Source organism: Streptomyces sp. B5E4 (genome assembly GCF_039871555.1).
GTDB lineage: Bacteria > Actinomycetota > Actinomycetes > Streptomycetales > Streptomycetaceae > Streptomyces.
In genome coordinates this window covers 230,687-285,584 of sequence record NZ_JBDPMI010000007.1, presented here as the reverse complement: position 1 = coordinate 285,584, position 54,898 = coordinate 230,687, and the positions used below count along the sequence as shown (strand labels likewise).

The following is a 54,898-nucleotide window of genomic DNA, read 5'->3' as shown; positions in this document are numbered from 1 at the left end:
AGCGGCAACTGAGCGACAGGGACTGGGAGTCCATCAAGCCGTGGCCCTATGGGCGAGTACGGCGGCAGCAGTTCGACGCTTGATCTGGCCGGGAGGAGGGAAGAAGGGCGCCAGGCCGCAGCGGAGCCTGGTCGTGGACATCCGCGGCTTGGTCATCACCGTGTCCGTACCGGCGGCGAACACGTACGACAGCGCCGCGCGCACCGTGCTGCTGCGGGACCGGTGGGCCATTGCCGCCGAGACAGGGCTCGCCCACCAGGGCAAGCGCACCTGCATCGCGTCGGCCACCTGCGGGCCTGGGTGCTCGCCAGGATAAGGAGGCCCCGCGGGAGGGTGGTCGCGTGGCGGGCGCTCATGCGGACCCTGGCGAGGATGCGCCAGGACCCGAGGTTGGCGAAGCCGCGCTCGGCGGCGGCGCGTTCGCGGTTGAGCAGGCGGTTCGCCTCCTTCTCCGCGCCGGTGAGATGGTGGTTCCGGGTGGCCTCGCAGCCTTTGGTGATCACGGGGTCGTGGTCGGGCTGGTCGTCCGGAGGGCCGCCGAAGGCAGAAGAGCCGGCCCCGTGCGCGAGGGAGCCCGAGCACATCTCGTTGCGAGCCCTTATAGCCGACGATGATCCTCGCGGCTCCTATGCCAGAATCTCCCGGCAGTTGGCCGCGCTGGACCAGGCGCGGCTTCGGCTCGCAGGGAGGCAGCAGGGCGGTGGTCCCCCCGGCTCCGGACCGAAGTGTCGGTGCGGAGCCAGGGGAGAACGGGACCCCCGGGCGATGCCGCGGGCCGTCCGCTCCGTCAGGCGCGGGGGCCGTCGGAAGGCAGCGTGACGCGGTTCGGGATGGCGTCGTAGACGCCCGTGTCGAGGGAGTTCACCGAGCCGTCCGCGACGGCGTCGACCAGGCCGCCGAGCCCGGTCTCGACCATTTTGGCGAGCATGCCGTTGCGCTTCATGCCGTCGTACTGGGTCTGCGAGGACGTCTCGAAGAGAACCACCGCAGAGCCGCGCAGTTGGTACGAACCGAGTGCGGTGCCCGGCAGGTTGGTGGACTGGGGGTAGAGGGTCAGCTTGCCGTAGCCGGACGCGCCCCGCCCCTGGAGCGCCTGGTAGACGGCGACGTTGGCCCGCTTGGAGGCGTCCAGGTCGAACTTCGGCCAGTTGCCGAACTCGGCCGGGTTGTCGATGAACTTGGCCGAGATGGACAGCGGCGACATGCTCTCCATGTCCTCGGTGGCGTAGCAGGACCACTGGTTGTGCAGGTCGACGAAGTAATCGACCGTGCCGAACTCCTGCTCCAGCGAACGGTAGACATTGCGGGAGGTCTGCGCCTCGGGAGTGATGTACCAGCCGGTGTCGGCGCTGTTGCCCGGGAAGTCCCCGGCGGCGGGAACGTAGTCCAGGTTCGGGTTGAAGTCACGGTTGACGTCGAAACCGCCGACCTGGGCGTTGTAGTTCCACGACGGGGACGCACCCGCCAGCTGCGGGAAGTCGGCGACGACCTCGTTCCAGGTCATGTCGTTCTGCCGCTGGTCGAGCTCGCCTCCGTCGACGTTCAGCCGGGGGACGACCACCACGGTGACGGCCTCCCGTAGCTTCTTGGCCTCCGGGCTGTTGGAGCCCCACTGCTTGAGCAGTTCCAGGGCTGCCTCGGTGCCGTGCATCTCGTTGCCGTGGATCTGTGTCTGTACGTACACGACCTTGTCGCCCTCGCCGACGCGCGCGGTGTGGATGGCGCGGCCCTGGTTGGAGTACCCGGCCACCTCCACGTCGACGGTGCCGCCGGTGCTGGTCTCCAACTGCCGGAGAGCGGTGGTCAGTTGCCCGTAGTCGACGAAGCCGTTGTTGCCGGATCCGGATGCCTCGGTGCCGCAGTGGGACACCGGTGGGATCGCGCCGGCGGTGGGATTGTCCGCGGCGTTGGCGGCGACGGTGGAGAGGCCGGCGATCAGGGCGGTGCTCGCCAGTGTGGCGACCCAGTTTCGTGCGGACATTCACTGCTCCTCAGGCGTCGTAAGGCACTACTGAGGGGGGCGTGCGTCACTCTAGGCGCTCAAGAGACATCTGTGAACGGGGTGTTGCTCCTGTCGCATACGCACCTGGCCCGGCGGGCGGCCGCCCTGCCTGCAACGGCCATGCACTTCGCGATATTTTCTCGCCAAATGCTCTGATCTGCAGTAACGCCACTGGGCGTCTACGAGATGCGGGAGATCGTCAACGAGATCCTGTACCAGATCCGGACCGGCTGTCAGTGGGACTTCCTGACGCACGACCTGCCGCCGACCCGAGCCTGGTGGCGGCGGCCAGGCGCAGGCGCATTCGGACTCACGGGAGCGAGGCGGCCGATTCCCACAGCGGACGCACCGCGGCTCTCTCGGCGATCCATGTGCCGGCCGGTGTACCGCCCAGAGTGAGAAGCCGTCCCGGCGCGCGATGCCTGGGCCCACTGCTCCGTGTCCATGTGCGGTCACCTTCTCCGGCGCTTTGCGCGGGATGCCCCCGGACCGGCTGTTCGGGGATCAGTCTCTGCCTACGGCTTGGTACGCGGCGCCGGACAGCGGTTCCCAGCCCGCGCGGCACCTTCACCCCTTTGCCACACAAACAGGACTATTACTGTCTTAAATAGAATTTTCAGTGCAAAATACGTAAGAGTTGTCCTTTTGATCGAGTGAGAGGTGGCTTTGTGATGTCCGACGAGACGGAACAGGCGCGGTCTGGGGCTTCGGGCCGTCAGAGTGGCGAGGGCGGTCGTGGGGGCAGCGCCGGCAGGCACGTCGCGCCGGGTGATCGTGGCCGGACCACCATCGCCGACGGAGTGGTGGCGAAGATCGCCGGGCTGGCCGCGAGGGACGTGCCGGGCGTGCACGCCATGGGCGGCGGTATGGCGCGTACGCTCGGCGCCGTCCGCGACCGGGTTCCCGGCGACACGAGAGGCAGGTCGTCCGTCACCCGCGGCGTGAAGGCCGAGGTCGGTGAGGTGCAGTGCGCCCTCGATCTCGATCTCGTCGTCGAGTACGGCTTCGCCATCGCGGACCTGGCCTCGGAGGTCAGGCAGAGCGTCATTGCCGCAGTGGAGCGGATGACGGGCCTGGAGGTTGTCGAGGTCAACATCGCCGTCGGCGACGTCAAACTGCCCGACGAAGAGGATGAAGAGGACGATGGCAGAACGATCAGGTAGTCCGGTCCTCTTCCGGCCCCGGCTCCGAGTAGGGAGCACGTGATGAGCATGGCCGTGGTCGGCGTGGCGGCCGGGATGGCGGCGGGTTTCGCCGGGTACTTCGGCGGTTTCGGCGCCTTCATCGTGGTGGTGGTACTGGGCCTGATCGGGTTCTTCCTCGGGCGGTTCGCCGACGGCGACCTGGAACTGGGCGACTTCTTCGGAACCCGCAGCGGAAGCGGCGACCGCTTCGACCGGCGTAGGTGAAGGCCCGGTGACGACACCAGAAGCCTCATCTGTAGAGGCCGGAGCCCGGGGCGCGACTCATGTCGCCGACCGGGTGGTAGCCAAGATCGCAATGCAGGCGGCGCGCGAAGCGCTGCGCGCAAGCGGCCCGACCGCCGGCCCCATGAGGGCGAACGCGCGCGCCAAGGTGTCGGTAAGCCGCCACGGCAAGAACGACCTCGGTCAGGCGCACGTACAGGTCAGCGTCGACTTGGACTACCCCACACGGATCGGTAGCCAGTGTGCCGAAGTCCGCCGGCGCGTACGCGAACGCGTCGAAAACCTGGCGGGCATGTCCGTGCGCCAGGTCGCCGTAAGTGTCGAGGGTTTGCACGGGCCGCAGTCGTCTGACGGGGAGCGGGTGCGATGAGCGAGGAGCGCTTCCCCGACGACGGCTCCCCCCATAGCCGTGACGGAGGCAGCACCGGTAGCGGCACGACACACGACGACCACGCCCGGACACAGCGGCTGCCCACCGTGCAACAGCCCGTGCCTCCCGGGTCCGACCGGCAGTCGGGCGCCGCCTGTGCCGCCTCAAGGGACGTCGGCCGCGCCCGGAGGTTCTGGTCGGCCCGCAGGGTTCCCGCGGCCATCATCGCACTCGTCCTGCTGGCCGCCTCCGGATTCCTGCTCTACGACGTGGTTTCCGTACGCGCCGGCCAACCCGGTATGCACTGGCGCCGCTGGCTCGCCCACAAGCTGTCCACCGTCCACCTGGACAACACCTGGGTCATGGCCAGCACCGCCGCGATCGCCGCGATCGGACTGTGGCTCGTGGTCATGGCGCTCACTCCCGGACTGCGCCATCTGCTGCCGATGCAGCGACCGTGCGCTGACATCCGGGCTGGCCTCGACCGCTCGGCGGCCGGCTTGATCCTGCGTGACCGTGCCATGGAAGTCCCCGGCGTCCAGTCGGCGAAGCTGTCCGTCGGCCGGCGACGCGCCAAGGCGCGCGCGGTCTCCCATTTCCGCGACCTGGACGACGTGAGCAAGGAGCTCCACACCACCCTGGACCAGGAACTGCGCCAGCTGGGGCTGGCCCGCCAGCCGAAAGTCTCCGTCCGCGCAAAACGAGCGAAGAAGTAGGTGACATGCGCCAGGCACGCCTGATCGTCAACCGGCTGCTGCTCGGGGCCTGCGGTCTGGTCCTTTTCGGCTTCGGCGGGACCGCGCTGCTGGGCGGACTGGACCTCCTCCACCGGTGGCATTTCCCTGACGCCTGGCCCTGGGACCGCCCCCAACAAGTACTGCTCAGCAACTCCGACCGAACCCGGTGGCGCGACGAGGGATGGTGGTGGCCCGTCGTCATCGCCGCCCTGGCCGTCATCCTCCTGCTCACCCTGTGGTGGCTGCTGGCCCAGGTGCGCCGGCGCCGGCTGAACCAGGTACTGGTGGACACCCAGAACGGCGAAACCGCCCAGGTCAGGGGCCGCGCCCTGGAAGACGCCCTGTCTGCCGAGGCAGGCTCTTTTCCCGGCGTCGACCGGGCCACCACCCGCCTGGTCGGCCGACGCACCCACCCCCGCACCTGGCTGTCCCTGCGACTGGCCCCGCACGCCGATCCCGCGAGAACCGTCGTACGGCTCGCCGAAGAGGCGCTGCCCCACGCCCGCGACGCCGTAGGGGCAGACCAGCTACCGACGGAGGTCCGGCTGCGGGCAACCTCACACCGTGCCGGCCGCGTCCTGTGAATGCTCCCGCACCCCTGCCCGCGTCACCTGGCGATCGGTTCCCTGGTAGCCGCTCCAGCCCGTGACAAGCAACCACGCGGTGGTGCTCGTGCGGGCGCGGCCATGGCGCCCGGCCCGGGTCAGTCCTCCTCCCCTCGATCTGCGTCTCCGTCCTCATCGTCGAGTTCGGGGGCGTCCGGGGCGCGCAACGGGGGCGGCTGCCTCCGGAGGGGACGGAGACGGTGAACCTGTAGCGGCCCAGTACGTTGAGGTTCTTGTGCTTGAGCGGGGACAGCCGGGCGATGTCCTCGTCGCGGATCTCGTGGCCCTCGGCCAGCAGTTGGGTGACGGCGACGCCGATGTACTTCGTGGTCCACAGCACCACGGTGTTCAAGACCAGGCCGAGCGCGCCGGGCCGGCTCTTATCCGAACTTGGCGTGCTGACCGCCTGGGGTGAACCAGCGGCCGCGCTCCGGCTTCGTGTCGCACCCGAGAAGCTCGATGAGGTCCGGCGGGATGCTGTACGTCGCCGCGGGAAGAGCGGCAGCAGCTTTCTCACGTCGCCGGCCTCCGCGATGACCATCAGGGGTTCGGCGATGCCGCCTTCGGTCCAGACGGTGACGCCGGACCGTTGCGCCAACTTCCAGACGCGGACGAGGTCGTCAGCCACGATCGGCTCCCACCGGCGTGCTGGTGATGGTGAAGTCGATTTCGTCGCGCAGACGGCGCAGCCGCTCCACGGCCAGCAGAGCCCGCGGTCGGTGGCGCGCGGCGGCGTACGGCTTGCTCGCCGGACTGGTGGGCGGCGGCGAGGAGCGGCAGCTACTCGGCGTCGATCCAGTGTGTGGTGTGGTGGACGGAGCGGTGTGGGCGCCTTGGCGCACCGGGCGGGCAGCCGAGGGCGACGAGCGGGTACGAGGAGCAACCGAGCATGAGGTCGTAGCCTGGGTGTCCGGGGACGCCGTGGACGATGGCGGCGTCGGCTTCCCCGGGGTCGCGGTACTCGCCCTGGATGGTGGTGGGGTCGTAGGAGAGGCAGAGGATGCGGTAGGTGCTCCGGGTCCTCCGGGCGCAGAAGGTCGGAGAGTTCGTCGAGGAGGCTGCGGCCGGTGATCGCCTTGTAGCAGTTGCAGGGGCAGTAGGTGGCGTGCCCGCAGGCAGGGCAGGCGGCCGGGATCACGTCAGCCCCGACCAGGCTCCGTGTACGGCGGCCGTCGATCAGGTCGAGGATGTCGCGGAGCGCTTCGCGCTAGCCGCGGCCGAAGTGCGGTAGTCCTCTGCGATCACCTATTTCGCAAGGGCCTGCCCGGGCACCGGGTGGGCGGAACCCGCCGCTCGCCGTGCAGGTTCTTCGCCGGGCAGCGGAGTGCCCGTACCGCTGGTCAGTCGTCCGCGATGCCGGCACCGCTGAGGGCCGGCACGGTGTTCTCTCGTTGGGTCAGGGAACGGGCGCCGACGCGGAACTGGGTGAGCTTGTCCACGATGGTCTGGCCGATGGGGCGATGCCCCCAGACGCTGATGCCCTGGTGGGTGCTTGGTTCCCACGTGGTCTCGTCGATGACGAGGGGGTTCCAGCCGACTTCCCACTCGAAGCCCGAAGGGGTGCGGGCGTAGTACGACAGTTCCTTGTCGTTGGTGTGCTGCCCGACGGACAGCGCCATGTCGAAGCCGAGGTCGTGCACCCGCTGGTAGCTCTGGGCGACGTCGTCGAGGGTGGCGGCCTGGATGTTGAGGTGCTGGACGCGGGTGCGGATCGGGTCGATCGGCAGACCTCGGGTGGCGGCTACCGCGATGGAGTGGTGGCGTTCGTTGACGCGCAGGAAGCGGATCTTGAGCTTGATGCCGCTGATGGTCTCGTCGATGTAGTCCGTCAGGCGGGCATCGAAGACGGTGTGGAAGTAGCCGCGGATCTGTGTGGGCCTGGTGGAGGTCAGCGCGATGTGTCCCATGCCGGAGTCGCCGGTGACGAAGCCGGAGGCGAGCATACGCAGCGGTTCGGCGGACTTCACCGGGGTGGTGTAGATCTCCTGAGTGATGCCCTTCGGACCGGGGAAGCGCAACAGACGTTCGACACCGCGCAGGGCCGCCTCTTCGTCCGAGCCGTGGACGAGAGGGACGCCGTGGGTGCGGATGCGGGCCTCGATCTGTTGGAAGGTGGCGTGGTCGTCGATGTGCCAGCCGGTGGTGACGACGTCCTCGGCGGGGCCGCGCCGCAGGAGGAATCGGCACTCCTGGTCGTCGAGGCGGAAACGCATCAGATCGCGGGAGACGCTGTCGTGGTGCATGCCGATGGCTTCGGTGCCGAAGCGGCGCCAGTCGGCGAAGCGGTTGGTCTCGATGATGATGTAGCCGAGGTGGACGGCGCCGAAAACGGAGGCGGTCGTGGTCGCTTCGCCGCTCATCGGCGGCCTGCCAGGAAGGCGGCGCACAGCCGGTTGAAGAGCTGTGCGCGTTCGAACTGGACCCAGTGTCCGGTGTTGGCAGTCAGGTACAGGTCGCAGTTGGGCATGCGCTGGGCCAGCATCTGTCCACCGGAGGGGCGGTTGACCCTGTCCTGCGCTCCCCAGAGCACCAGCGTGGGTACAGGCAGCCGGGACAGGCGGGCATCGCGGGTGAAGTCCATCTTCCACAAAGTCCGCAGGGCGCCGGGGCCGGAGGGCCGTTGCAGCGGTGGTGCGGCGATCACCTCGGGGTCGATGCTGGCCTGGTAACGCTCGTCGATGGCGGAGTCGGGGACGTCCGCGGCGTTGAAGACGAGGTAGTCGCGGATGAACTTCTCCAGCTTCCGCCGCGAGGGACCGTCGCCCGTGTAGTAGTTCAGCAAGCTGTTGAGGCCGGAGGTGGGCAGAGCACGTGTGGTGCCGATGCCGCCGGGGCCCATCAGGACCATGCGGTCGACCCGGCCGGGGGTGTCCAGTGCCAGGCGCAGGGCGGCGGCGCCGCCGTAGGAGTTGCCGACCAGGTGGGCCTTGTCCAGGCCCAGTTCGTCGAGCAGTCCCCGGATGCCGTTCGCCAGGTACCCGAAGGGGTCGCTGCCGTCGACGCCCTTGGTGCTGCGTCCGTATCCGGGCATGTCGGGGACGACGACCCGGTATTCCTCGGCGAGCTCCGCGATATTGCGCGCGTAGTTGGACACGCCTGAGGCTCCGGGGCCACCACCGTGCAGCAGGAGCACGGGCGGGCCGTCGCCGGTCTCAGCGGCGAATATCTTCGTGCCGCCGATGTCGTACGTGGTCTCTCGCATCGTCGGCAGGCCGGTCGGTGTCGTGGTCATGATGACGGTGTCCTTACTCTGCGGTGCACGCCGTCGGCGGGACGTGGTGGACGGCACGAAACCTCGGGGCGGTGGCGGCAGCAGGGAGCCCGCGGGGGCCGCCGCATAGATGTAGGCGTCGGGACGCAGGGCGAGCGTGGCCACGCCGTGCTTGGCCAGCCAGGCCAGCAGGACACCATCGCTGTCGACGAGGGTGCCCTCGGCCGGCCGGGAGCCGGCGGGTGTGACGGTCAGCGACGGGACACCGGAGGGGCTCCAGGCGGGCTGGGGCGTAGCTGTGCGGGCGTGCAGCAGGAGCCATCGGGCACCGAGCGCGTCGTCGAGGCGGACGCGGTTGCCGTCGGGGCCGGTGACCCAGGGCTGGGGGACCTGATAGCCGGTCGCCTTGGTGCCGGGCCGGGCCAGCAGGCCGGCGTCGTAGCGGGCCACGGGGATCCAGTTCGAGTCCTGCAACCAATCACCGAAGCCCGGTATGCGGTGCAGGGCGCGTAACGCTCCCGTGCGGACACGCGCGACCGGGAGGCGGCGCTCGGTGATGATGCGGCCGACGAACACCGCGCGCTTCGTGACTTCCTTGACGTGCGGCTTGCGCTCGGCTTCGTAACTGCCGAGCACCGCGGCGGGCAGCTCGCCGCGCAGGACCGCGTCGAGCTTCCAGCAGAGGTTGGCCACGTCCCGTATGCCCGCGGACATGCCCTGGCCGATCCACGGCGGCATGGCGTGGGCGGCGTCACCGGCGAGGAAGACCCGCCCGGTGCGGAAGCGGGTGGCGAAGCGCACGTGGTGGCTGTAGACGGTGGCGCGCAGGACCTCGACGCTGTCGCGGGAGATGCCGTACCGGGCCACCAGACGGTACACGGCCTCCGCGGTGGTCAGTTGCTCCTCGTCGTCGCCGGGCAGAATCGGAAACTCCCACCGGTGGTGGCCGAGCGGGGTCGGGCAGTCCACGACCGGGCGGGCCGGATCGCAGTGGAAGCGCAGCTTGTCGTGGTCCGGCCAGGGCTTGAGCATCTTGGTGTCGATGACCACCCAGCGGTCCTCGTAGGTCTTGCCCTCGTAGCCGACGTTCAGCTGGGTGCGGGCGAGGCTGGAGCCGCCGTCGGCCGCGATGACGTAGGAGGCCGGCACCCGGTGGACGGAGTCGTCCGCCATGTCGACCACGGTCAGCTCCACACGGTCCGCGTCCTGGCGCAGGCGCAGGCACTTGTGGCGCAGCATGATCGTCACGTTCGGATAGCGGTCGGCACCGTCACGCAGGACCTGCTCCAGTGCGGGCTGGTAGATGAACATCTGCGGCGGATGGCCGTGGCCGCGCGTGGTGGGCCGTGCGCTGAGGAATGTGCGGCCCCTGGCATCGACGAAGTCCACGGGCCTGTCGGCCAGCATGTCCTGCTTGAGCCGCTCGGCGAGGCCGATCCGCTGCCAGATGCGGATGACCTCCTCATCGGTGGAGATGGCCCGGGCGCGCGTGAAGATCTCGGCATCCTGTTCCAGGACGACCACACGCAAGCCCATCGCGCCCAGCAGGTTCGCCGCGGTCACACCCGTGGGCCCGTAACCGATCACGGCCACGTCGTAGGCGCCGCCCTCGGTCTCCTTCCCGGCCCCCATCTCACTCATCAGGCCACCTCACTGTCGGTCATGTCCACAGCATTTGAAGTAGCGTTCACTCTAATGGGAGCGAACGCTACGGTAGGCAGGGCGCCGAGCAGGGTCAAGCAGTCGGCGTGAAGTACCACCGGGAGGGCCACACCTGCCATGACCAAACCGCAGACGACCCGGAAGAAGCGCGCGAACGGAGTGGAGTCGCAACAGCGCATCCTCGACGCCACCGTGCAGATCGCGGGCGAGCGCGGATACGAGGGCACGTCGATCTCGGCCGTCAGCGCCGCCTGCGGTCTGCCCCCCAGCTCGATCTACTGGCACTTCAAGGACAAGGACGACCTGATCGCCGCGGTGATCGAGCGCAGCTTCGACACCTGGCTGGCCGCCGTCGAGCTCCCGGGCGAGGAGGCGGGCACGCCGCTGGAGCGGGTCACCACCGTGGCCGCGCATGTGGCGAAGTCACTGCTTGAGGCCCCCGACTTCCTTCGCCTCGGTCTGATGCTCGCGCTGGAACGACGCCCCGCCGAACCCCGCGGCCGCACCGTGTTTCTCCAGGTCCGGGACATCGCGCAGGCGAAGATCACCGAGATGATCGAGACGCTCGTCCCGGAGCTCGACGAGGCGGCCTTGAACTCGCTGACGACCTACGCCGTCGCGGGCGCCGACGGGCTGTTCGTACAGCGGGAGATCAACGGTGACGCCGTTGACCTGGTGGAGATGTTCGAACTGCACGCCCGGCTGGTCTACGAGGCGGCCATGCGTATGGCTGCGACGAACAAGGCATGAGGAAGGACGACACTGCCCGCTGCCTGGCGACCGGATCAACGGTGACCGGCAACAGGGCCAGTCCGGTGGAGGCCCGCTTCGGGGTCCTCGGCCCGATATTCGCCTCCCGCCGGACGGCAGACGGCACCGATGAGGTGCAGCGGTGAGGGAGTTCTACCGATTCAAGGGCCGGGGGAACGTGGGTTCTCGGCGACGGTCACGGCAACGGTCCCAACCAGCCTCCGGCGCTGAGCACGCCGACGATCGCGACGCTCCTGCCGAGCCCACCGACCTCGCCGATCTCGCCGAGCAGTTGGCGCTGTCCGCCCCAGGCAGCGGCCCCGTGATCGACGCTGCGCTGCGCGCGGCCGCGGCCGCCGAGGAACTGGCGGGCAGGTCCAGCATCCTGGGGAACAGGCGGCAGCTCGCACGGGCCTTGTGGCGTCAAGCGTCCGCCCCACCGCGACCCGACCCACACCGCCGACCTCGGTCAAGCCCCGTAGGCATCCCGCTGGCGTGCTGCCAAGCGATACCCTCCCTGCCGCACCGGACACGGAAGACCTTGCGCGAGGGATATCGGCGAGATCGAGGCTGGTAGTGAAGCCGCCCACCTCCCTCAGAAGACGGACCACCTCGCTTGCGCCGTGGGGGGTCGCCTTTGACGAGCCGGGCGAGCCGGTCCTCGGCCTAACTACTGGTGGGCTCTCGTACTCAGCTGTCGCCGGTTCTTGGAACGGGGCGTCGAGCCTGAGGTGAGGGCCGCGGGGGCGTTGCCGCAGGTGCACCGGGCCAGCTCCAGCGCCGCCTGGGGGCGCCTTCCTCCGTGAGGCGGTTGACAGCCCGGCTGCCTACGCGCACCGCGCGTCGATCGGGTCGCCGGTCAGGACGAGTTCGCGGGGCAGGTTGACGGGCAGACTTCGTGGCCCCCGGAAGAGCGCTCCGCACGTGGCTACCACGCCGCGGCGGGCCTCGGGGAGCCCGAAGCGTGCGGTAGTGGAGGCGACCACGAGGTCGCATGCGAGTACGAGTTCCAGGCCGCCGCCGAGTGCCGGCCCTTCGACGCCGAGGCACCGAGCATCAGATCCGGCTTGGCGTATGACTCTCGAACGTACGCTCCAGACGTAAAAGCCTCAGCCCGAAGCACGTCCAGCAACTGAACGAGCTCGGATTCAGGTGGATACAGCCTGCGGGGTAGGTCGAGACTTCACGATGATTCGGCGCCGATGCCGGGCTGTACCGGCCTCGCGGAGATCGAGGCTGGGCGGCTCTTTCGCGGGCGTGCACAGCGGGGCTTCCCGATGGTCCGCTTCGGCCTTCGAGCTGGGAACAGCTGCCTCGGCGGCGATGCAGTTGCCTACTGTGCCGTCGGCGTACCTTGCCTGGAAGGTGTTTCGGGCCGACCGGCTGGAGGCGGCCGCGGTTTCGCTGGGGGATGTTGCCCAGGCGCTGATCAGGAACCGTCCGGTGTGTACGGGGCGCGGTTTTCCGTGTCTGCGCACGGAGGGCGACTCTGATAGCGCAGAGCGCTTCGACTTGCGGCGGCATCCTGGCTGAGGATCATGGTGCCTATGGGGTAAGAGGGGGCTCGCGTGCCCTGGCCTGGGGTACCTCACACCTGGAGTGCACATGACGCAGCTTCCTCCGCCCGTCACGCCTTTCCTGGAGCCCGCTGCGAAGGAGTTGGCCGAGGCGACCGACCCGCACCCGCGGATCTACGAGGTGCCGCCGGCGCAGGGCCGGGATATCCTTGCCGGCCTGCAGAGCGGCGAGGGCGTGTCCCGTCCGGAAGTGGACGAGGAGTGGGTGGACGTCGACGCTGGTGAGTGGGGCACGGTCCGCACCCGCATCATCCGGCCCAAGGGTGCGAAGGGCCCGCTGCCGGTCGTGGTTTACATCCACGGTGCGGGGTGGGTGTTCGGGGACGACAAGACGCATGACCGGCTCTTTCGCGAGTTGGTCGTCGGGGCCGGTGCGGCGGGTGTCTTCCCGGTGTACGACCGGGCGCCGGAGGCGAAGTATCCGACCCAGGTGGAGCAGAACTACGCCGTCGGGCAGTGGGTCCGGAAGAACGGCGCGGACCACAGCCTGGACGCCTCCCGGGTAGCGGTGGCGGGCGAGTCGGTCGGCGGGGGCATGTCAGCAGCGTTGGCGCTGATGAACAAGGAGCGCGAGGACGGCCTCGAACTGAAGGCGCAGGTGCTGCTGTATCCGGTGACGAACGCGGACTTCGACACCCCGTCGTACCTCCAGTTCGCGGAGGGCTACTACCTCACCCGCGACGAGATGAAGTGGTTCTGGGACGCGTACACCACCGACCCTGCCGAGCGGGAGCAGCACTACGCCTCTCCCTTGCAGTCGAGCCTTGAGCAGCTCAAGGGCCTGCCCACCACGCTGGTGATCACCGACGAGGCGGACGTGCTGCGTGATGAGGGCGAGATGTACGCGAACAAGCTCCGCGAGGCCGGTGTCGATGTCACCTCTGTCCGCGTGGCCGGCATGGTGCACGACTTCCTGCTCCTGGACAGCCTGCGCGACACCCGCGCGGCGAATGTGGCGCGGGCGCTTGCAGTCGACGCGCTGAGGACGGCACTGCACGGCGGCTGAGCACCCCGCTGTCCTTTACGTCCTGCCGAGCCCGAGACGGTTCCGCGTATCCGTCTCATCCCTTACCGGGAGTCACCATGCCTGAAGACCCGCACGGCGAGTGGACGAGCCGGCTGCTGTCGCTCGGTCCGGGGATCCCGCCGGCCGCCGCCCGGGAGTTCGTCCATGACCTGTACGTCCACGCGCAGTCCGACCTCGACGAGGAACGGGCCGAGGCCGATTTCGAACGGGAGGAGTGAGCGCCGTGAGCAATCTGTCTCCCGGGTTCCGGGGCCGTGGTGGCCACGCGTTCACCGAACGCCTGCCTCCTGGCCAGTACCCCACGGAGTCCTTTCCCGTGCTGTCCGCCGGGCCCACCCCGCACGTGTCCCAGGACCGCTGGTCCTTCACCGTCACGGATGAGGCGGGCGGGTCCATGAGCTGGACGTGGGAGGAGATGACGGCGCTCCCGCAGGAGGAGCCCGTCGTCGACATCCACTGCGTGACACGCTGGTCCAAGTTCGACACCCGCTGGCGGGGTGTCTCCCTCGACGTCCTCCTCGGCGCAGTCGAGACCGCGGCGGACTTCGTGGTCGCCGAGTCCTTCGACGGCTACACCACCAACCTCCCGCTGGAGGACGTCACCGGCGGCAAGGCGTGGCTGGCGCACTCCTTCGACGGCTATCCCCTCTCCCCCGATCATGGCGGGCCGGCCCGGCTGGTGATCCCGCACCTGTACTTCTGGAAGTCGGCGAAGTGGGTCAGAGGGCTGCGGCTGACGATGCAGGACGAACCGGGCTTCTGGGAGGCTGCCGGCTACCACAACTACGGCGACCCCTGGCGCGAACAGCGCTACTGGAGCGACTGATGCCCCCCGCCGGCGCCCCGGCCCGGTCCGGCTGGCAAGTGGCCCGGCTCACGGCCCGCGACGTACAGACCGCCACCGGGTGCACCCTGCGCTTCGAGGTGCGCGGCTGGCCCGGGCACCGGCCCGGGCAGCATGTCGATGTCCGGCTGACCGCGGACGACGGCTACCAAGCGGTCCGCAGCTACTCGCTCGCCGCACCCGCCGACGGCGACGTCATCGAGCTGGGTGTGCAGGAGACGGCGGGCGGTGAGGTGTCGCCGTATCTGGCCGAGGCGCTGCCCGTCGGCGCCGAGGTCGAGATCAAAGGGCCGCTGGGCGGCTGGTTCGTGTGGACGCCGCCCGGATCGGGCCCGCTGCTGCTGTTCGGCGGCGGCTGCGGCGTGGTCCCGCTGATGGCGATGCTCCGCGCCCGGCGGGCGGCGGCGGCCGCCCAGGAGCCGTGCGTCCTGGTGTACTGCGTACGCGGCCCGGAGGAGGTCTGGTACGCGAAGGACCTCGCCGAACCGGGCCACACGGAGGACGTCCGCATCCTCTACACCCGCCATGCCCCGCCCGGTCAGACGCGACGGCCCGGGCGGATGACGGCGCACGATGTGGCGGGCCTGCCGGCGCCGGGCGCGGCCCGCTGCTACGTGTGCGGGCCGACCGGCTTCGTCGAGCACGTCGCCGGCCTGCTCCAGGACACCGGGTATCCCCGCGACCGGATCCGTACCGAGCGGTTCGGCTGACCGGTCCGTCCGCGCCCGTTTCCCGTACCGGGTCCGACCCTCAAGGAGAACACCGTGAACCAGCGTCTCCCCTCCCACCTCGACGGCAACGTGCTCGCCGGGCCGCTCGCCCAGGTCTTCGCGCTCGACCCCACCACCGCCCTGCGCGTATGCCCCGCCTGCCGACTGCCCTCGACGGTGGGTCGGCTCCACGTCTACGGCCCCGAGCCCGGCCTGACCGCACGCTGCCCGGGCTGCGCCCAGCTCGCGCTCCGGGTCGTCCCCCAGCCCGGGCATCTGTGGCTTCAACTCGGCAGCGGCCAGGGCGCCTTCCGCTTCGACCTGCCGCCAGCCGGCTCCTGACCACCTGAGCAACCCGCGGCTTCCACGCCCGCCCGTGCGCCGCGGGCTCGCCCCGTGAGAGGAGCACGGTGTCCGGCACCGACCCGAGATCGCCTGCCCCGCCCCATCCGGGCCTGTTCCCCCACCTGTTTCCGCACCCGCGCCGCTGCGGCCTGCCCGGCTGGTGGGTGACGCTCCTGGTCGCCGCGGGCGACATGGCGGGCGCGGTGGCCCGCGCCGGAGCAGGGCTGGCAGGCCCCGCCTACACCGGTGGTTTCCCCTGGACGACGTGCACGGTGAACCTGGCCGGCGGCGCGGCCATGGGTGTCCTGATGACGGCACTGGCCCGCAGGCCCAAGGCGCCCCTGTGGCTCGGACCGGTGCTCGGCACCGGCTTTCTGGGCGGGTTCACCACCTTCTCCTCCTTCGCCGTCGAGGTGTACAGGCTGCTCACCGGCACCCGCCTGCCCACCGCGCTCGGCTACGCGGCGGCGACCATCGCCGGCACGCTCGGCGCGGCCGCGGGCGGCGCGGCGGCGACATCCCGGCTGCTCACCTCAGCACCTGCACCCCCGGCGCCTGCCGGCGTGCGAGGTGTCGGAAGAACAGCGTGTGGGGTGGCAGCGGGTCTGGTCCCCGAGGGACTCGGGCGCGATGAACCCGTCCAGCGACATCGACACGCTGAAGAACACCTTCCCGGCCATCAGCCCTCCGCCCCCTTCCGAACGATCTCGGCGACGTAGGCCGCCAGGTGGCTCAGGGTCTGCCGGCCGCCCTCGATCGCGTGGTACTTCTCGACCGCCTCGTCGCGCAGTTCCTTGGTGGGGAACACCGTGCGCATCACGATCCGGGTCCCCGCGCCGTCCGGCACGAAGGTCAGGACCGACTCGAAGGCGTTCGGGTCGTCGCGCAACTCACCGTGCAGCAGCGCGATCCGCTCCGGCGGGGTGATCCGCAGCCAGCGGATCCACTCGGAGTAGTCGGTCCCGTCCGGCCCGTGCAGCACGAAGTCCCACTCCCCGCCCTCGCGGAACTCGAAGGACCGCGTGGTGGTGGTGAACCCCTCCGGCCCCCACCACCGCGACAGGTGCCGGACCTCGGTGAACGCCTCAAACACCAGCTCTCGCGGGGCGTCGATGACCCGGGAGATCTCAATCTCCCTGTGGGCCGTCGACGCCTCCGCCCCCGATTCTTGACCTTCCGCTGCCATCGGTCATTCCTCCTGCCGTGTCTGCTTGAGGTCCTGCACGTAGGCGTCCAGCCGGTCGAAGCTCTCATTCCAGAACCGCTCGAATCCGCCGGTCCACTCGTGGACCGGCCGCAGCCCGCGGGCGTCCAAGCCGTAGAGGCGCTGCTTGCCCGCCCCGCGGACCCGCACCAGCCCCACCTCCCGGAGCACCCGCAGGTGCTTGGACGCCCCCGGCTGGCTCATCCCCAGCTCCTGGGCCAGGTCGGTCACCGGCCGCTCGCCCGCCCGCAGCAGTGCCAGGATGTCCCGGCGCTGCGGCTCGGCTATCGCATTGAACACGTCCGACGTCGTCGCTGCTCGTGCCATGGCGGCAATCATATTCCCATATCGGAATACGTCAAGGGGGTCGAGAACCGGGCGAGTCTCGCCGAATGGAGGCGGCCGGGCCCGCCCGAAACGAGCCCGCGCAGCGGGCTTCGGCGATCAGGCGCTCGGCATGCCGCGGGCTGATGCCAGAATCCGGCCGTCGCCGAGACCGGAGGCCTCGGCGATGCGGATCGGCGTTCCGCCGCCGCCACGAACTCCTCGGCCGGTGGAGCCGTCACCCCGCCGCCCGGTGCTGCCACACCGCCCACCTGCCCAACTGGCTCCATCGGAACGGATTGGCGTCATCCATCGGCCAGTTGCTGGATGATCTTCAGTGTCCGACCTGCTCCGTTCTCGGCCACCAGACGTTTCGCCGCTCTTGCGGCGGCTCGAGTGTGCGCCTGCTGCTTCACCACTTGCTCAAGTGAGTCGGCAAGCCGTTCGGCGGTGAGGGACCGGAAGGGGATCGGGTCAGTGGCGGCGCCGAGGGCGGCAAGTCGCCCCGCCCAAAACGGCTGGTCCGCGGTCACGGGCACGGTGACCGCAGGCACTCCGGCGCGCAGCGCGGCGGCCGAGGTGCCGGCCCCTGCATGGTGGACCACCGCAGCCAGCCGTGGAAACAGCAGGGCGTGCGGCGCGTCCCCGATGGTGAGCAGGTCATCCCCGTCGGCGGCGAGCCCGGCGCTGCCGGCTTGGAGGATCCCCCGCAGCCCGGCGCGGCGCAGGGCTCGTACAGCGATCCCGCTGAGCCGTTCCCCGTCACCGGACGCCATGCTCCCGAAGCCGACGAGGACGGGCCGGGGTCCGGCACACAGGAAGTCCTCAATCTCAGTAGGCAGGCGTTCGGATTCATCGTGAGGGGGCCACCAGTTGCCGACGACCTCCAGGCCAGATCGCCAGTCGGAGGGACGGGGCACCAGGGTCGCGCTGAAGCCGTGCAAAACGGTCCAATTCGCCTGTTCCTGTCGTCGACGCATCTCGGAGAGGGAGGTCGGGGGCAGCCCAAGGCGGTGGCGCAGCTTTGCCGCCGCCTGTTCGTATACACGGTCGGCCATTCGCAGCGCGAAGCGTCCGGCTCCTCGGTTGACCAGACGTCCCAGCGAGCGGGAGCCTGTCACGACGGGTGGGAAGTCGCCGGTCGGTGCGGTGGGCTGGAGGTACACGCCGAGGCTCGGAATGCCCATGGCCTCGGTGAGGTGCCAGCCGAGCGGAGCCGTAGTGGTCGACAGCAGGAGCAAGTGCGTTCCCTCGTCCACCGCATCGGCGAACCCCTGACCCAGTTCGGTGACGAACGCGGCAGCGGTGCGCATCAGTTCACGTTTGCCTGTGCCGCCGCGCACTCGCGTGTCGGCAGGCAGACGGCGGAATTCCAGCCCTGCGTCGCGTACGAGGGGGGCGAAGGTGTCTGTGGCGGCCAGGGCAACGTCGTACCCGGCCCGGCGCAGCTCAGCCCCCAGGCCCGTGTAGGGCACCACGTCGCCGCGCGATCCGGCCGTAGCGATGAGGATCCTCATTGGCCCTCCCCGAGATCGCTACCGCCACGAGCGTGGCGGGCCGCATTGGCGCAGACCGCGTGGTGTGTGTAGGCGGCCAGGCCTGGGCGTTGCTGCGAGGGCGGTACGACCAGAGCGAAGGCGCGCGGGTCGGCGACGAAGTCGTCCGCGATGCGTCGGTGCATGTCAGGCGGGCAGGCGGCGAACCAGCGTGCGATGTGCAAGCGGTGCCCCTCGGCGAGGTCCATGGCCCGCTCGCCGTCGCTCGGCTCCCCCTCGTCGAAGACCGCCAGCAGCTCGGCTCGCCAGGCCGCGGCTTCCTCCATGAGCTGACGCCAATCCTCCTTGGTGTGGGCAGCCGCGCGCGTCATCGCCTCGCGCTTCCCCTCCGATCGCGCCCATTTCAGCTCTGCCTCGGTGGCATAACTCAGGTCGAAGGTGACCTCACCAAAGACCTCGAAGCGTTCTTGAGGCGTCAGAGACACTCCGGTCATCTGGACCTCTATCGCCCGTTCCGCCACCTCGGCCAGCCGCTGCAGCCTGGCGATCTCCTCGCTCAGCTGCCGTTGCCGGGCCCGGAGCCGCTCCAAGGGGTTTGCCTGCGGATCCTTGAAGATCGCGGCGATCTCGTCGAGGGGGAAGCCGAGCTCGCGGTAGAAGAGAATCTGCTGGAGACGGACCAGGTCGGCCTCACCGTAGAGCCGGTAGCCGGCGTGGCTGCGGTCACTGGGCGACAGCAGTCCCGCCTTGTCGTAGTGATGCAGTGTCCGCACGGTCACGCCGGCGAAGGCAGAGACCTGCCCCACGGAGTAGCTCATCCACCTGCCCTTTCGTCGGCATACAGCCTCAAGCCTGACGTAAGGGGAGGGTCAACCCGCGCTCGAAGCTGGGCATGACGCAGGCCGCGTCGGCGACGAAAGACGCAGAGATAATTCGCTGAGTTCCGGCAGGAGGGGGACGCCTACGCCTACCTGACCATCGGCGCCGGAAGAACAACGCCAACGGCAGCATCCTCCACATCGGCACCGGCCCCACCAGCATCCAACCCCCTCAGCACCTACTGCGGTCCCGGCGCACGGGGCGCCCCCACCACCTCCCACGTCGGCAACGCCCTTCGGCCCCGTAGGCGCGCGGATATCACCCACGCCCGCCAGTTAGGGCTGGTCAAGCTGCTGGCCGACGGACCATCGGTCGAGATCCTGGCGGATGCCGGCTATCAAGGGCTCGGCACCCAGGCCGGCGTCCGGATCGTGACGCCCCCACACCGCAAGTTCAAGAAGAACCCACCCCGGTGGCACGAGGAAACGCACGAGCGGCAGCGCAAGGCCCACTCCTCATGGCGCATCCGGGTCGAGCACGGCATCGCCCACCTGAAGAACTGGCGAATCCTCACCCGCCATCTGGGCCGCCGCAAGCACATCAGCGACACCATCCAGGCCGTCACCAGACAGCTCTCCCACCAGCAGAACACCACATGGCCACAGACCAACAATTGTGACCAGCCATCCGCAGCACGCCTCTCGACGCGCCACTGCCAACCATGCACGAGGTCGTCGGCCCAGCCCGGACCCTGGCGAAGTCAGCCGGAGTCGGCGAGGACGGCGCACGATTGCGGCAACCGGTCCCGATACCTCCCGTTCAGCGCGACAACAGTTGGGCGCTGCGCAGGAGCCGGCCGGGTCGCCGGCTCCTGCGCAGCAGCGCTGGCTTCAGTTGCCTTTTCGGCAGATGCCTGTCAGCCGGTCGTCATTGCGCACGCTCGCCGTCCACGAGGTGCTGAGGACGTGGCAGCCGGCGTCCGCCCGGACGGCGATGCGGTCACCGTCGCGTTCGCCCCGGACGGGTCTGCCGTCGACGAACACCACCGCTCCCTCATGGCCGTCGGGTACAGGCACGCTGACCGTCCCCGTGGTGTTGCCGGGCACCTGGACGCCGAGGTCCTGCCGGTCGCCGGACCGGTGGAAGGAGACCCCGATCGTGCCCTTGACGGTCGGCAGCGTGACGGAGCCGAAGCGTTGGTCACCGGTCTGGGGCTTGACCTGGAAGGTCGCGTAGCCCGGCGACGTGGGTTCGATGCCGTACATGTCGCGTGGGATGACGTAGGCGGGAGCCGTGGCCCAGGGGTGCGACCAGGTCATGTTGCTCTTCTGGCCTGGGTCCCACGCTTCGCCGGTGGCGCCGGCGCCGATGTCGAGCATGTGCAGCCAGCCGTTCGTGCCGGAGGAGGTCAGCAGATCTAGCGCGTCCTGACCGTGGTCGGCGTCGTACAGGGCCTCCAGCAGGAACCCGGAGCAGTAGACGCTGCAGGCCATGCCCCGGGAGGCGATGTAGTCCGCGACGGCGCCGCGCTGGTCGGCGTCGGCAGGCACACCGAAGGCGGCCGGGAAGACGCTCGCGTGCATCGCGTGGTGGCCTGTCGGGACGTCGTCCTTGTCCAGCCCGTCGTCGTAGGCGCCCTGCTCCGCGTCGTAGAACCTGGTGTTCAGGGCGTCGCGGATCGTCCGGGCCTTCGCGCGGAAGTCCCCGGCGTCGCCCATGCGGCCGAGTTCCCGGGCGATCGTCTCCATCTGCCGGTAGTTGCTGTACGCGAGGGCGTTGAGGACGGTGTTCTGGTCGGTGAACCGGTAGCCGTCGCGCTGGCTGTCGGGCCAGTCGACGATGGCGTCGCGTTGGACGATGGTGCCGGTGGCCGGGTCGTAGTCCTCGTCGAGCAGTTTGGGCTTGAGCGTGTCGTAGGCGCGCTCGATCTGGGCGGTGGATCCGGTGCGTTGCCAGGTGTCGTACACGGCGCTGATCACGTACATCGGCCATTCGGTCGGCCAGGTGCGGTTCGCCTCGAAGTAGTCCATGGAGTACTGGCTGAGGGTCGGGTCCTCGGTGAGGTGGAGGTTGGACAGGAGCTGGATGTACGCGTCGGCCTCGTAGTTGGTGCGTTCGCGGGTCCAGGAGTCGGTGAAGAAGTTCTGGTTGGCGGTCTCGATGGTGTCCTTGGTGAACTGCCAGACCTTGACGAGGCCGGGGTCGGAGGAGGTCAGCTGGGCCGCGTCGCGGTCGAAGGGGTAGACCATGGCGAGCGCGTTCAGGTTCTCCTTCGTGATCGGGACGGGCGAGTCGACGATGTTCAGGTAGCGGAAGACGCGCATGCCCCAGGTGTCGGCGGTCTGCCGGCCGTCTCGGAGGGTGAGCACGTCCTCGTACGTGTTGCCGGTACGCATCCGGTAGCGGGCGGTGTGCGGAGCCGACAGCTCCTCGCCGAATCGCAGCCGGACTTGCTGGTCCTGCCGGCCGTCCAGGGTGAGCTGGACGCCGCCCATCCACGTGCGGCCGAAGTCGACGAAGTAGTCCCCGCCGCCGAGGTCGACGATCTTCTCGGGGGCGTGCGTCTGCTCCTCGACCTTCGCGAACGGTGTGGGGGCGAGTTTCTCGAACGGCTCCTTGACCTCGGGGGCGGTCCAGCCGGAGCCGGTGAAGCCCGGCTTCTTGAACCCGTCCGGGAACGCGGCCATGGTGACGTCTTCCTGCGGCGCGTACCAGTAGTTCGTGCCGATGCTGTCCGTCGATGTCCAGATGTCGCTTCCGGTCCTGGCCTGCCAGGCGGCTCCGGTGCCGAGGGTCTGGGTGGTGCCGTCGGTGTAGCGCACGATCACGTGGGCCTGGAAGCGCCGGTCCTTGGTGGCATAGGCGATCGCGGACAGCGTGTGCGGGCCGCGTTCGCGGAGCTGGTCCGTGACGTCGAAGCCGTCGTAGCGGACCTCGTCGCCGGTCGGGCTGGTCGGGCCGAGCCCGACGAACTCTCCGTCCAGGTACATCTTGTACACGTACTGCTTGGCGCTGGAGAACGCGGAGCCGGTGGCGAAGACGGTGGCCCAGGCGACCTTCTTTCCCGGCGCGAGCTGGAAGTCGTCGCGGAACAGCGCCCAGTCGTTGGAGAGGTTGGCGTTGAGGCAGTCCACGCCGGTTCCGAGGCTGAGCGCCCCGTCCTCGACGGTCCCGCACGGGAAGCCTGCCGCGGGGTCGTCGAAGTCGTTGCGGTACAGCTCGGCGCCGTCACCGGAGCCGGTCAGGTCGGTGACGCGGACGTCGTCCACGACGCCCGACTCACTGCCGCCGTTGCGGAAACCGACGACGCCCCCGGCGTAGGTGGTGTCGGTACGGCGGTCCACGACGCGGCCGTCGAGGGAGGTGGTGAGGGTGGAGCCGACGGCTTCGATGCTGACCCGGTGCTCGGTGCCGGTCTTCAGCTCGGCGCCGAGCGGCACCGGATCGCCGGCACGGAACGTGCCGTCGGTCTGGATGTGCGGTACCAGGGTGTTGGGGTTGGCCGCGCCGGCCGCCCGGAACTGCCACATGTAGCCGTTCCTCGCGTCCGGCGACCGGAAGCGCACGCCGAACGCGGTTCGGGTGACCGTAAGCGTCAGATCGACGCGGTAGTCGGTCCACTCCTCACCGGCCGGCGGGCGGGGCCACACGGGCGCCGCATCACCCCAGTCGGCGCCGGGACCGGTGCCGAACGAGGCGGACTCCGACCATCCGGAGGGCCGGCGGTCGTCATCCCAGACCTGCACACGCCACCGGTACCGCTCCCCCGCCCGGAGCGCGGGACCGGCGTAGCGCACCGCCGACGACTGCACGGATGCGACCTTGCCGGTCGCCCACACCGGACGGTCCGCGCCGAAACGCGTCACCTCGATCTTGTACGCGCTCTGCCGGCGCAGCGCCGACTGCCAGCCGAACTCGACCGTCCCCGCGGCGTCCACGTCCGTGGGAGCCGGCAGCGAGTTCGTCCGCAGCCCGGTCGGCGCCGACGGCCGCTCGGGCGTGCGCGACACCGCCTGCTCGTCCGTGGTCCCGGCGGCGGGAGCGGTGAGGGCGGCGACCGAGGCGAGCACCGCGGCCACAACGGTGACGGCGCGCCAGGGCCCGGGTCTTCTTCTCGGAAGTCTCATGCGTGCCCCTTATTGAAACGTTTCAACTCGTGAATGTAAGCGGAACCGTATTTCGCTTGAAATGGCGCGTCAATACGTGCTGACACGATTCATGGGATCTGGCGATGTCCGCTCAGGCCCACCTCGCTCGGCGGCGCCGGAGAGCAAGGGACCACGGCGCACCGGGTGTTGGCCCACACCCCCGCCCGCTCGCCCGGATGCTCCTGACCAGACCCGGCGACCTCAAAGCCGAGCAATGCGATCTCCTGGCCCGGCTCACCTTCGCCTCCCCGAGATGGCCAACCTGGCCGGCGGAATCGGGGACTTCGCGAGACTGCTGACGCCCTGCACAGGAAACGCCGATGCGCTCGCTCGCTCGACCGACCAGGTCCGCGCAGCCGATCTACCCCACCTTCACGCCTTCACCCGGGGCCTGGACCGTGACGGCGACGCCGTGATCGCGGCACTCACACTTCCGGACAGCAACGGCCCCACCGCGGCTCCGGTGTCCGCCTGCGCGGCCGGTCAAATCCGGTGGACCGGAGCGGATGTCTGCGTCCAGTGCCAGTTGATGGGACGCCACTGCTTCTTCAAGGCAGTGCGTTGGCGGGTGTAGGAGCGAAGCGCGTCCTCGACCGTGGCCGCCAGGTCGGTGAGGTCGTCGGGCGCGGGTATGCGCAGGATGAGGTGTTGCTTCCTGTGGATGAGCAGCAGGTCGCCGTTGAAGGCGCAGGCTCCGAGAGTGAAGTGGGTCAACTGCCTGAAGGTCTTGTTCTCGGTGTCCAGCTTGGCTCGGAGCGCTCCCTCCTTGTTCCAGGCGTAGAGGCCGTAGCGGTTGAGGTGGAAGGCGTGGCCCCGGTGTGCATCAGCTGCCAGGTTGAAGCAGAAGCCGGTGAAGGGTGAGTCCCGCCACTCGTGGAGGCCGTGGAGGCGTCCGGTCATCTCGCCCTGTTCGTTGACGAGAGCGAAGACGAAGGGCCTGCCGCGGCTGCCCCCGCGGAACGTCTTGGCGTAGAACGGGATGACGAAGAGGCTGTCGGAAAGCGGTACGGGCCGGCCGAGGCGGGAGTCGTGCCAGTTCGAGAGGCGGTCCTCACCGGGCACCAGTTCGGTCAGCGCGGGACGAGGCCGGTTGGCGATGCCGACAGGGGCACCCTGGAAGGTGGCGTGGGCGCGCAGGTCGGCGTCGCTGTGATGGGCGGGTTCGGGGTCGAGAGAGGCCAGTGTGTTGATTACCGGCCTGGTGTCGGCGGTCAGCGCACCGTCGGCGAGACCGACGAGGTTGGTGAGGAAATTGCCGTACCTCCACACGCCGTACTCGGCAACGGTGCACAGCAGGCGGCCCGAGGGCGTGACACTGACGGAGCAGGCGAAGGGGTCGCCCTCAGCCGGCGTGAACGGCTCGAAGGGGCGCCTGTCCTTCGAGTCGTAGACGGCCGAAACCTGGCTCAGGTCGGATGCGACGAGGGTGGTGTTGTTCGGTGTCGTACTGATGGCGAGTAATCCGTCGGGCAGGACACACAGGCTGATGTCGCCGCCGTCCACGACGGCCGATTTCTCGTCATCCGCGCCGCCGGTGCGGAACAGCGCCACCCCCAGGATCTCGCCATCCGCGGCGTAGCGGGTGATGACCCGGTACCCGAAGTTCGCCCTCTCCGGTTCCTGTTCGTCATCGGCGACTCCGTAGGTGTGGCGGTACAAGCCGTACAGCGCGTACACCTCGCCGCTCGGCGCGCCGACGACATCGAAGAAATGCACGCCCCAGCCCTTGGAGTAGGGGGCGGTCAAGTCAAGGCCGTGGTAGTCCACCAGCGCACCGGGAAGGGCCAGCGGAAGAGTCTGGATCATGCGCGCATCCTTGCTCACACCACTGACACAGGGCAGACGAGGCGCCAACCGGAGCCGACCCGCCCCACCTTCACGCTCAGCCCGATCCCGGCGATCTGGCAGATAGCGCGCACGGCCCCTGGGTCTCGTGCGGTGAGGGGGTGTCTCCCACGGCAGGACCAGGGAGAACGGCACCTCGTGTTCCTCGCCCTGGCAGAGGCAGAAGGCGCCGTCGGCGGGTTCACGACTGCGGGCCTTGGCGGACCTTGTCCGCGGCCTGGGTCGGTGTGGGCGCAGCGGCGGCAGGGCGCATCCGGTGTGCGGCGAGGAGCGCGAGAGCGGTGACCGCGGCCATGGCCAGGAAGGCGTCGGAGTAGGCCGCGCCCTCGTGGCCGGTGCTGAGGGGGTTGAGCGCGGCGGTGCCGCTTTGTTGACGCGCGGCCACCAGGACGCCGAAGAGTGCCGGACCCGTGCCGGCCCCGAGGAACTGCGCGCCTTGGAGGATGCCGAGGCCGATGCCCGTCTGCCCGGGCGGGAGCGCGCTCGCCGCGGCGCTGATGATCGGGGTGACCACGAGGATGAAGCCGGTGCACAGCCCGAGCATGCCGATACCGGCGGGGAGCATGGAGGATCCGCTGGCGAAGCTGGACAGGAACAGTGCGAACAGCGCCATGACGGCGAGTCCCGTCCAGCACGAGAGGGCGGGTGCCGACGCGGTCGGCAAGGCGGCCGATCAGCGGTGAGAGGACGGCGACGGCGATCCCTGCCGGGATCATGACCAGGGCCCCTGTACCCGGGCTGACGCCGCCCACGTCGACTACCAGTAGGGGGACGAAATACTAGCCCGCCGAGGTTCACGATCATGGCCAGGAACGCGACGACGAGCGCCGCTCGGTAGACCCGGTTGCCGAACAGCGCGGGCGGGACGAACGGCTGCGCGACGCGGGCGGTGCGCCACGCGAACAGCGCGATGGCTCCGGCCGCTACCACGATGCTGCCCCAGGATGAGGGCGCGGTTGGTCCGTTGACCTGGGCCTGGGTCATCCCGTAGAGCACGAGTCCGGCGCCGGCGCCGAGCAGCGCGCCACCGGGAAGGTCGAACCGGCCGCAGCCGGACGGAGGTGCACCCGGCAGGACACGCCACGCCGCGGGTAGCAGCGCCAGCGAGAGCGCCAGCATGAGCCAGAAGAGGGCGGGCCAGCCGAAGAGCTGGCCGAGGCCGCCGCCGAGGGCCGGTCCGGCGGCGGTGCCGATGCCCGTGGCCGCGGAGACCACGCCGATGCCCGTTCCCCGCCGGTCGGCCGGCAACAGTCTGGTGATCGCAAGGATCGAGAGCACCGGGATGGCGGCCGCGCCCACTCCCATCACCATGCGCCCGAGTACCAGCACGAGCAGGCTCGGGGCGAGCGCGCAGACCAGGCTGCCGACGGCGTAGGTCACCAGGGAGAAGCAGAACAGCCGCCGCAGGCTCGCGCGGTCGGCGATGCGGCCGTAGAACGGGATACCGACCGAGAACATGAGCAGAAAGCCGGTGACGACCCAGGCGAGCTCGGCCTCGGAGGCCCGGAACTCGGCTCCCATCGACGGCAGCATGAGAGTGACCATGTCGCTGGCGACGACCGTGGCGAGCATCGCCGGCAACAGCACCGCGAGCAGGGATCGCCCGGAACCGGTCCGTCCAGCAGTGTCCGGCGTTTTCGGCGTGTCCGGCCTGGAGCTCATTTGCTGCATCCTCCTGGGCTTTACTGCCACCATGTTGATTACAGTTAAGGCAGGGAAAAGGCGGAGGCAAATCGCCTCCGCCGTCGAACGATTACTGCCGACGCCCCGCGGACGCGCGTTCACTGTCCAGTACTTGCTGGACCAGATGCGCGATGGTCGTCCTGCCGAGCCGCTGCTCCAGGGCCTGCTCAGCCTCCCGGAACTCCTCCGCGAGGAGGGCCTGCATGTGGCGCCCGACCTCGCATGCGTCGCTCGGCGGATGGGCGTGTCCGGACAGCACCGGCCCCGCCTCCACGGCGGCGTACGCGTCGTACAGGGTGATCTCGCGCGGGGAGCGGGCCAGTTTCCAGCCGCCGCCGCGTCCCTCGGCGGCCCACACCAGGCCGGCGTCGCGAAGGCTGCCCAGGATCCGCCGCAGAAGCACCGGATTGCTGGCCAGGCTGTCCGCGATCTCCGCCGAGGTGAGGGTCCGGTCGCGCCAGCGCCCCAGCATGGTGAGCGCATGAATCGCTACCGCGCTTCTACTGCTGAGACCCATGGGGTCGCCCCTTCCCGCTCGCCGCCAACGCACCGATTTAAACTGCACTCAAAGTAGTTGCAGTTCGCTCGGATGTCCATCACCAGTTGCCCGGCGTCGGCGCCGTGGAGCATTCCGACCCGTACCGGAGCGGCCGACCTCCGCGAGAAGACGCGGCTGACCGACGATTCGGTGTCGCCCGTTTCGTCGTAGGGATCGGGCGGCGGCGAGCCGTCGGGGGTTGTGATCTCCCGCAGGATGCGGGCCAGTTCTCGGCGCCCCGCGCCCTCGCGGGAGACCGGCAGGTCTCAACCGGGCCGTGCGGGCCGGCGGGCGCTGGAATGCCATCGGCTGGCCCCGGAACTGTTCGGCGAACTCGGCACCCCCGAGGCCACTGCGCTCGGCGCACTGCTGCCCGAGGGCCCCATTCCAACCGGCGCGGGACCCCCTTGTCGGCCCAAGACCCGAGGCGAACAGCGCGACCCATGAGCCGACGCCCGCGTGGGGCGGACTTGCTCAGCAGCTGTTCCTGATGCCTGTACGACAACGACTGGCTCCTTCTGATCTTCCTCAGAGCAGCGCGAGAAACTCGCTGGACATCGCATGTGTCAGCGGCCAGCGTTGACGGAATGCAGCAGGAGAAGATCTGGGACGCCGATGTCGCCCAACGCTATGACACGCCCGGCTCCGGCATGTTCGCGCCCGAGGTCTTGGGGCCGACCGTGGAGCGTCTCGCCCAGCTCGCCGAAGGTGGAGCAGCGCTTGAGTTCGCCATCGGGACCGGCCGGGTGGCGGTCCCGCTCTCCGGACGAGGAGTCTCTGTCACCGGCATCGAGCTCTCGCTCCCGATGGTGGAGCAACTGCGAACCAAGGCAGATGAAGCAACGATCCCGGTGACCATTGGTGACATGGCGACCACCATCGCCCCCGGGAAGTACACACTCGTCTACCTCGTGTACAACACGATCTCCAACCTGCTCACCCAGGATGAGCAGGTCCAGTGCTTCCGCAACGCTGCCCGCCACCTTGGGCCCGGGGGCCGATTCGTGATCGAGCTCTGGGTACCCGAGTTGCGCAAGCTCCCCGCAGGCCAGACGGCCACCGTCTGGCAGTCCGAACCCGGCTACATCGGGTTGGACACCTACGATGTCCTGGACCAGCGGGTGGTATCGCACCACTTCCGTTTCGATGAATCTCAGCAGGCGCGGTTGTTCCGGAGCCCTCATCGCTATATCTGGCCAGCCGAACTCGACCTTATGGCCCAGCTGGCCGGATTCGAGCTGGAGACCAGACATGCGGACTGGGCCGGCGCCGCATTTACCGCAGAGTCGCGTTCTCACGTCTCCGTCTATCGAATCACGACATGAGGGGCCCCGAAGATCCTGGACAGGGACCCAATAGGGTTGTCCTGTAAGGAATCGAGGGAAGAAGAGTACCGCAGGTGTCCGCTTGACTGTAGCAGGGGGTTAAACGTGCAGGACATTGTCGATCCGGTTGCCCACAATCGGGCGGCCTGGGACAGGTATGTCCAAGAGGGCAACGAGTGGTCGACGCCGGTGAGTACTGAGGATGTCGAGCGCGCCCGCACGGGCGACTGGTCGATTGTTCTCATCGGGCATGAGCCGGTCGACCGCTCCTGGCTGCCGGCGGACCTGACCGGCAAGGACGTGTTGTGCCTGGCCTCCGGCGGTGGCCAGCAGGGTCCGATCCTCGCCGCCGCAGGGGCGCGGGTCACCGTATTCGACAACTCACCCCGCCAGCTCGGCCAGGACCAGATGGTGGCGGCGCGCGACGGACTCGAACTGCGCACCGTCCTGGGCGACATGCGCGACCTCAGCGCCTTCGGCGACGCAACATTCGACGTCGTATTCCATCCGGTCTCTAACCTATTCGTACCGGACTTGGCAGCGGTGTGGCGTGAGTGCTTCCGCGTCCTGCGACCGGGCGGAACTCTGCTCGTGGGCTTCCTCAACCCTGACGTGTACTTGTTCGACCACGAGGCGCTCGACGAGCGTGGCGAGATGATCGTCGTGCACAAGCTGCCCTACAGCGATGTCACGCAGTACTCCGCCGAGGAACGCGCCACGAAGTTCGGTGCGGATGCCCCTCTTGAATACAGCCACACCCTCGCCGACCAGATCGGCGGGCAACTCGCCGCGGGGTTCGTCGTCACCGGCTTCGCGGAGGCGCCGCACCAGTCCAACGCATCCGCTCCATACATGTCGCATTATTTCGCGACGCTGGCGATCAAGCCGGGCTGAGCTTCTGCTGACCCCAACCACTGCCCGGGTCGTATTGCTGAAATCGAAGAGCACCGCCTGCTCCGCAGGCACCGGAGCGGCCGCCTGGTGGCTGCTGGTCGGGTAGGAACCGGGGGGTTCGAAGAGCGTACGGGTCACGAGGCGGCCTCCTCCTGTGCGGTGTCCAGCAACGTCTGCACCACACCCGCTGGACGGTCCGCCTCCGGCACCGGAACCGCGATGCAGCTGAAGTCGGGGTACGGCTCACTGGTTCTGGCAGCCTGAGACCCAATCCGGCTGCCAGGAGGGCGCATTCGCGGCTGGTGCATCGGCCGTCGGCATCGCGCCCAGGTCCCCGCATCGGCGGCGTCCGCGTAACGCGCCCGAAAAATGCGCGAGCTAGCGTGGCCGGACTCCGGGCCGGGACGGCCCCGGAGGGAGCGGAGCCGGAAAGGCAGGTGGACGCGTGCGACTGACTCCCCGGGAGCAGGAGCGGCTGCTCATCCATGTGGCCGCGGACGTCGCCGAGAAGCGCCGGACCCGTGGGCTGCGGCTCAACCACCCGGAGGCGGTCGCGCTCATCACCTCCCACGTACTCGAAGGCGCCCGCGACGGCCGCAGCGTCGCCGACCTGATGGCCTCCGGCCGCAAGGTCCTCACCCGCGAGGACGTCATGGACGGCATCCCCGAGATGCTGCGCGACGTGCAGGTGGAGGCGACCTTTCCTGACGGCACCAAGCTCGTCACCGTCCACGACCCCATCGCCTGACGGGAGGACCGCCGTGATCCCAGGAGAGATCCGCTACGGCGACGGGACCGTCCGCCTCAACGAGGGCGCCGACGTCGTCCGCCTCACCGTGCTCAACACCGCCGACCGGCCGGTCCAGGTCGGCTCCCACTACCACTTCGCCGAGGCCAACCCGGGCCTGGAGTTCGACCGCGCCGTCGCCCGCGGCAGGCGCCTCGGCATCGCCGCGGGCACCGCCGAGCGCTTCGAGCCGGGCGTGCCGGTGGAGGTCGCGCTGGTCCCGCTCGCGGGCCGGCGCGTGGTGCCGGGGCTGCGCGGCGAGACGGGCGGGGCGCTCGATGGCTGAGCTGTCACGGGCCGCGTACGCCGACCTCTTCGGGCCGACGGCCGGCGACCGCATCCGGCTCGCCGACACCGACCTGCTGATCGAGATCGAGGAGGACCGCTCCGGTGGCCCGGGGCGCGCGGGCGACGAAGCGGTCTTCGGCGGCGGCAAGGTCATCCGCGAGTCCATGGGCGTCTCCCGTGCCACCCGCGCCGACGGCGCCCCCGACACCGTGATCACCGGCGCCGTCGTCCTCGACCACTGGGGCATCGTGAAGGCCGACGTCGGCATCCGCGACGGGCGCGTCACCGCCCTCGGCAAGGCGGGCAACCCCGACACCATGGACGGCGTGCACCCCGAGCTGGTCATCGGCCCGGAGACCGAAGTCGTCGCGGGCAACGGCAAGATCCTGACCGCGGGCGCCGTCGACGCCCACGTCCACTTCATCTGTCCGCAGCTCGCCGACGAGGCGCTCGCCGCCGGCGTCACCACCCTCATCGGCGGCGGTACGGGCCCTGCCGAGGGCAGCAAGGCCACCACCGTCACCCCCGGGGCGTGGCACCTCGCCCGGATGCTGGAGGCCATGGACGGCGTCCCCGTCAACGTCGGCCTGCTCGGCAAGGGCAGCACGGTCTCCAGCGAGGCGCTGTTCAGCCAACTGCGCAGCGGGGCGCTCGGCTTCAAGATCCACGAGGACTGGGGGGCCACCCCCGCCGTCATCGACGCCTGCCTCGCCGTCTGCGAGGAGACCGGCGCGCAGCTCGCCCTCCACAGCGACACCCTCAACGAGGCCGGCTTCGTCGGCGACACCCTCGCCGCCCTCGCAGGCCGCACCGTCCACGCCTACCACGCCGAGGGCGCCGGCGGAGGCCACGCCCCCGACATCATCACCGTCGTCTCCGCCCCCCACGTCCTGCCCAGCTCCACCAACCCGACCCGCCCGCACACCGTCAACACCGTCGAGGAGCACCTCGACATGCTGATGGTCTGCCACCACCTGAACCCCGCCGTTCCTGAGGACCTCGCCTTCGCCGAGTCCCGCATCCGGCCCACGACGATCGCCGCGGAGGACGTCCTGCACGACCTCGGCGCCATCTCCGTCATCTCCTCCGACTCCCAGGCCATGGGCCGCATCGGCGAGACCGTGCTGCGCACCTGGCAGACCGCGCACGTGATGAAGAAGCGGCGTGGTGCGCTGCCCGGCGACGGCCGCGCCGACAACCTGCGGGCGCGCAGGTACGTCGCGAAGTACACGGTCAACCCCGCCGTCGCCAACGGCGTCGACCACGAGATCGGCTCGGTCGAGCCCGGCAAGCTCGCCGACCTCGTGCTGTGGGACCCGGCGTTCTTCGGCGTCAAGCCGCAACTGGTGATCAAGGGCGGCCAGATCGCGTACGCGCAGATGGGCGACGCCAACGCCTCCATCCCCACCCCGCAGCCGGTCCTGCCGCGCCCCATGTACGGCGCCGCCGGCCGCGCCCCGCACGCCAACTCCGTCTCCTTCGTGTCCCCCCTCGCGCTGGAAGGCTGTCTCGGTGACCGCCTCGGGCTGGGCAAGCCCCTGGTCGCGGCCCGCTCCACGCGGTCGCTGACCAAGGCGGACATGCGGCTGAACGACGCGACCCCGGACGTACGGGTCGATGCCGACAGCTTCACCGTGACCATCGACGGCGACGTGGTCGAGCCCGCCCCGGCGGCGGAGCTGCCCATGGCCCAGCGCTACTTCCTGTTCTGAGCCATGCCGCCCCCGCCCGCCACCCGCGCCGCGCTGCTCGTACTCGCCGACGGCCGCTTCCCCGCCGGCGGCCATGCCCACTCCGGCGGCGCCGAACAGGCCGTCGCCGCCGGGCGGATCACGGACGCCGCAGGGCTGGCGGCGTACTGCCGCGGCCGGCTGCACACCGCCGGGCTCACCTCCGCCGCCTTGGCCGCCGCCGCCTGCGCCGGAGCCGACCCGCTCCTCCTCGACGAGGCCGCCGACGCCCGCACCCCCTCCCCCGCCCTGCGCGCCACCGCGCGCAAGCTGGGTCGCCAACTGCTGCGGGCCGCCCGCGCCGTCTGGCCGACCGCGGAACTGGACGCCCTCGCCCAGGCCCGCCCGCGCGGCGTCCACCAGCCCGTCGTCCTGGGCCTCGCCGCCCGCGCCGCGGCCCTGGGACCCGGCGACGCCGCACACGTCGCCGGGTACGAGGCGGTCTCCGGGCCGGCGACCGCGACCGTACGGCTCCTCGGCCTCGACCCCTTCGAGGCCACCGCCGTCCTCGCCTGCCTCGCCCCGGAACTGGACGACGTCGCCGCGCGGGCCACGGCGGCGGGTGTACGTGCCGCCGCCGGGGGCCGGGCCGACGTCGGGCCCCTTCTGCCCGCGGCGGGCGCCCCGCTCCTCGACATCGCCGCAGAGGAGCACGCCGTCCGGGCGGCACGGCTCTTCGCCTCGTAGGCAGACCCCGGCCGACCCGGCCGGGCTCGTGAGAACCCAGGGAGACGGCATGCACCGCGACCACCCCGAGACCACTCCGCAGCGCTACACCTACGGCACCGCCACGCGCCGCCTCGGCGCACCCCCGACGCCGGCAGGGAGCGCCACCCGCGCGACCTCCCGCCGCGCCCTGCGGGTCGGGCTCGGCGGTCCGGTGGGCTCCGGCAAGACCGCCATCGTGGCCGCGCTGTGCCGGCTGATGCGCGACGAGCTGGCGCTGGCCGTCGTCACCAACGACATCTACACCCGCGAGGACGCCGAGTTCCTGCTCCGCGAGGCCGTGCTGCCGCCCGAGCGGATCACGGCAGTCCAGACCGGCGCCTGCCCGCACACCGCCATCCGCGACGACATCTCCGCCAACGTCGAGGCCGTCGAGGAACTGGAGGCGACGGTGGGGCCCCTCGACGTCGTCCTGGTGGAGTCCGGCGGCGACAACCTCACGGCCACCTTCTCCCGCGGCCTGGCCGACGCGCAGCTCTTCGTCATCGACGTCGCGGGCGGTGACGACATACCCCGCAAGGGCGGGCCCGGGGTCACCATGGCCGACCTGCTCGTCGTCAACAAGACCGACCTCGCCCCCCACGTCGGCTCCGACCTCACGCGCATGGCGCGCGACGCGCGGACCCAACGCGGCGAGAAGCCGGTCGTGTTCACCTCGCTGGCGCGGGAGGGCGGCGTGCGGCCGGTCGCGGACTGGCTGCGCGAGCGCGTCGCCGCGTGGCGTACGGCGTGACGGACCTCGGGTCCACACCCGCCGGCCGTACGAACGGGCCGACCCCGCGCCCGCCTGGCCCCCGCCGCTCCGACGCGCGCGTGCCCGCCGGCGAAGTCCGCGCCCGTGCCCGTATCACCGCCGCTCCCGACGGGCGCGGTGGCACCACACTGCCGGAGCTGGCCGGGGACGGGCCACTCGCCCTGCGCCGGATCCGAGCGGGCGCCGGAGAGGCGCGGGTGTGCCTGGTCGGGGCCATGGCCGGGCCGCTGGGCGGCGACCGGCTGCGGCTCGACGTGCGCGTCAAGGCCGGTGCCGCCCTGAGCATCACCAGCGCCGCCGCGACCTTGGCCATGCCGGGCGCGGCCGGCGAACCCGCCCGCTACGACGTGTGCCTCGCCGTCGGCGACGGCGGCGAGCTGCGCTGGCTGCCCGAGCCGCTGGTCTCCGTGCGCGGCAGCCGGCTCCACGTGACCTACCGCGTCGACCTCGCCCCGACAGCCCGCCTGGTGCTCCGCGAGGAGCAGGTGCTCGGCCGCGCCGGTGAACCGCCCGGCCGGCTCGTCTCACGCCTCACGGTACGCAGCGGCGGTCGCCCGCTCCTCGACCAGACCACCGACTACGGCCCCGGCGCCCCTGGATGGGACGGCCCCGCCGTGCTCGCGGACAACCTCGCCGCTGGGCAACTCCTCACCGTCTCACCTGAGTTCCGCGACGCTCCGGCCGAGCCGTGTGTCCTCGCCCCCAGCCGCGCCGTCATCACCCCCCTGCCCGGCCCGGGGACGCTCGCCACCGCCGTGGCCCCGAACGCACAGCTCCTACGCGCCCTGCTGGACGACGCGCATACCCGGGCCACCTACCCGCAGCAGAAGCCCACCGCCTGATCGGCGGACCTGTCCCGCTTCCGGGGCGAGTACTACTCCTGTCCCACCGCCCGTACGGACGCCCTGTTCGAGCTGGCGGATGCGGTTCTGTGCGGGGACAGGCCGGTGAGGTCACTGGCCGAGCTGTCGCTGGCGGGCGAACACGCTCCGGGCCGGACTCAGCCGGGTTCGCCCACAGTCAGGCGGCGACGGATCCAGTCGGTGACGGAATTGTGTGCGGGCTTCCAGCCCAACCGGTCCCGGGCCCTGGTGCCGCGCACCCGGCTGTTCGAGCCGAGGGCGTATACCGCCGGCTCGTATCCCCACTCCCGGATCGCCGAGTCGATGTCCCAGGGCTGGGCGGTGCCGAGCCCGAGGGTGTCGGCGATGGCCTGGGCCATCGCGGCGAACGATGCCTCGCCGTTCTCGGCGAAGTAGAACGATCCGGGCGGCGCCGATTCCAGCGCCAGGACGTACAGGTCGATGACGTCATCGATGTGGACCGTCGACCAGATGTTGCCGCCTGTGCCGATGTACCGGACGACGCCGCTCTTGCGGGCCTGGTTGACCAGACGGGGAAGCTGCACACTGTCGCGCGCGATCCCGTACCCGTGCCCGTAGATCAGGCTGCTGCACAACACGGTCGAGCGAATGCCGCGCTCCGCCGCGGCCAGGACGAGCCGGTCGATAGCCACACGGGCTGCCTTGTCCGGCTCGGGCTGCCACGGGCCGGTGGGGGAAACAGCGGCCTCGGTGAAGGTCTGTTCCGCCGCCTCGCCACGGGCGTCGTCTCCCACGATGCTGGAACCGCCGGCATGCAGGAGGGGCTTCCCGGTTCCGGCGAGCGCATCGGTCAGGGCTTCGACCGCGCCACGGTGGTCGCTGTCGGCGGCGTTGATCACCGCGTCGGCCCCGTGTGCGGCACGGGCCAGTACCTCTTGGTCGTCGAGGGTCCCGAGCACAGGGGTGATCCCGCCTGCCCGGAGCGCCTTCGCGCGGTCCTCGGTCCGTGCCAGCCCGATCACCTCATGCCGGGCCTGGATCAGGCGGGCGGAGACGGATCCGCCGATGTATCCGCTCGCTCCGGTGACAAATATGCGCACGACCACCACCCCCAATTACTTGCGTGAGCTGTCTAAAGTTGCACACAATAGCCAGCGTCTGCAATTACTTAGCGGTCGCTGGGACCCATGCGCGCGACCGGGACGGTCCGGGTCCGGGTCGAGCCGGAGGTACAGCCGTTCGGCGGGGGCGGTGGCGAAGCCGGCGAAGCTGTGCGCAACCACCCAGGCAGCACGCGACTTCGGTCGCCTTCTCCCAGGGCCCCGAGCAACCGCAGAAGACGAAACCAACGCAGCATCATGTACCCGTAGCTCCGCACCGTCAGCCGGCTGCGGTCATTCTGCGCCAGCTCCCGCAGGTACGGGCACCACGCGGAGCGGACCGACCGCCGCAGGGTGCTCCGGCCGGCCGCATCGGCTCGCGGGATCGGGGTACTCGCCGCATCTCGTAGCCCGAACCTCCCCGCGGGGTTCCCGGTCACAGCGGAAGGAGATCACGATGGGACACGGCGGAGACGTCGTCGACGAACTGACCACCGACCACCGCGAGGTGGCGGAGTTCTTCGGGCAGTTCCACCAGGCCCCGCCCGGCAGTCATGACCGTAAGCGGCTGCTGGACCGGTTGACCGTCGAGTTGGTGCGGCACTCGGTCGCGGAGGAACAGCACCTCTACCCTGCGGTGCGCGAGCATCTGCCGAATGGCGGGAAGATCGCCGACAAGGAACTCGCCGATCACTCCCAGGTCGAGCAGATGCTCAAGGACCTGGAGGGCATGGAGCCCCGCGACCCCGCTTTCGACCCCTCGGTCCGCGAGCTTCAGCGCGAGGTGATCGCCCACATCCACGACGAGGAGAGCATGCTCTTCGTGCAGATGCGCCAGGTCTGCGGTGAGGACGTGCTGTGGGACCTGGGCGAGAAGGTCCGTACGGCGAAGAAGACCTCCCCCACCCGCCCGCACCCCCGGACGCCCTCGACGCCTCCCGCCAACAGGCTCATCGATCCCGGCATCGGGATGGTCGACCGGGCCCGCGACCTCCTCACCGGCCGGGGCCGGTAGCCGGTCCGGGGATGCACACCGCCGTTCTGCCGGGCGGGCCCGCGGCGTTCAGCCGAACTCCTCGCGGAGCGCCGGCAAGAGCGTCCTCGACGCCCAGCGCAGGAAAGCCGGTTGTGTCTCGCCGCCGATCTGGACGAGTGCGACCTCCGTGAAGCCGGCGTCCGCATAAGGGCGGACGGCCTCGACGAACGTGGCCGGGTCGGCGCCGCACGGGATCGACTCGGCGACGTCGTCGGGTGTGACGAACTGGGTGGCGCCGGCGAAGGAGTCGGGGTGCGGGAGTTCCGCGTTCACCTTCCAGCCGCTGCCGAACCAGCGGAACTGGTCGTGCGCGCGCCCGATCGCCGCCGCGCGGTCCGGGTCGTAGCTGACCGGCAACTGCCCCACACGCGGCTTGCCCTCACCACCGTGCCGGTCGAAGGACTCCAGCAGCCCGGCTCGGGGCTCCGTGGCGATGACCACGTCGGCGAGCCGTCCGGCCAGCGCGCAGGACTGCTCGCCCGAAACCGCGATGCCGATCGGCGGGGGCCGGTCCGGCAGGTCCCACAGCCGCGCCGAGTCGACGGAGAAGTGCTTGCCGTGCCGGGTGACGTGGCCCCCGCCGAAGAGGTCGCGGATGATGCCGACGGCCTCTTCCAACATCTCGTGCCGGACGTCGACACCCGGCCAGCCGCGGCCGACGACGTGCTCGTTCAGGTTCTCGCCCGCCCCCAGCCCGAGCCGGAAGCGGCCCTGGGCGAGCAGTTGCAGCGTCGCGGCCTTCTGCGCCACGACCGCGGGGTGATAGCGCATGAGCGGGCAGGTCACGTACGTCATAAGGGGAATGCGCGACGTCGCGTACGCGGCGGCACCGAGGACGCTCCAGGCGTACGGGCTGTGTCCCTGGGAACGCAGCCACGGGAAGTAGTGGTCAGAGGTGACGGAGAAGTCGAAACCCGCTGCCTCGGCTCCGATCACGTGCTCGACCAGTTCCCTGGGCCCTGCCTGCTCGGTCATCATCGTGTATCCGATTTGCACCATAAGTCCAAGTTTCCCTGATCACTGCACGAAAGACACCTCTCACGCCACCACACCGGCAGGCACCGACACCGACCGGCGGCTGATCCAGATGCTCGCCGAGGCCTACCGGCACGCCAAGCCGCTCGGCGGCCCGGCGGACAGCACCCGGGCGCTCGACGCGCCCGGCTGCCCGCCCGACGCACCGGAAATCGCGCTCGCCGACGACCCGCGGGTAGTGCTCGACGACATCGCCGAACTCCTGACGCGCCACCGCGTGGGGGACCGCACCCCGCCCCGGGCAGCAGCCCGCCGATGGTCCGCATCAGCTTGCCGGCCGAGCCGCCGTTGATGCCCTTGAGGGCACCTCTCGCCCGTTTGATGCCGTCCCGGGCGTGGCACACGATGGTGTGGCCAGACCGCACGAAGCCGACAGGAGGCACCATGCCGAGCGGATCCAGCCGTAAACGGGAACGTCAGTACGAACACATCAAGGAGGGCGCGGAGAAGCGCGGCACCGGCCCCCGGCGGGCGAAGGAGATCGCCGCCCGGACGGTGAACAAGGAGCGGGCCCGCACCGGCGAGGCGCGCACCGCGAGCCGTAGCTCCACCAGGGACATCTCCTCTGGCAGGAGGGGCGGCCTCCGCTCCCACTCGGGCCCCGGAGGGCCGACGTACGACCAGCTCTACGCGGAGGCCCGGCGCCGCAACATCCGTGGTCGCTCGTCCATGAACAAAGCCCAGCTCAAGCGCAAGCTCGGCCGCTGAGAGCCGCGGCAGGCCCTGGGCAGCCACCCGCACGGCCGAGTGCGGGCGTACGGGTACGAAGTGCCCCGGCCCGTCGGTAAGTCCTCGTGAGGCCGGCCGTCACCGATCGGTGCGTCCTGCCGGGCGCCACGGCGCTCACCGCTGCTGCCGTCGCCATGGCCTACCGCGCCGCCCTGCTCCTGCGCCCGTAGCCGAAGCCGACCGCAACCCCCCACCCGCGTCACCGAAAGGCCACAGCATGGCGACCAAAGTCTCGGACTACATCCTCGAACGGCTGCGCGCGTGGAAGGTCGAGCACGTCTTCGCCTATCCAGGCGACGGCATCAACGGTCTGCTCGCCGCCTGGGGCCGGGCCGACAACAATCCCCGGTTCGTCCAGGCCCGGCACGAGGAGATGTCCGCCTTCCAGGCCGTCGGCTACGCCAAGTTCTCCGGCCGGGTCGGGGTGTGCGCCGCCACGTCCGGCCCCGGCGCCATCCACCTCCTCAACGGCCTGTACGACGCCAAGCTCGACCACGTACCCGTGGTCGCGATCGTCGGACAGACCAACCGCAGCGCCATGGGCGGCTCCTATCAGCAGGAGGTCGACCTCCTCAGCCTCTACAAGGACGTCGCCTCCGACTTCTGCGAGATGGTCACCGTCCCGGAGCAGTTGCCCAACGTCCTCGACCGCGCCATGCGCACCGCCATCGCCCGCCGCACGGTGACCGCCCTCATCATCCCGGCCGACGTGCAGGACCTCGACTACTCCGCACCCGAACACGCGTTCAAGATGGTGCCTTCCAGCCTGGACATGTCGACCTACGCCCCTGTCCCGGCCGACCCCGACATCGAGCGCGCCGCTCAGTTGCTGAACGCGGGCGAGAGGGTCGCCATCCTCGTCGGGCAGGGTGCGCGCGGCGCCCGGCGTGAAGTCATGGAAGTCGCCGACCGGTTGGGTGCCGGCGTGGCCAAGGCGCTCCTCGGCAAGGACGTACTCGACGACGAACTCCCCTACGTCACCGGGGCGATCGGCCTGCTGGGCACACGGCCCTCGTACGAGCTGATGCAGGACTGCGACACGCTGCTGGTCATCGGCTCCAGCTTCCCCTACACCCAGTTCCTTCCCGAGTACGGCCAGGCGCGTGCCGTGCAGATCGACGTCGATGCGCACATGGTCGGCATGCGCTACCCGTTCGAGGTCAACCTCGTCGGCGACGCCCGTGCGACGCTGCAGCGGCTCCTGCCGCAGTTGCGCCAGGCCGGGGACGGCGGCTGGCGCAAGAAGACCGAGCAGAAGAACGCGCGCTGGTGGGAGGTCATGGAGCGGCGCGCCGCGGTCGATGCCGACCCGGTCAACCCCGAGTACGTGGTGCACTGCCTGAACGGCCTGCTGCCGGAGAACGTCATCGTCACCGCCGACTCCGGCTCCGCCGCCAATTGGTACGCCCGCCACCTGCGGCTGCGCGACGGCATGCGCGGATCGCTGTCGGGCACACTGGCCACCATGGGCCCCGGCGTCCCCTACGCCATCGGGGCGAAGTTCGCCCACGGCGAGCGTCCCGCGATCGCCCTGGTCGGTGACGGCGCGATGCAGATGAACGGCCTCGCGGAGCTGATCACGGTCCAGAAGTACTGGCAGGACTGGGAGGACCCCCGTCTGGTCGTGGCGGTGTTCAACAACCAGGACCTCAACCAGGTCACCTGGGAGATGCGCGCCATGAACGGCGCACCCCAGTTCCTGCCCTCGCAGTCCCTGCCCGACGTCGCGTACGCGGACTTCGCGCGCTCCCTGGGCCTGGGCGGCATGCGGGTGGACAAGCCGGACCAGGTGCAGCACGCCTGGGAGACGGCCCTGGACGCCGAACGGCCCTACGTCCTCGACTTCTGCACCGACCCGGCCGTGCCCCCCATCCCGCCGCACGCATCCCTCGACCAGATCGAGGCCGCCGCGGCCTCCGTACTCAAGGGCGACAGCGACCGCGCCGCCATGGTCCGCCAGGGCGTCAAGGCCAAGGTCCAGGAGATGCTGCCGGGCGGGGACGGCCGCAAGGACCGGCCGGACGCAGGCGGCGAGCAGTGACGCACACCCCGACCGTGGAGCGGCCGGTGCGGCCCGGAGCGCCGTGGGGACCGGCGAACGGGTGACGCAGGCCGTCGACCGGTGATCATTGGCGGTCCACCGGAGAGGACCGGGGCATGGATCGCTCACGCGCGCCGGCGCTTGAGGCACTCGGCCGCTACCACCGGGAGTGCCTGCTCCCCTTCACCTCGCCCGGCCACAAGCGGGCCCGCGGCGCGGATCCCGAGGTGCGCGAAGTACTGGGGGACGCCGTGTTCGCGTCCGACGTGCTGGCGATCAGCGGGCTGGAGGACCGGCGGGCCTCGGGCGGCACGTTGCGCAACGCCGAACTGCTGATGGCGGACGCCGTACGGGCGGAGCACACCTTCTTCTCCACCTGTGGCAGCTCGCTGTCGGTCAGGGCGGCGATGCTGGCGGTGGCAGGACCGCACGAGAAACTGCTGGTGGGCCGGGACGCACACAAGTCCGTGGTCTCGGGGCTCATCCTGTCCGGGCTGCGCCCGGTGGCCGCGGCCGGTGGGATCGAGTTCCGCGCCGGGCTCCCACTGCATCACCACGCCGTAGACGTTCGGCCCCTTCTCCGCCGCTGGCGGCGACATCGAAGCCGGCTGCGGTCAGGAGGCGGCAGACCTCGTCAAGAAGGAGATGCGGTGCGTCGGCCGCCTCCATCATCTCCCAGCACACACCCGCTCGATCGCCTTGCGCATCGGAAGTTGCAGGTCCTCGCGCATCGGCGTGCCGCCGGTGGAGGAAACCACCCATGCGGCAACGTCGCGCAGAGCGACGTTGGCAAGCTGGGAGGTCTGCCGAAGTACCTGCCAGGCGTCGTCGGCATCACCATCGAGGAGGACCATCAGGACCCCGCGAGCCTGATCAACCACCGGCCTGGTCCGGATTGCCTGTTTGAGCTGGGCGTTCTCCTCGCTCAACTCGGCCAGCCGGCGCCTTACCCACGGCGGCAGCCCGTCGAGGGCCGCCCCGGACTCTCCCGCCGGCTGCTGTGACGGCTGAGCGGTGGTGTCGTTGTCGGCTGCAGGCCGTATGTGGGGCGTCCCTTGGCCCATCTGCGGGGAAGGCATGTGGGTCTCCTGCCCACCTCACTCGAGGATGCACCACGATTCACGAAACAGATTTCGCGTTTTACAATGCGCGAACTTGGCATCGTACGATACCGGCGATGGCTACTGCACCCGAATCACACACCGGCTGGACCTTCCTCACCAACCACGCCCGCGTCCTTGCCGCGATCGCCGACAACCCCTCCGTACGGATCCGTGACATCGCGGCCCATTGCCGACTCACGGAGCGCGCCTGCCAGCGGATCATCGCCGACCTGGAACAGGCCGGCTACCTCTTCCGCACCCGGCACGGCCGTTCCAACACCTACCGCATCCAAGAGGACGTCCCGCTGCGCCACCCGGCCGAGTCCGACCTGACCGTGGCCACCCTCCTGACCCTCCTCGCGCGGCACGAACAGCCCTGAAACCAGCCGCACCCCCCGCCCCCGGCCCTCCCGCACCCAGTTCCCGGCGCCGGGTTTGCGTAGCCCCGATGCGGACGAAGTTGGCACCGACGCAGTCGACATCGTCGTGCCAGGTGCAGCAGATCACGAATGGACGGAGACCGAACGAGGCGCGGGGGAGGCAAAAGGCGCACATCTCCGTGCAGAGCATGCAGGGATATGAGCAGGAAGAAACACTCATACGAGTGACAAAAGCCTGTAACTGGTCGATAAGGACCTACAGTTGACTGATCGGCCGGGACTGGCGATCCGTATCCCCCACGTGCCGGTCCCGGCCGTCGCCCATGGACAGATCGAAGCCGCAGCCACGAAGAGAGCAAGCGGTGGTCTGCGGAAAGACGGGTAGAGGCAACCAGGGCACACAACTGGCAGGCCACGCCGTAGAGTTGCGCCTACGGCCGGGGCCGGTAACCCCGTTTTCCCCCATCTACCGGTCCCGGCCGTCACCGAGATGCGGCTCCGCCTCCGACAACCCGGCCACCGCCTCGTGCCGAACGACCTGCTCGTGGACGGCGTCGGCCTCCACGTGCTCGCGGTAGAAATACTCCGCGGCCGGGCCCGCACCCAGCCGCTCGATGGCCTGCGGCAGCCGTCGAGAGCCCGGGGAGGAAGTGATTTCGGCCGCTGCGAAGTGGCCGAGCAGCGACAGGAGGTTCACGACGGCCGGCGGCCACGACCTGACGGCCGGCGGCCACGACCTGACGACCGGCGCGCGCCACACGGGCCCGGCGAGTACGCCGCCCACGACCCGGCGGCCGGGCGTTTCTCAAGGCCACTGCGTACAAACCGCCCGATGAGCCGGTCGACGACGACTACCCCCCTGTTTCTGACCAGCGGGCGTCGGGGCCGGGCGAACCAGCCACCCAGGTCGGTCCGGGTGTCATGAGGACGGCGGGGAGTCCTCGTCCAGGTGGTGGACGTCGTCCAGCAGCACGACGGCCACGGCGTCGGCCGCGGTGGCGCACCGCCCGTATTCCTCCGCCGACATAGCCCCCGACGTATGCCTGATCAGGCCGACCGACCCGAGGACGCGGCCGCGGAACCGCAGCGGGAAGGCGCACAGGACGCCGGCGTGCGGCAGCGGCGTCCGCGTCGGCGGCCGGAGCGCCGGCCGGCGCTCCCGGCGGCCGCGCAGGTCGGCGACGACGGGGCGGCCCAGGGTGGCCGCGCGTACGGACGGTCCCTCGCCCAGCGCGAACTGCAGCGCCTCCAGGCTCAGCGCAGTCACGTCGGAGGCGTAGCACACGTGCTGGTGCGGGCCGCGGCCGAGCAACGAGAGCGTCACGGCGTCCATGCCGAGATCGCCGCGAAGCAGCCGGCACAGCCGACCGGGCAACCCGCCCGGCCCGCCCGCGACCGCGGTGTCGAACACCGACTGCCGGACGGTGAAACGGTCGTCCATTCCTCTCACACGATACGGAGACGACGTATGGTGGTCACCGGCACAGGTACCCGCGGTTCGGCATTCAGTCACCCCATCTTTCCACCGGATGCGGGCCCGCGCTGTTGCCGCGTGCGAAGTCCGTTCGGCGGAGAGAAGGCCACGGCCTCGCCGTCGATCGTGAAGTCCGCGCAGTCCTGAGGGCCAGGGCGTCGACGATCTCCAGGTAGGTGGCATCCGGCCGCAGTGCGGTACGGCTTCGTACGGGCACCGCACCTTCCTCTCGTACCCCGAGCAGGCGCCTGCCGTCGAGCCTCCGCTCGAAGATCCAGCCGGTGCCGAATCGCGCCGATCGCTGAGCGTCGCCGGTGTCGGCAAGGCCGCCCGTTCTATGCCCGGCGCTGCCTTGCGGGTGCTTCCGTGCAACTCGGGCGGCAGCCCCTCCCGCGGACTACTCACCGCGCCGACGCCGTCCGGGGTCCATCGGGGTGGTCCTCGGTGGGGATGGCGAGCCTCTTGTCGTGGGGATCGGTGGAGGGCCCCTTGGGGACTGCCCAGGACTTCAGGACGCCGTCGACCTCAAGGCCGAAGTCGAAGTGCACCGTGCTCGCGTCGTGGATCTGCACCACGAAGGTCGGCTCGTCCTCTTCACCCGGTGCGGCTTCGTCGCGCGCGGCGCGCTCGCCGCCCGGCTCGCTCGTCCTGTCGAAGTGCCGCTTCTCGCGGTAGGTCCGCAACTCGTCCTTCTTGCTCAAGACAGTCCCCCTTTCGTCGCCTCGCTCGTCCGCCTCGGCCGGGTGTCCCGCCCGCCGCTGCCTCGCGGCGCATGCAGTCCGTGCCCTCATCATCCGCCGGGCCGAGTCGCGCAGGCGCGTTACTCCTTGACGGTCGGTGTCTGCGGTCCGCGGAGCACGTGCTCGGAGTGCTCCGGGTCGCCCCAGGCATGGGAATGGGCATGGGCCGGGGTGAGGCGGGTGGCTTTGTACGGTCTGCTCGGGCACGCTGACGTTCGGGCTGGTCGGCATGCCGGTCTCGAAGGTCACGGCCACGACCTCCCACACGGTCCGCTTCCACCGGATGGAACGGGGCACCTCCGACCGGGTGCGGAACAAGCACGTCGACGAACGGACCGGCAAAGAGGTCCCGTACGGCAGGGTCGTGAAGGGCTATGACCGCGACGGCGCGTACAGGCGGCCACCTGGAGTAACCCGGCGCATGCCTCGGGCCCGCGAGGGTATCCACATACCTTCCGCGAGTTGGAGGAGGTGTCATGCCCGGCGAGCGGCTGACCCGGCCCGTGTGGGACGGCCTGGCTGCCGGGTGCGCGCCACCCGCACGTCCCGGACGCCCCCGACCTCCCGGTTCGGGCACGGTGCGGGTGCTCAACGGACGGTCTCCGAGTCCGTGACCGAGCCGCACCTCTGCAGTCCTGTGACCCGTGACCCCCGATCAAGGAGCACTCGTGCCACGCGCAGCCCTCTTCGACGTCGACGGCACCCTCGTGGACAGCACCTACCTGCACGTCACCGCGTGGTGGGAGGCGCTGCGCCAGAGCGGCCACGACGTTCCGACGGCCGTCATCCACCACGCCATCGGCCTGGGATCCACCGACCTGCTCGACCACCTCCTCGGCGAGCACCGAGACCGCGACCAGGACGACACCATCAGCAAGGCGCACAAGACCCTCTACGCCACGCACTACGAGACACTGACCCCGCTCCCCGGCGCCGGCGACCTCCTACGCGCCCTCGACGCCCGCGGATGGCGCATCGGCCTGGTCACCTCCGCCGACGACCGCCAACTCACCGCCATGCGCGAGGCCATCGGCGCGGACGACGTCATCCGGGACACCGCCAGCTCCACCGACGTGACCCACGGCAAACCGGCCCCGGATCCCCTGCGACACGCGATGGAGCTGGTCGGCTCCGACACCAACGGCACCGTCTTCGTGGGCGACTCCGTCTGGGACATGCAAGCCGCCTCCCGCGCCGGTATCACGGCCGTCGCCCTGCTCTCCGGCGGCATCCCGCGCGCCCACCTGGAGCACGCCGGCGCCCACGAGACCTACGAGGACCCGTCCGACCTGCTCGCCCACCTCGACGACAGCGCCTTCGGCACTTGCTTTATGGCGGGGCCGGCATCATCCCCGGTGGACTGGCCAGCGGGACCGGGCGCGGGCGACCCTTCTTGAGGGGTCACGCCTTCTCCCCGGCCGTCGAGTTCACCACATCTCCACGTCGATGAAGACCTGGAAGGAGATTCGCTCCTCCGCAGGGGGTACGGGACAGCCTGAATCCCCTTATCACCACGGGGTAGTTCGGGGAGAGCCGTGCGGCGTGGAGCGCGTGCACCGTTCAGTGGCTGCGGCGCTAGGGTCATGCGTCCATCGCGTACGACTGCTCCATCAGCTCGGTCATGGCCTGCTGGAAGTCACGGCGACGTTGCTCACTCCAACCGGCGGTCAGTTGGTCGAAGACTTGCTCCTGCCAGCGGTGAGCCTGTTCCAGCATGGATCGGCCCGCAGGGGTGAGGGACGCTTCGCGCCGTCGTCCGTCGACCGCAGAGGTCTCCATGACCAGGCAGCCGGCCGCCGTGGCGTTCTTGACCAGCCGCGAGGCTCCGCTCTGGTCGATGCCGATCTCGTGAGCGACGGCATTCACGGTCGCTGGTACCCCGCGTGCAGTCAGAGAGTCGACTGCTTCGGTGACCAACACGAGCCGCCCCTGTTCAGTCGCAGCAGGATCACTCACCGCAGATCGGCGCGACCAGTGCCGGACGAAGCCGAACAAGACCTGGCCCGGTCCCTGGCCGATCATTCGGACAACGCCATCTCACGGCAGATGTAGGCCAGCTCGAGCGCCGCCTTCAGGTCAGGCAACCGCAGCGCGGCAGTCACCTTGCCGGCAGTAGCGCGGAAGACCGTCGCCACGCGCGTCGGGGTCTTACTCTCGGGCCAGGTCGCGTGCTCCTCAACAACCATCAAGCGGTCACTGACCGGGTGCCACGACCGTGGCACCAGCTTGACCCCGGAGCGCTCCACCCACTCGGCGAACTGCTCAGGTGTAATAGGACCAGCGCCTTTCGGGCCCAGGACCACGATCGGGTCCCCGACCGCCCTCGCAGAACGGTGCAGGTCACCCTCATTCACGCTTGCTCACATCGAGGGCACGTCACCGAAACGCCACAGCACCCTTTGGTCCCGGCAGCACGTCGAGGACCCCCAGGCTGTTTGCGGTGGCGACCCCGAGGGACACCCACGCACCCTCCATGCCTCCCGAGACGCGAGGGGGCCGGCGTAGGCGTCCTTGGTGCGCGGCGACACGCGCGGCCGAGTCGGTAACACTCCCGATCGCGCCGATTTGTCGTTAATGTCCGTACAGAGTGATGGCGCACATCGACGCTCGGATGGTGCGGTCACCGAGGTTTCGCCTCGCACAGCGTGGCACCCGCTGTTGCTGGGACCGATGCCGGAGCGCCCGGGAGGTGGCTCATGGAACACCGGATCACCCTTCGGGTGGACGGCACCGAGAGGTCCGTGACGGTCGACTCGCGCACCACGCTGCTCGACGCACTGCGTGAGCGTCTGGGGGTGACCTCCCCGAAGAAGGGCTGCGACCACGGCCAGTGCGGCGCCTGCACGGTGCTGCTGGAGGGCCGCAGACAGCTCAGCTGCCTGACCTTCGCCGTCGCGCACGACGGCGACCAGGTGGTCACCGCCGAGGGTCTCGGCGAAGTACGTGGCGACGGCGGACTGCACCCGGTGCAGCGGGCGTTCATCGAGCAGGACGGCTTCCAGTGCGGCTACTGCACACCCGGCCAGGTCTGCTCCGCCGTCGGCATGCTCGACGAGGCGGAGGCCGGCCACCCCAGCCACGTCACCCAAGACCTGACGCCGCGCGGCGTGCCCGACTCCCCCGCACTGCTCGACGACGAGGAGATCCGGGAGCGGATGAGCGGCAATCTGTGCCGGTGCGGGGCGTACGTGAACATCGTCGCCGCGCTGCGCGAGACCGCGACGGCATCGCGGGGGGCGTCGTGATCCCCTTCGAGTACCGCCGGGCCGCCGACGCGGAGGAGGCGGTGGCCACCGTCGCCGCCCGTCCGGACGCCGTGTTCCTCGGCGGCGGCACCAACCTGGTCGACCACATGAAGCTGGGTGTCGCCGCGCCGCACATGCTCGTCGACGTGTCGCGGCTGCCCCTCACGGAGGTGGAGGAGACACCCGGCGGCGGGCTGCGCATCGGCGCGGCGGTGCGCAACAGCGACCTTGCCGCCCACCCCCTCGTACGGGAGCAGTTCCCGGCCCTGGCCCGGGCGCTGCTCTCGGGTGCCTCCGGGCAGCTGCGCAACGCCGCCACCACCGGCGGAAACCTGCTGCAGCGCACCCGCTGCCGCTATTTTCAGGACGTCACCACACCGTGCAACAAGCGCGAGCCCGGATCCGGCTGCGCCGCGATCGGCGGCTGGAACCGTCACCACGCGGTGCTCGGGGTCTCCGAGCACTGCATCGCTGTGCACCCTTCGGACATGGCGGTGGGCCTCCTCGCCCTGGACGCGACGGTGCATGTGCTCGGCCCGGGCGGCGCCCGTACGCTGCCGCTCGCCGATCTGCACAGGCTGCCGGGGGACGCCCCGGAGCGGGACACGGTGCTGGCGCACGGTGAGCTGATCACCGCCGTCGAGCTGCCGCCGGCGAGCGGCATGACCCGGCGGTCGACGTACCGCAAGGTTCGAGAGCGCGCCAGCTACGCATTCGCTCTGGTATCAGTCGCCGCCGCGCTGGACGTGGACGACGATGAGGGTGTCGTTCGGGACGCGCGGATCGCGCTCGGCGGCGTCGCCCACAGGCCGTGGCGCGCCGAGCGGGCGGAGGACGTGCTGCGCGGCGCTCCCGCGGTGGAGGAGTCCTTCCGCCGGGCCGCCGACGCCGAGTTGGCCGCCGCCGAGGTACGGGACGGCAACGCATACAAGGTGCCGCTGACCCGCAACACCATGGTCGCGGTCCTGCGCGACCTCACGGAGGCAAGGTGATGACCACACTCCGCCCGCGCGCCGTCGGCACTCCGCTGAAGCGTCTGGACGGCCCGGCCAAGGTGACCGGGACCGCCCGCTACGCGTTCGAGCATCCCGTCGAAAACCCGCTCTACGTCCATCCACTGCAGGCCACCGTCGCCCGCGGCCGGATCACCGGCGTGGACACCGAGGCGGCCGCGGCCTGTCCCGGCGTCACGGCCGTGCTCACCCACCGCGACGCGCCCCGGCTCCAGGAGACCGGTGACGAAGAGCTGGCGGTGCTGCAGTCCGGCCGGATCGCCTTCCGCGGCCAGCTCGTGGGCGCAGTGCTCGCCGAGGATGTGGAGACCGCCCGGCACGCGGCCTCCCTGGTGCGGATCGCGTACGAGGATGAGCGCCCCGACGTCGAGCTGCGCGCCGACCGCGACGACCTGTACGCCCCCGACGTCGTCAACCCCGCCTTTGCCACCGACAGCGACAACGGCGACGTCGACGCGGCGATGGACCGGGCCCCGGTCACCGTCGACGTCACCTACACGACGCCGATGGAGCACAACAACCCGATGGAGCCGCACACCGCGGTCGCCGTGTGGCAGCCGGACTCCGCGGTGCGGCTGTTGCTCTACGCCTCCACGCAGGGCGTGCACACCGTACGCACCGCCCTCGCCCCGCTGTTCGGGCTGGAGGCCGATCAGGTGCGGGTGATCTCTCCGCACGTCGGCGGCGGGTTCGGCTCGAAGGGCATGCCGCACGCGCACGATGTGCTGGCCGCCCTGTGCGCCAGGGCGGTGCCGGGCCGGCCGGTGAAGCTGGCGCTGACCCGCCAGCAGATGTTCACGCTCACCGGGCACCGCACCCCCACGATCCAGCACTTGCGGCTCGGCTGCGAAACGGACGGCCGGATCACCGCGATCGGCCACGACGTGGTCGAACACACGGCCCGTATCAAGGAGTTCGCCGAGCAGACAGCCACCGGCACCCGGATGATGTACTCCGCGGCCAACCGTCGTACCTCGCACCGGCTGGCGGCGCTGGACGTGCCCGTGCCTTCCTGGATGCGGGCACCGGGCGAGTGCCCGGGCCTCTTTGCGCTGGAGTGCGCGATGGACGAACTGGCCGCCGCCTGCGGCCTGGACCCGGTCGAGCTGCGGGTACGCAACGACCCGCCTGAGGACCCGGAGACAGGACGTCCCTGGTCCGGGCGGAAGCTGGTGGAGTGCCTGCGCGAAGGCGCCCACCGCTTCGGCTGGGACCGTCGCGCCGCCGCTCCCGGCGCCCGCCGCGAGGGACGGGAGCTGGTGGGCCTCGGCATGGCGTCGGCCACGTACCCGTACTACGCGGGCCAGGGCTCGGAGGCGCTGGTCCGCCACGAGGGCGAGGGCCGCTGGACGGTGCGGATCGGCGCGGCCGACATCGGCACCGGGACCTGGACGACGCTCACCCAGATCGCCGCCGACGCGCTGGACGCGCTGCCGGACGACGTGACGCTGCACATCGGCGACACCGCACTGCCCCCGGCGACGGTGGCCGGCGGCTCCTCGGGCCTCGCGTCCTGGGGCTCGACGGTGGTCGCGGCCGTCCGCGCCTTCCGCGAGCAGCACGGCGACGACCCGGCGCCGGGCGCCGAGTCCCGCGCCGGCACGCCGGAGAACCCGGACCAGCAGAAGTACGCGCTGCACTCCTTCGGCGCGCACTTCGCCGAGGTACGGGTCGACACCGACACCGGCGAGATCCGCGTGCCGCGCATGCTCGGCGTCTTCTCCGCGGGCCGCATCGTCAACCCGCGCACCGCCCGCTCCCAGTTCCTCGGCGGCATGACCATGGGCCTGTCGATGGCGCTGCACGAGCACACCGTGCTGGACCCCCGCACCGGGCACGTGGTGAACAACGACCTCGCCGACTACCACATCGCCGCGCACGCGGACGTCTGCGACATGGAGGCCATCTGGCTGGACGAGGAGGACCCGCACTCCAACCCGATGGGCACCCGCGGAATTGGCGAGATCGGCATCGTGGGCTCACCCTCCGCCGTGATCAATGCGGTGTTCAACGCGAGCGGGGTACGCGTGCGAGACCTGCCGGCGACACCGGACAAGCTGCTGCAGGCCCTGGACGCACTGCGCGGCGCATGACGGCCCTACGACTGCGCCACGCCGAGCCACCCGTGGGAGGCCCGGGGTGCGCGTGCCACGGCAGGCTCGAAGAAGCTGAGCAAGATCGAATCGTACGAGTCCGCCATGACGGCCTCCCCCACCCGGCGCGGACAGGGCCACTCTTACCGCCGCTCCCGCCGGGCACGCGACCACTGCTGATCGCCGGTCGCGGCCAAGCGCGACCCGGTCTCCTGGGCGGCGAACTGCAGGCGGGAGCACAAGGCGCCGCTGTCACGGACTGGGCCCGGGGATTCACCGGGCCGGCGAAGGACGTCGCGCGCGAGTCCGCACAGCGGATGAAGGGGACGCCACGCAATGGCAAGGAGGCCGCCCGGGCGGGCAAGGAACGGACCGGAGAGGAGCGGCGATGACGAGGAGCGACGACGCCGAGGAGCCGTCGCGGGCCGGGGGCCCCGGGCCGCGACCGGACGACGGACCAAAGGAGCGACCCAGAGAGCGGCCCCCTGCCAAGGGACCGACCGGCCTGTCCGGAGGGTCGTGGTGGGCTGCCCTCAAGCGCACGCCCAAGGAGTACAAGGATGACGGCCTCAGCGACTGGGCGGCCGCGCTCACCTACTACGGGGTGCTGGCGATCTTTCCCGGGCTGCTGGCGCTGGTGTCGATCGCGGGCCTGATCGGCGACTCCGCCATCGACCCGCTGATCGACAACGTGGCCACGCTGGCACCCGGGGCGGCCCAGGACATCCTCACCACCATGCTGGAGCAGATGAAGGACAAGCAGGGCCAGGCCGGGATCGCGCTGATCATCAGCGTCGCACTCGCCCTGTGGTCCGCCTCCGGCTATGTGGCCGGATTCATGCGGGCGGCCAACACCGTCTACGACGTCCCCGAGGGCCGCCCGGTGTGGAAGACCCTGCCCACCCGGCTGGCCATCACCGCCGCCCTCGTGCTCCTGACGGCTCTCATCGCCGTCGGCGTCGTCTTCACCGGCACGCTCGCCCACCGGGCGGGCGACGTGTTGGGGCTGAGCGATACGGCCGTCACGGTATGGAACTGGGCCAAGTGGCCCGTGCTGGTCATCCTGGTCGGCCTCGTCATCGCGGTGCTGTACTGGGCGGCCCCCAACATCCGCCACCCCTTCCGCTGGGTGACGCCCGGGAGCCTGCTGGCCGTCCTCATCTGGCTGCTCGCCTCGGCGGCGTTCGGGCTCTACGTGGCCAACTTCGGCAGCTACAACAAGACCTACGGCAGCTTCGCCGCCGTCTTCATCTTCCTGATCTGGCTGTGGATCTCGAACATCGCGGCGCTGCTCGGCCTGGAGCTGAACGCCGAGCTGGAGCGCGGGCGCGCCCTGGAGACGGGTCACCCCCCGGAAGCGGAGCCCTACGCCGAGCCCCGAGACACGCGCAAGCTGAAGAAGAAGGAGACGAAGGAGGAACTGGAGGAGGAATGAGAGCGAGTGAGCAGGACACAAGGTGACAGGTCGGGCCGGAGGAAAGGAAGACCCGCCGGGTCGACCGCCCGAGCAGGGTTCGGAAGTATCCGTCGGGCATGACGGACGTGGCGTGGCGCGGCCACCCCGTGCGGCGCCGGCCTTCAGGGCACGGCACAGACCCCGGTCGTGGACGCCCCGCACAGCCGTACGCTGGGGAGGGTCACGTTTGCATCGCCTGGTGGCGGGCAAGCGGACTCACGTGCTTCGGACCAAGAGGCACGCCGCGGGAGTCATCGGCTTCTCAGCCGTCAGTGCTCAGGCCGCGTACGGTCCGGAGTCGTTCGCGGCCTGCTCACCGGTGAGCCGGTACCACGCCGCCACCTTCCTCCCGTGAGAACTGAACGCTTGCGACTCGCCCGAGGGAGGCCCCGTGGCGTACATCCGGGCAAGGACCAGCAAACACCCCCACGACGACGCACCCGACACCTCCGCGCACTTCCGCCGGCTGGCCGGCATGCCGGAAGGGCCGGAGAAGAAGGCGCTACGTCAGGATGTCGTACGCGCCTGGATGCCGATGGCCCAGCGGCTCGCCCGCCAGTTCCGCAACCGCGGCGAAGCGCTGGAAGACCTCGAACAGGTCGCCCACCTCGGCCTGGTCAAGGCCGTCCGGCGATACGACCCGGCACGCGGCAACGCCTTCGAGAGCTACGCCGTGCCGACGATCGTCGGTGAACTCAAGCGCCATTTCCGTGACCACATGTGGGGCGTGCACGTGCCCCGCCGGGTCCAGGAACTGCGCAACCGCGTCCGCAGCGCGAGCATGGCGCTTGCCACCACCGCCGACGACCGCTTCCCGCCGACCGCGGACATCGCCGAAGAGGCCGGCCTGACCGAGGACGAGGTACGCACGGGCCTGGAGGCCCTGGAGAGCTACGCCGCCCTCTCCCTCGACGCCACCCTGACCGACACCGGCGACGGCTACTCGCTCGCCGACACCGTCGCCAGCACCGAACCCGGCTTCGACCAGGCCGTCGACCGCGAAGCCGCACGACCCCACCTGAGCCGGCTGCCGGAACGCGAACGCGAAATCCTCTACCTGCGCTTCTTCTGCGACATGACCCAAAGCAGCATCGCCGACCACCTCGGCATCTCCCAGATGCACGTCTCCCGCCTGATCAGCCGCACCTGCACACACATCCGCGAACGCGTCCAGGCCGACCGAGCCGCAGCCGCGTAGCTTGCACGGCCCAAGAAGACCCGCCCGACCGGGGGCGTTGGGGGGCCTTGTGCTCCCCGGAGGGCGGAAGAGGGCCCGGCCCTGCCATGACACGCCCTTCCGCCACACGCTTCGGACTCCCAGACGGGCGTCCTCAGGCGCGCTCCACGGCCTCGCCTCCCTTCGGGAAGCCTCCGCTAGAGGGCGCCGAGCCGGTCGGCCCACCGCGTCCGGGGTGAGATCCGCCGACTGCGGTGACACGGGCGCGTACCACGCATCGGGCGCGCCCGTTCTGCGGAAGGGTGCGTGTCCCGCCGTCGTTTGGGTACCCGGACGCAGCAGCAACGCACTCAACGCCATGAACGGAGGTCAGCCTCATGGGAATTGGCGGAAGCATTCTTCTGATGGCCGCGGGTGGCATTCTCGCCTTTGCCACCGACTGGCACGTCAACGGTCTGGATGTCCAGGTGATGGGCTGGATCATGATGCTCGCCGGCTTCGTCGGCCTGGTCGTCATCTCCAGCGTGCAGCGCCGCCGCCGCGCGGTCGCGCCTCCTACCGAGGCCGTCGTCGAGGAGCGGCATCGCTACTACGAATAGCGGCGCACAGCCACCGGTGTTCACACCCGCCGAGGCGTGGTACCCGCGCCTCGATGACGGACAAGCAGACGACGCTTATGCGATCGGACCAGCTCACCGACGAGGGAGCCACCCTCATCCGCGCCGCGGGACGGCACGAGATCCGTGCCGGGCGCGATGAGTTGCGCGAGGAACTGTGCCGGCCACTGCTGAAGCGCAGCGCCGCCGCAACGGCGGCGCTGGGCAACTCGCCCGGGTCCGCCCGGAGGAGCCGGCCTCCGCGCAGTCGAGGAAACTGCCGACGAGCGAGCGTTTCGAACAGATCAGGGAGAGGACGATTCATCATGGCAAGCACGCAGGACAAGTTGCGGGAGCAGGTGGAGACGGCTCGCGGCCGACTGGGGGACGGCGTCGAGCAGTTGGTCGCCAGGACGGACGTGAAACACCGGGCCCAGAAGAGGGCGGCAGACGTCAAACGGGTCGTCGACGACAAGACGCCGGACCGGGTGCGCCACGCCGCGGGGCGTGCGGGCCACGTGGCCGAGCGCGCGGCCCGTACGGGCAAGAAGCGCCCGGTGCCGACGGCGGCCGTCGTCGGTGGCGCGGTGCTGGCGCTGGTCTTCCTGCTCTTCCGTCGCAGCCGGGGCGACGGCCGCTGAACGTGCGGCCGGCACGACCGGCACGGGTTTCTTCGGCGTCGCCCTCCCGGGCCCGGCACTCCCCAGGTCGTCCGTGCGGCAAGGGCACCATCACGCCGGGCCCGGCGGGCCGGCGGCCCTCGGGGCCGCCTCAGGTGCGTCGCGAAGCCGTTGCTCGGACCCGGGGCCATTTCCCGGTGAGCCGCCGCCGGCGGACCACCAGCCCACCAGCCCACCGGCCACCCCTGCCACCGTGAGGGCACCCGCCCCGGGCGGCGATCGGCGCGGCGTTCGGCCTCGGACCCGCGCCGGCGTCCGCCACGGCTACGGCCATCGCCGTGCGGCCGGCCTGCCCCGTCGGCCGTCAGGTACCGATGGCGCTGATGCTCTCGGCCATCTCGTCGAGGA

54 protein-coding genes and 9 pseudogenes (1 of these 63 only partly in view) are annotated in these 54,898 nt (G+C 70.3%); 40 read left to right on the top strand and 23 right to left on the bottom strand.

The features are described 5' to 3' along the window. The first annotated feature begins 133 nt into the window (after positions 1-133). Complete coding sequence (locus tag ABGA99_RS12865; protein WP_347580741.1) at positions 134-316, top strand: hypothetical protein; 183 nt, start codon at positions 134-136, stop codon at positions 314-316. 471 nt (positions 317-787) lie between these two features. On the opposite strand, the gene ABGA99_RS12860 is transcribed toward ABGA99_RS12865, so the two are convergent. Next, positions 788-1,981 (bottom strand): M14 family zinc carboxypeptidase, encoded by a 1,194-nt coding sequence (locus ABGA99_RS12860; RefSeq protein ID WP_347582665.1) that lies wholly within the window; start codon positions 1,979-1,981, stop codon positions 788-790. 195 nt (positions 1,982-2,176) lie between these two features. On the opposite strand from ABGA99_RS12860, the pseudogene ABGA99_RS12855 reads away from it, so the two are divergent. The 6 genes and pseudogenes from ABGA99_RS12855 to amaP all read left to right on the top strand — a co-directional run. Continuing rightward, positions 2,177-2,401: pseudogene (locus ABGA99_RS12855) on the top strand (transposase); the annotation flags it as partial. A gap of 272 nt (positions 2,402-2,673) precedes the next feature. Continuing rightward, on the top strand, positions 2,674-3,165 hold the full coding sequence (locus ABGA99_RS12850) for an Asp23/Gls24 family envelope stress response protein (RefSeq protein ID WP_347580743.1): 492 nt from the start codon (positions 2,674-2,676) through the stop codon (positions 3,163-3,165). Between the two features lie 42 nt (positions 3,166-3,207). Next, positions 3,208-3,411: a hypothetical protein gene (locus tag ABGA99_RS12845; protein ID WP_347580744.1), complete on the top strand. Its 204-nt coding sequence runs from the start codon at positions 3,208-3,210 to the stop codon at positions 3,409-3,411. A gap of 7 nt (positions 3,412-3,418) precedes the next feature. Continuing rightward, the gene (locus tag ABGA99_RS12840; RefSeq protein WP_347582664.1) at positions 3,419-3,799 is read left to right on the top strand and encodes an Asp23/Gls24 family envelope stress response protein; all 381 of its coding nucleotides are present in this window, start codon (positions 3,419-3,421) and stop codon (positions 3,797-3,799) included. Continuing rightward, positions 3,796-4,515: a DUF6286 domain-containing protein gene (locus tag ABGA99_RS12835; RefSeq protein ID WP_347582663.1), complete on the top strand. Its 720-nt coding sequence runs from the start codon at positions 3,796-3,798 to the stop codon at positions 4,513-4,515. The genes ABGA99_RS12840 and ABGA99_RS12835 overlap by 4 nt, the downstream gene beginning before the upstream one ends. 5 nt (positions 4,516-4,520) lie before the next feature. Next, positions 4,521-5,120, top strand: a complete 600-nt coding sequence (amaP, locus tag ABGA99_RS12830; RefSeq protein WP_347580747.1) for an alkaline shock response membrane anchor protein AmaP — start codon at positions 4,521-4,523, stop codon at positions 5,118-5,120. Positions 5,121-5,239: 119 nt separating this feature from the next. Here amaP and ABGA99_RS12825 read toward each other — a convergent pair. The 4 genes and pseudogenes from ABGA99_RS12825 to ABGA99_RS12810 all read right to left on the bottom strand — a co-directional run. After that, a pseudogene (locus ABGA99_RS12825) lies at positions 5,240-5,511 on the bottom strand (Tn3 family transposase); the annotation flags it as partial. Between the two features lie 970 nt (positions 5,512-6,481). Further along, positions 6,482-7,501 (bottom strand): VOC family protein, encoded by a 1,020-nt coding sequence (locus ABGA99_RS12820; RefSeq protein ID WP_347582662.1) that lies wholly within the window; start codon positions 7,499-7,501, stop codon positions 6,482-6,484. Then, positions 7,498-8,343, bottom strand: a complete 846-nt coding sequence (locus ABGA99_RS12815; RefSeq protein ID WP_347580806.1) for an alpha/beta hydrolase — start codon at positions 8,341-8,343, stop codon at positions 7,498-7,500. Before ABGA99_RS12815 ends, ABGA99_RS12820 begins: the two co-directional genes overlap by 4 nt. 75 nt (positions 8,344-8,418) lie before the next feature. Further along, positions 8,419-9,993: pseudogene (locus ABGA99_RS12810) on the bottom strand (bifunctional 3-(3-hydroxy-phenyl)propionate/3-hydroxycinnamic acid hydroxylase); the annotation flags it as partial. A 138-nt stretch (positions 9,994-10,131) separates the two neighbouring features. Here ABGA99_RS12810 and ABGA99_RS12805 point away from each other — a divergent pair. Then, positions 10,132-10,764, top strand: a complete 633-nt coding sequence (locus ABGA99_RS12805; RefSeq protein ID WP_347582661.1) for a TetR/AcrR family transcriptional regulator — start codon at positions 10,132-10,134, stop codon at positions 10,762-10,764. 827 nt (positions 10,765-11,591) lie between these two features. On the opposite strand, the gene ABGA99_RS12800 is transcribed toward ABGA99_RS12805, so the two are convergent. Beyond that, positions 11,592-11,750: a hypothetical protein gene (locus ABGA99_RS12800; protein WP_347580751.1), complete on the bottom strand. Its 159-nt coding sequence runs from the start codon at positions 11,748-11,750 to the stop codon at positions 11,592-11,594. Between the two features lie 619 nt (positions 11,751-12,369). Here ABGA99_RS12800 and ABGA99_RS12795 point away from each other — a divergent pair. The 6 genes from ABGA99_RS12795 (at position 12,370) to ABGA99_RS12770 (ending at position 15,986) form a co-directional block, all read left to right on the top strand. After that, positions 12,370-13,347 (top strand): alpha/beta hydrolase, encoded by a 978-nt coding sequence (locus tag ABGA99_RS12795; protein ID WP_347582660.1) that lies wholly within the window; start codon positions 12,370-12,372, stop codon positions 13,345-13,347. 77 nt (positions 13,348-13,424) lie between these two features. Continuing rightward, complete coding sequence (locus ABGA99_RS12790; protein ID WP_347582659.1) at positions 13,425-13,586, top strand: hypothetical protein; 162 nt, start codon at positions 13,425-13,427, stop codon at positions 13,584-13,586. A 5-nt stretch (positions 13,587-13,591) separates the two neighbouring features. After that, the gene (locus ABGA99_RS12785) at positions 13,592-14,194 is read left to right on the top strand and encodes a sulfite oxidase-like oxidoreductase (RefSeq protein WP_347580754.1); all 603 of its coding nucleotides are present in this window, start codon (positions 13,592-13,594) and stop codon (positions 14,192-14,194) included. After that, entirely contained in the window at positions 14,194-14,922 is a 729-nt protein-coding gene (locus tag ABGA99_RS12780) for an FAD-binding oxidoreductase (protein WP_347582658.1), read from the top strand. The genes ABGA99_RS12785 and ABGA99_RS12780 overlap by 1 nt, the downstream gene beginning before the upstream one ends. Before the next feature lie 54 nt (positions 14,923-14,976). After that, positions 14,977-15,264: a DUF6510 family protein gene (locus ABGA99_RS12775; RefSeq protein WP_347580756.1), complete on the top strand. Its 288-nt coding sequence runs from the start codon at positions 14,977-14,979 to the stop codon at positions 15,262-15,264. Between the two features lie 68 nt (positions 15,265-15,332). Then, complete coding sequence (locus ABGA99_RS12770; protein ID WP_347582657.1) at positions 15,333-15,986, top strand: CrcB family protein; 654 nt, start codon at positions 15,333-15,335, stop codon at positions 15,984-15,986. Here the strand turns inward: ABGA99_RS12770 and ABGA99_RS12765 are convergent. From ABGA99_RS12765 to ABGA99_RS12750, 4 genes are all read right to left on the bottom strand, one after another. Then, positions 15,947-16,453, bottom strand: a complete 507-nt coding sequence (locus ABGA99_RS12765) for an SRPBCC family protein (protein WP_347580758.1) — start codon at positions 16,451-16,453, stop codon at positions 15,947-15,949. The two genes, ABGA99_RS12770 and ABGA99_RS12765, sit on opposite strands and share 40 nt — an antisense overlap. Positions 16,454-16,456: 3 nt before the next feature. Then, positions 16,457-16,798, bottom strand: a complete 342-nt coding sequence (locus ABGA99_RS12760; RefSeq protein ID WP_347580759.1) for a metalloregulator ArsR/SmtB family transcription factor — start codon at positions 16,796-16,798, stop codon at positions 16,457-16,459. Between the two features lie 302 nt (positions 16,799-17,100). Continuing rightward, on the bottom strand, positions 17,101-18,312 hold the full coding sequence (locus ABGA99_RS12755; RefSeq protein WP_347582656.1) for a glycosyltransferase: 1,212 nt from the start codon (positions 18,310-18,312) through the stop codon (positions 17,101-17,103). Further along, a complete protein-coding gene (locus tag ABGA99_RS12750; RefSeq protein WP_347580761.1) occupies positions 18,309-19,109 on the bottom strand; it encodes a MerR family transcriptional regulator in 801 nt (266 codons plus the stop codon). The genes ABGA99_RS12755 and ABGA99_RS12750 overlap by 4 nt, the downstream gene beginning before the upstream one ends. A 153-nt stretch (positions 19,110-19,262) precedes the next feature. Here ABGA99_RS12750 and ABGA99_RS12745 point away from each other — a divergent pair. After that, positions 19,263-19,715 (top strand): annotated as a pseudogene (locus ABGA99_RS12745) (transposase family protein); the annotation flags it as partial. Between the two features lie 285 nt (positions 19,716-20,000). Here the strand turns inward: ABGA99_RS12745 and ABGA99_RS12740 are convergent. Next, positions 20,001-23,237, bottom strand: a complete 3,237-nt coding sequence (locus ABGA99_RS12740; RefSeq protein WP_347582655.1) for a family 78 glycoside hydrolase catalytic domain — start codon at positions 23,235-23,237, stop codon at positions 20,001-20,003. A 179-nt stretch (positions 23,238-23,416) separates the two neighbouring features. On the opposite strand from ABGA99_RS12740, the pseudogene ABGA99_RS12735 reads away from it, so the two are divergent. Beyond that, positions 23,417-23,712, top strand: a pseudogene (locus ABGA99_RS12735) (ISL3 family transposase); the annotation flags it as partial. A 29-nt stretch (positions 23,713-23,741) separates the two neighbouring features. On the opposite strand, the gene ABGA99_RS12730 reads toward ABGA99_RS12735, so the two are convergent. After that, positions 23,742-25,082: a hypothetical protein gene (locus ABGA99_RS12730; RefSeq protein ID WP_347582654.1), complete on the bottom strand. Its 1,341-nt coding sequence runs from the start codon at positions 25,080-25,082 to the stop codon at positions 23,742-23,744. A 202-nt stretch (positions 25,083-25,284) separates the two neighbouring features. Continuing rightward, on the bottom strand, positions 25,285-25,716 hold the full coding sequence (locus ABGA99_RS12725; protein WP_347582653.1) for a hypothetical protein: 432 nt from the start codon (positions 25,714-25,716) through the stop codon (positions 25,285-25,287). Between the two features lie 504 nt (positions 25,717-26,220). Here ABGA99_RS12725 and ABGA99_RS12720 point away from each other — a divergent pair. Beyond that, complete coding sequence (locus ABGA99_RS12720; RefSeq protein ID WP_347580765.1) at positions 26,221-26,478, top strand: hypothetical protein; 258 nt, start codon at positions 26,221-26,223, stop codon at positions 26,476-26,478. Positions 26,479-26,856: 378 nt separating this feature from the next. On the opposite strand, the gene ABGA99_RS12715 is transcribed toward ABGA99_RS12720, so the two are convergent. Further along, positions 26,857-27,303, bottom strand: a complete 447-nt coding sequence (locus tag ABGA99_RS12715) for an Rrf2 family transcriptional regulator (protein WP_347582652.1) — start codon at positions 27,301-27,303, stop codon at positions 26,857-26,859. A 608-nt stretch (positions 27,304-27,911) separates the two neighbouring features. Between ABGA99_RS12715 and ABGA99_RS12710 the strand changes: the two genes are divergently transcribed. The 8 genes from ABGA99_RS12710 (at position 27,912) to ABGA99_RS12675 (ending at position 34,670) form a co-directional block, all read left to right on the top strand. Then, positions 27,912-28,649, top strand: coding sequence for a class I SAM-dependent methyltransferase (locus ABGA99_RS12710; RefSeq protein WP_347582651.1), 738 nt, complete (start codon positions 27,912-27,914; stop codon positions 28,647-28,649). Between the two features lie 105 nt (positions 28,650-28,754). Beyond that, positions 28,755-29,543 carry a methyltransferase domain-containing protein gene (locus ABGA99_RS12705; protein ID WP_347582650.1) on the top strand — a complete coding sequence of 263 codons (789 nt, stop codon included), beginning with the start codon at positions 28,755-28,757 and terminating at the stop codon, positions 29,541-29,543. Between the two features lie 445 nt (positions 29,544-29,988). Then, on the top strand, positions 29,989-30,291 hold the full coding sequence (locus ABGA99_RS12700; protein ID WP_347580769.1) for an urease subunit gamma: 303 nt from the start codon (positions 29,989-29,991) through the stop codon (positions 30,289-30,291). A 13-nt stretch (positions 30,292-30,304) separates the two neighbouring features. Beyond that, the gene (locus ABGA99_RS12695) at positions 30,305-30,616 is read left to right on the top strand and encodes an urease subunit beta (protein WP_347582649.1); all 312 of its coding nucleotides are present in this window, start codon (positions 30,305-30,307) and stop codon (positions 30,614-30,616) included. Further along, positions 30,609-32,330: an urease subunit alpha gene (locus ABGA99_RS12690; RefSeq protein ID WP_347580771.1), complete on the top strand. Its 1,722-nt coding sequence runs from the start codon at positions 30,609-30,611 to the stop codon at positions 32,328-32,330. Before ABGA99_RS12695 ends, ABGA99_RS12690 begins: the two co-directional genes overlap by 8 nt. Positions 32,331-32,333: 3 nt before the next feature. Beyond that, positions 32,334-33,035, top strand: a complete 702-nt coding sequence (locus tag ABGA99_RS12685) for an urease accessory UreF family protein (protein ID WP_347582648.1) — start codon at positions 32,334-32,336, stop codon at positions 33,033-33,035. Positions 33,036-33,084: 49 nt separating this feature from the next. After that, positions 33,085-33,807: an urease accessory protein UreG gene (gene ureG, locus ABGA99_RS12680; protein WP_347580773.1), complete on the top strand. Its 723-nt coding sequence runs from the start codon at positions 33,085-33,087 to the stop codon at positions 33,805-33,807. 80 nt (positions 33,808-33,887) lie between these two features. Beyond that, positions 33,888-34,670 carry an urease accessory protein UreD gene (locus tag ABGA99_RS12675; protein WP_347582647.1) on the top strand — a complete coding sequence of 261 codons (783 nt, stop codon included), beginning with the start codon at positions 33,888-33,890 and terminating at the stop codon, positions 34,668-34,670. Positions 34,671-34,828: 158 nt separating this feature from the next. Here the strand turns inward: ABGA99_RS12675 and ABGA99_RS12670 are convergent, their stop codons facing one another. Continuing rightward, positions 34,829-35,761: an NAD-dependent epimerase/dehydratase family protein gene (locus tag ABGA99_RS12670; RefSeq protein WP_347582646.1), complete on the bottom strand. Its 933-nt coding sequence runs from the start codon at positions 35,759-35,761 to the stop codon at positions 34,829-34,831. Positions 35,762-36,209: 448 nt separating this feature from the next. Here ABGA99_RS12670 and ABGA99_RS12665 point away from each other — a divergent pair, with 448 nt between their 5' ends. Then, positions 36,210-36,767, top strand: coding sequence for a hemerythrin domain-containing protein (locus tag ABGA99_RS12665; RefSeq protein ID WP_347580776.1), 558 nt, complete (start codon positions 36,210-36,212; stop codon positions 36,765-36,767). Between the two features lie 48 nt (positions 36,768-36,815). Here the strand turns inward: ABGA99_RS12665 and ABGA99_RS12660 are convergent, their stop codons facing one another. Continuing rightward, positions 36,816-37,787, bottom strand: a complete 972-nt coding sequence (locus tag ABGA99_RS12660) for an LLM class F420-dependent oxidoreductase (protein ID WP_347580777.1) — start codon at positions 37,785-37,787, stop codon at positions 36,816-36,818. Here ABGA99_RS12660 and ABGA99_RS12655 point away from each other — a divergent pair. From ABGA99_RS12655 to ABGA99_RS12640, 4 genes and pseudogenes are all read left to right on the top strand, one after another. Further along, positions 37,684-38,115: a hypothetical protein gene (locus ABGA99_RS12655; RefSeq protein WP_347582645.1), complete on the top strand. Its 432-nt coding sequence runs from the start codon at positions 37,684-37,686 to the stop codon at positions 38,113-38,115. The genes ABGA99_RS12660 and ABGA99_RS12655 overlap by 104 nt on opposite strands. Before the next feature lie 92 nt (positions 38,116-38,207). After that, positions 38,208-38,531, top strand: coding sequence for a plasmid stabilization protein (locus tag ABGA99_RS12650; RefSeq protein ID WP_347580779.1), 324 nt, complete (start codon positions 38,208-38,210; stop codon positions 38,529-38,531). Between the two features lie 238 nt (positions 38,532-38,769). Then, positions 38,770-40,593, top strand: coding sequence for a thiamine pyrophosphate-requiring protein (locus tag ABGA99_RS12645; protein WP_347580780.1), 1,824 nt, complete (start codon positions 38,770-38,772; stop codon positions 40,591-40,593). Positions 40,594-40,709: 116 nt separating this feature from the next. Further along, positions 40,710-41,099: pseudogene (locus tag ABGA99_RS12640) on the top strand (ornithine decarboxylase); the annotation flags it as partial. A 162-nt stretch (positions 41,100-41,261) separates the two neighbouring features. Here the strand turns inward: ABGA99_RS12640 and ABGA99_RS12635 are convergent. Further along, positions 41,262-41,447, bottom strand: a complete 186-nt coding sequence (locus ABGA99_RS12635; protein ID WP_347582674.1) for an ANTAR domain-containing protein — start codon at positions 41,445-41,447, stop codon at positions 41,262-41,264. Positions 41,448-41,770: 323 nt separating this feature from the next. On the opposite strand from ABGA99_RS12635, the gene ABGA99_RS12630 reads away from it, so the two are divergent. Further along, positions 41,771-42,076, top strand: a complete 306-nt coding sequence (locus ABGA99_RS12630; protein ID WP_347580781.1) for a helix-turn-helix domain-containing protein — start codon at positions 41,771-41,773, stop codon at positions 42,074-42,076. 487 nt (positions 42,077-42,563) lie between these two features. Here the strand turns inward: ABGA99_RS12630 and ABGA99_RS12625 are convergent. From ABGA99_RS12625 to ABGA99_RS12615, 3 genes and pseudogenes are all read right to left on the bottom strand, one after another. Next, positions 42,564-42,758: pseudogene (locus tag ABGA99_RS12625) on the bottom strand (iron-containing redox enzyme family protein); the annotation flags it as partial. A 237-nt stretch (positions 42,759-42,995) separates the two neighbouring features. Next, positions 42,996-43,517: a GAF domain-containing protein gene (locus ABGA99_RS12620; protein ID WP_347580782.1), complete on the bottom strand. Its 522-nt coding sequence runs from the start codon at positions 43,515-43,517 to the stop codon at positions 42,996-42,998. Positions 43,518-43,981: 464 nt separating this feature from the next. Continuing rightward, positions 43,982-44,251, bottom strand: a pseudogene (locus ABGA99_RS12615) (DNA polymerase ligase N-terminal domain-containing protein); the annotation flags it as partial. A 247-nt stretch (positions 44,252-44,498) separates the two neighbouring features. Between ABGA99_RS12615 and ABGA99_RS12610 the strand changes: the two are divergent. Beyond that, a pseudogene (locus tag ABGA99_RS12610) lies at positions 44,499-44,660 on the top strand (Ku protein); the annotation flags it as partial. A gap of 298 nt (positions 44,661-44,958) precedes the next feature. Continuing rightward, a complete protein-coding gene (locus tag ABGA99_RS12605; protein ID WP_347580783.1) occupies positions 44,959-45,687 on the top strand; it encodes an HAD family hydrolase in 729 nt (242 codons plus the stop codon). 184 nt (positions 45,688-45,871) lie between these two features. Here the strand turns inward: ABGA99_RS12605 and ABGA99_RS12600 are convergent, their stop codons facing one another. Next, the gene (locus ABGA99_RS12600) at positions 45,872-46,312 is read right to left on the bottom strand and encodes a MarR family winged helix-turn-helix transcriptional regulator (protein WP_347582644.1); all 441 of its coding nucleotides are present in this window, start codon (positions 46,310-46,312) and stop codon (positions 45,872-45,874) included. Beyond that, complete coding sequence (locus tag ABGA99_RS12595; RefSeq protein ID WP_347580785.1) at positions 46,309-46,644, bottom strand: hypothetical protein; 336 nt, start codon at positions 46,642-46,644, stop codon at positions 46,309-46,311. Before ABGA99_RS12595 ends, ABGA99_RS12600 begins: the two co-directional genes overlap by 4 nt. Before the next feature lie 342 nt (positions 46,645-46,986). On the opposite strand from ABGA99_RS12595, the gene ABGA99_RS12590 reads away from it, so the two are divergent. The 7 genes from ABGA99_RS12590 to ABGA99_RS12560 all read left to right on the top strand — a co-directional run bounded on the left by ABGA99_RS12590 (position 46,987) and on the right by ABGA99_RS12560 (position 54,511). Continuing rightward, the gene (locus tag ABGA99_RS12590; RefSeq protein WP_347580786.1) at positions 46,987-47,535 is read left to right on the top strand and encodes a 2Fe-2S iron-sulfur cluster-binding protein; all 549 of its coding nucleotides are present in this window, start codon (positions 46,987-46,989) and stop codon (positions 47,533-47,535) included. Further along, the gene (locus tag ABGA99_RS12585) at positions 47,532-48,527 is read left to right on the top strand and encodes a xanthine dehydrogenase family protein subunit M (RefSeq protein ID WP_347582643.1); all 996 of its coding nucleotides are present in this window, start codon (positions 47,532-47,534) and stop codon (positions 48,525-48,527) included. The genes ABGA99_RS12590 and ABGA99_RS12585 overlap by 4 nt, the downstream gene beginning before the upstream one ends. After that, positions 48,527-50,641, top strand: coding sequence for a xanthine dehydrogenase family protein molybdopterin-binding subunit (locus ABGA99_RS12580; protein WP_347582642.1), 2,115 nt, complete (start codon positions 48,527-48,529; stop codon positions 50,639-50,641). Before ABGA99_RS12585 ends, ABGA99_RS12580 begins: the two co-directional genes overlap by 1 nt. Before the next feature lie 388 nt (positions 50,642-51,029). After that, positions 51,030-52,076 (top strand): YihY/virulence factor BrkB family protein, encoded by a 1,047-nt coding sequence (locus ABGA99_RS12575; protein WP_347582641.1) that lies wholly within the window; start codon positions 51,030-51,032, stop codon positions 52,074-52,076. Between the two features lie 412 nt (positions 52,077-52,488). Next, complete coding sequence (locus tag ABGA99_RS12570) at positions 52,489-53,295, top strand: SigB/SigF/SigG family RNA polymerase sigma factor (RefSeq protein ID WP_347582550.1); 807 nt, start codon at positions 52,489-52,491, stop codon at positions 53,293-53,295. Between the two features lie 356 nt (positions 53,296-53,651). Beyond that, entirely contained in the window at positions 53,652-53,873 is a 222-nt protein-coding gene (locus tag ABGA99_RS12565; protein WP_347580791.1) for a DUF6458 family protein, read from the top strand. Between the two features lie 323 nt (positions 53,874-54,196). Then, positions 54,197-54,511, top strand: coding sequence for a DUF3618 domain-containing protein (locus ABGA99_RS12560; protein ID WP_347580792.1), 315 nt, complete (start codon positions 54,197-54,199; stop codon positions 54,509-54,511). Between the two features lie 343 nt (positions 54,512-54,854). On the opposite strand, the gene ABGA99_RS12555 is transcribed toward ABGA99_RS12560, so the two are convergent. Then, positions 54,855-54,898, bottom strand: partial view of a hypothetical protein gene (locus ABGA99_RS12555; RefSeq protein WP_347580793.1) — the final stretch only. Its footprint extends 151 nt past the window's final position; the window shows 44 of its 195 coding nt (coding positions 152-195); its start codon lies beyond the right edge, outside the window — the gene reads right to left on this strand; the stop codon is at positions 54,855-54,857.

What these genes read in the sequence shown, in the direction of transcription:
- amaP (WP_347580747.1), top strand. Translation starts at nt 4,521, where the DNA reads ATGCGCCAGGCACGCCTGATCGTCAACCGGCTGCTGCTCGGGGCCTGC.
- ABGA99_RS12650 (WP_347580779.1), top strand. Translation starts at nt 38,208, where the DNA reads ATGCCGAGCGGATCCAGCCGTAAACGGGAACGTCAGTACGAACACATC.
- ABGA99_RS12560 (WP_347580792.1), top strand. Translation starts at nt 54,197, where the DNA reads ATGGCAAGCACGCAGGACAAGTTGCGGGAGCAGGTGGAGACGGCTCGC.
- ureG (WP_347580773.1), top strand. Translation starts at nt 33,085, where the DNA reads ATGCACCGCGACCACCCCGAGACCACTCCGCAGCGCTACACCTACGGC.
- ABGA99_RS12860 (WP_347582665.1), bottom strand. Translation starts at nt 1,981, where the DNA reads ATGTCCGCACGAAACTGGGTCGCCACACTGGCGAGCACCGCCCTGATC.
- ABGA99_RS12565 (WP_347580791.1), top strand. Translation starts at nt 53,652, where the DNA reads ATGGGAATTGGCGGAAGCATTCTTCTGATGGCCGCGGGTGGCATTCTC.
- ABGA99_RS12795 (WP_347582660.1), top strand. Translation starts at nt 12,370, where the DNA reads ATGACGCAGCTTCCTCCGCCCGTCACGCCTTTCCTGGAGCCCGCTGCG.
- ABGA99_RS12580 (WP_347582642.1), top strand. Translation starts at nt 48,527, where the DNA reads ATGACCACACTCCGCCCGCGCGCCGTCGGCACTCCGCTGAAGCGTCTG.
- ABGA99_RS12720 (WP_347580765.1), top strand. Translation starts at nt 26,221, where the DNA reads ATGAGCCAGAAGAGGGCGGGCCAGCCGAAGAGCTGGCCGAGGCCGCCG.
- ABGA99_RS12845 (WP_347580744.1), top strand. Translation starts at nt 3,208, where the DNA reads ATGAGCATGGCCGTGGTCGGCGTGGCGGCCGGGATGGCGGCGGGTTTC.
- ABGA99_RS12725 (WP_347582653.1), bottom strand. Translation starts at nt 25,716, where the DNA reads ATGGCGCTGTTCGCACTGTTCCTGTCCAGCTTCGCCAGCGGATCCTCC.
- ABGA99_RS12590 (WP_347580786.1), top strand. Translation starts at nt 46,987, where the DNA reads ATGGAACACCGGATCACCCTTCGGGTGGACGGCACCGAGAGGTCCGTG.
- ABGA99_RS12715 (WP_347582652.1), bottom strand. Translation starts at nt 27,303, where the DNA reads ATGGGTCTCAGCAGTAGAAGCGCGGTAGCGATTCATGCGCTCACCATG.
- ABGA99_RS12820 (WP_347582662.1), bottom strand. Translation starts at nt 7,501, where the DNA reads ATGAGCGGCGAAGCGACCACGACCGCCTCCGTTTTCGGCGCCGTCCAC.
- ABGA99_RS12780 (WP_347582658.1), top strand. Translation starts at nt 14,194, where the DNA reads ATGCCCCCCGCCGGCGCCCCGGCCCGGTCCGGCTGGCAAGTGGCCCGG.
- ABGA99_RS12660 (WP_347580777.1), bottom strand. Translation starts at nt 37,787, where the DNA reads ATGGTGCAAATCGGATACACGATGATGACCGAGCAGGCAGGGCCCAGG.
- ABGA99_RS12645 (WP_347580780.1), top strand. Translation starts at nt 38,770, where the DNA reads ATGGCGACCAAAGTCTCGGACTACATCCTCGAACGGCTGCGCGCGTGG.
- ABGA99_RS12750 (WP_347580761.1), bottom strand. Translation starts at nt 19,109, where the DNA reads ATGAGCTACTCCGTGGGGCAGGTCTCTGCCTTCGCCGGCGTGACCGTG.
- ABGA99_RS12755 (WP_347582656.1), bottom strand. Translation starts at nt 18,312, where the DNA reads ATGAGGATCCTCATCGCTACGGCCGGATCGCGCGGCGACGTGGTGCCC.
- ABGA99_RS12765 (WP_347580758.1), bottom strand. Translation starts at nt 16,453, where the DNA reads ATGGCAGCGGAAGGTCAAGAATCGGGGGCGGAGGCGTCGACGGCCCAC.
- ABGA99_RS12805 (WP_347582661.1), top strand. Translation starts at nt 10,132, where the DNA reads ATGACCAAACCGCAGACGACCCGGAAGAAGCGCGCGAACGGAGTGGAG.
- ABGA99_RS12815 (WP_347580806.1), bottom strand. Translation starts at nt 8,343, where the DNA reads ATGCGAGAGACCACGTACGACATCGGCGGCACGAAGATATTCGCCGCT.
- ABGA99_RS12665 (WP_347580776.1), top strand. Translation starts at nt 36,210, where the DNA reads ATGGGACACGGCGGAGACGTCGTCGACGAACTGACCACCGACCACCGC.
- ABGA99_RS12575 (WP_347582641.1), top strand. Translation starts at nt 51,030, where the DNA reads ATGACGAGGAGCGACGACGCCGAGGAGCCGTCGCGGGCCGGGGGCCCC.
- ABGA99_RS12630 (WP_347580781.1), top strand. Translation starts at nt 41,771, where the DNA reads ATGGCTACTGCACCCGAATCACACACCGGCTGGACCTTCCTCACCAAC.
- ABGA99_RS12690 (WP_347580771.1), top strand. Translation starts at nt 30,609, where the DNA reads ATGGCTGAGCTGTCACGGGCCGCGTACGCCGACCTCTTCGGGCCGACG.
- ABGA99_RS12760 (WP_347580759.1), bottom strand. Translation starts at nt 16,798, where the DNA reads ATGGCACGAGCAGCGACGACGTCGGACGTGTTCAATGCGATAGCCGAG.
- ABGA99_RS12710 (WP_347582651.1), top strand. Translation starts at nt 27,912, where the DNA reads ATGCAGCAGGAGAAGATCTGGGACGCCGATGTCGCCCAACGCTATGAC.
- ABGA99_RS12685 (WP_347582648.1), top strand. Translation starts at nt 32,334, where the DNA reads ATGCCGCCCCCGCCCGCCACCCGCGCCGCGCTGCTCGTACTCGCCGAC.
- ABGA99_RS12740 (WP_347582655.1), bottom strand. Translation starts at nt 23,237, where the DNA reads ATGAGACTTCCGAGAAGAAGACCCGGGCCCTGGCGCGCCGTCACCGTT.
- ABGA99_RS12835 (WP_347582663.1), top strand. Translation starts at nt 3,796, where the DNA reads ATGAGCGAGGAGCGCTTCCCCGACGACGGCTCCCCCCATAGCCGTGAC.
- ABGA99_RS12600 (WP_347582644.1), bottom strand. Translation starts at nt 46,312, where the DNA reads ATGATCGGCCAGGGACCGGGCCAGGTCTTGTTCGGCTTCGTCCGGCAC.
- ABGA99_RS12635 (WP_347582674.1), bottom strand. Translation starts at nt 41,447, where the DNA reads ATGGTCCTCCTCGATGGTGATGCCGACGACGCCTGGCAGGTACTTCGG.
- ABGA99_RS12790 (WP_347582659.1), top strand. Translation starts at nt 13,425, where the DNA reads ATGCCTGAAGACCCGCACGGCGAGTGGACGAGCCGGCTGCTGTCGCTC.
- ABGA99_RS12620 (WP_347580782.1), bottom strand. Translation starts at nt 43,517, where the DNA reads ATGGACGACCGTTTCACCGTCCGGCAGTCGGTGTTCGACACCGCGGTC.
- ABGA99_RS12850 (WP_347580743.1), top strand. Translation starts at nt 2,674, where the DNA reads ATGTCCGACGAGACGGAACAGGCGCGGTCTGGGGCTTCGGGCCGTCAG.